General features: G+C 71.8%; 57 protein-coding genes, 1 pseudogene and 1 riboswitch (2 of these 59 running past the window's edge). Of the genes and pseudogenes, 34 read left to right on the forward strand and 24 right to left on the reverse strand.

Annotation, left to right across the window (positions count from 1 at the left end; genetic code table 11):
* On the forward strand, positions 1–975 hold the 3' portion of the coding sequence (locus FXF51_RS13405; RefSeq protein WP_262379494.1) for an MFS transporter. It extends 420 nt beyond the left edge of the window; the window shows 975 of its 1,395 coding nt (coding positions 421–1,395); the start codon falls outside the window, past its left edge; its stop codon occupies positions 973–975.
* Here the strand turns inward: FXF51_RS13405 and FXF51_RS13410 are convergent.
* Together FXF51_RS13410 and FXF51_RS13415 are read right to left on the reverse strand one after the other, a co-directional pair.
* Entirely contained in the window at positions 953–1,309 is a 357-nt protein-coding gene (locus FXF51_RS13410; protein ID WP_043630385.1) for a DUF742 domain-containing protein, read from the reverse strand. The genes FXF51_RS13405 and FXF51_RS13410 overlap by 23 nt on opposite strands.
* A complete protein-coding gene (locus tag FXF51_RS13415; protein WP_262379495.1) occupies positions 1,302–3,203 on the reverse strand; it encodes a nitrate- and nitrite sensing domain-containing protein in 1,902 nt (633 codons plus the stop codon). Before FXF51_RS13415 ends, FXF51_RS13410 begins: the two co-directional genes overlap by 8 nt.
* A 174-nt stretch (positions 3,204–3,377) precedes the next feature.
* Here FXF51_RS13415 and FXF51_RS13420 point away from each other — a divergent pair, with 174 nt between their 5' ends.
* Complete coding sequence (locus FXF51_RS13420; protein WP_148434670.1) at positions 3,378–4,937, forward strand: ABC transporter substrate-binding protein; 1,560 nt, start codon at positions 3,378–3,380, stop codon at positions 4,935–4,937.
* Here FXF51_RS13420 and FXF51_RS60760 read toward each other — a convergent pair.
* On the reverse strand, positions 4,913–5,080 hold the full coding sequence (locus tag FXF51_RS60760) for a hypothetical protein (protein ID WP_187414353.1): 168 nt from the start codon (positions 5,078–5,080) through the stop codon (positions 4,913–4,915). The genes FXF51_RS13420 and FXF51_RS60760 overlap by 25 nt on opposite strands.
* Positions 5,081–5,101: 21 nt before the next feature.
* Between FXF51_RS60760 and FXF51_RS13425 the strand changes: the two genes are divergently transcribed.
* Both FXF51_RS13425 and FXF51_RS13430 read left to right on the forward strand, forming a co-directional pair.
* The gene (locus FXF51_RS13425; protein ID WP_222871275.1) at positions 5,102–5,728 is read left to right on the forward strand and encodes a hypothetical protein; all 627 of its coding nucleotides are present in this window, start codon (positions 5,102–5,104) and stop codon (positions 5,726–5,728) included.
* 160 nt (positions 5,729–5,888) lie between these two features.
* Positions 5,889–6,857, forward strand: a complete 969-nt coding sequence (locus tag FXF51_RS13430; RefSeq protein WP_187414354.1) for an inositol-3-phosphate synthase — start codon at positions 5,889–5,891, stop codon at positions 6,855–6,857.
* A 417-nt stretch (positions 6,858–7,274) separates the two neighbouring features.
* Here the strand turns inward: FXF51_RS13430 and FXF51_RS13435 are convergent.
* A pseudogene (locus tag FXF51_RS13435) lies at positions 7,275–8,543 on the reverse strand (FGGY family carbohydrate kinase); the annotation flags it as partial.
* Between the two features lie 130 nt (positions 8,544–8,673).
* Between FXF51_RS13435 and FXF51_RS13440 the strand changes: the two are divergent.
* Complete coding sequence (locus tag FXF51_RS13440) at positions 8,674–9,699, forward strand: 6-phosphofructokinase (RefSeq protein ID WP_148434675.1); 1,026 nt, start codon at positions 8,674–8,676, stop codon at positions 9,697–9,699.
* A gap of 130 nt (positions 9,700–9,829) precedes the next feature.
* Here the strand turns inward: FXF51_RS13440 and FXF51_RS13445 are convergent, their stop codons facing one another.
* The gene (locus FXF51_RS13445) at positions 9,830–10,588 is read right to left on the reverse strand and encodes an MHYT domain-containing protein (RefSeq protein WP_262379496.1); all 759 of its coding nucleotides are present in this window, start codon (positions 10,586–10,588) and stop codon (positions 9,830–9,832) included.
* A 118-nt stretch (positions 10,589–10,706) separates the two neighbouring features.
* Positions 10,707–11,555: an MHYT domain-containing protein gene (locus FXF51_RS13450; RefSeq protein ID WP_187414355.1), complete on the reverse strand. Its 849-nt coding sequence runs from the start codon at positions 11,553–11,555 to the stop codon at positions 10,707–10,709.
* Between the two features lie 112 nt (positions 11,556–11,667).
* Between FXF51_RS13450 and macS the strand changes: the two genes are divergently transcribed.
* The 3 genes from macS to thiI all read left to right on the forward strand — a co-directional run bounded on the left by macS (position 11,668) and on the right by thiI (position 14,714).
* The gene (gene macS, locus FXF51_RS13455) at positions 11,668–12,768 is read left to right on the forward strand and encodes a MacS family sensor histidine kinase (RefSeq protein WP_148434678.1); all 1,101 of its coding nucleotides are present in this window, start codon (positions 11,668–11,670) and stop codon (positions 12,766–12,768) included.
* Between the two features lie 39 nt (positions 12,769–12,807).
* Positions 12,808–13,449 carry a response regulator gene (locus tag FXF51_RS13460; protein WP_148434680.1) on the forward strand — a complete coding sequence of 214 codons (642 nt, stop codon included), beginning with the start codon at positions 12,808–12,810 and terminating at the stop codon, positions 13,447–13,449.
* Positions 13,450–13,517: 68 nt separating this feature from the next.
* Positions 13,518–14,714 carry a tRNA uracil 4-sulfurtransferase ThiI gene (gene thiI, locus FXF51_RS13465; protein ID WP_148434682.1) on the forward strand — a complete coding sequence of 399 codons (1,197 nt, stop codon included), beginning with the start codon at positions 13,518–13,520 and terminating at the stop codon, positions 14,712–14,714.
* 1 nt (position 14,715) lies between these two features.
* Here thiI and FXF51_RS13470 read toward each other — a convergent pair whose 3' ends face one another.
* Complete coding sequence (locus FXF51_RS13470) at positions 14,716–15,003, reverse strand: YiaA/YiaB family inner membrane protein (RefSeq protein ID WP_148434684.1); 288 nt, start codon at positions 15,001–15,003, stop codon at positions 14,716–14,718.
* Between the two features lie 111 nt (positions 15,004–15,114).
* Entirely contained in the window at positions 15,115–16,137 is a 1,023-nt protein-coding gene (gene aroF / locus FXF51_RS13475; protein ID WP_148434686.1) for a 3-deoxy-7-phosphoheptulonate synthase, read from the reverse strand.
* Positions 16,138–16,388: 251 nt separating this feature from the next.
* On the opposite strand from aroF, the gene FXF51_RS13480 reads away from it, so the two are divergent.
* The 5 genes from FXF51_RS13480 to FXF51_RS13500 all read left to right on the forward strand — a co-directional run bounded on the left by FXF51_RS13480 (position 16,389) and on the right by FXF51_RS13500 (position 20,805).
* Entirely contained in the window at positions 16,389–16,985 is a 597-nt protein-coding gene (locus FXF51_RS13480) for a molybdopterin-dependent oxidoreductase (protein ID WP_262379497.1), read from the forward strand.
* 54 nt (positions 16,986–17,039) lie between these two features.
* Positions 17,040–18,200, forward strand: coding sequence for a sensor histidine kinase (locus FXF51_RS13485; RefSeq protein WP_148434689.1), 1,161 nt, complete (start codon positions 17,040–17,042; stop codon positions 18,198–18,200).
* Between the two features lie 66 nt (positions 18,201–18,266).
* On the forward strand, positions 18,267–19,007 hold the full coding sequence (locus FXF51_RS13490) for a LytR/AlgR family response regulator transcription factor (RefSeq protein ID WP_148434691.1): 741 nt from the start codon (positions 18,267–18,269) through the stop codon (positions 19,005–19,007).
* Positions 19,004–19,318 carry a hypothetical protein gene (locus tag FXF51_RS13495; RefSeq protein ID WP_148434693.1) on the forward strand — a complete coding sequence of 105 codons (315 nt, stop codon included), beginning with the start codon at positions 19,004–19,006 and terminating at the stop codon, positions 19,316–19,318. Before FXF51_RS13490 ends, FXF51_RS13495 begins: the two co-directional genes overlap by 4 nt.
* Positions 19,315–20,805 carry a sodium:solute symporter family transporter gene (locus FXF51_RS13500; protein WP_148434694.1) on the forward strand — a complete coding sequence of 497 codons (1,491 nt, stop codon included), beginning with the start codon at positions 19,315–19,317 and terminating at the stop codon, positions 20,803–20,805. Before FXF51_RS13495 ends, FXF51_RS13500 begins: the two co-directional genes overlap by 4 nt.
* A gap of 362 nt (positions 20,806–21,167) precedes the next feature.
* On the opposite strand, the gene FXF51_RS13505 is transcribed toward FXF51_RS13500, so the two are convergent.
* A complete protein-coding gene (locus tag FXF51_RS13505) occupies positions 21,168–22,007 on the reverse strand; it encodes a deoxyribonuclease IV (protein WP_148434696.1) in 840 nt (279 codons plus the stop codon).
* Between the two features lie 164 nt (positions 22,008–22,171).
* Between FXF51_RS13505 and uraD the strand changes: the two genes are divergently transcribed.
* Genes uraD through FXF51_RS13540 form a run of 7 tightly spaced genes read left to right on the forward strand, consistent with a single transcriptional unit; the run spans position 22,172 to position 26,804 of the window.
* Positions 22,172–22,663 (forward strand): 2-oxo-4-hydroxy-4-carboxy-5-ureidoimidazoline decarboxylase, encoded by a 492-nt coding sequence (gene uraD / locus FXF51_RS13510; protein WP_148434698.1) that lies wholly within the window; start codon positions 22,172–22,174, stop codon positions 22,661–22,663.
* Positions 22,660–22,959 carry a hydroxyisourate hydrolase gene (uraH, locus tag FXF51_RS13515; RefSeq protein WP_148434700.1) on the forward strand — a complete coding sequence of 100 codons (300 nt, stop codon included), beginning with the start codon at positions 22,660–22,662 and terminating at the stop codon, positions 22,957–22,959. The genes uraD and uraH overlap by 4 nt, the downstream gene beginning before the upstream one ends.
* The gene (gene pucL / locus FXF51_RS13520; RefSeq protein WP_148434702.1) at positions 22,960–23,835 is read left to right on the forward strand and encodes a factor-independent urate hydroxylase; all 876 of its coding nucleotides are present in this window, start codon (positions 22,960–22,962) and stop codon (positions 23,833–23,835) included. It abuts the gene before it with no gap.
* Positions 23,836–23,842: 7 nt separating this feature from the next.
* A complete protein-coding gene (locus FXF51_RS13525; RefSeq protein WP_148434704.1) occupies positions 23,843–24,703 on the forward strand; it encodes an FAD binding domain-containing protein in 861 nt (286 codons plus the stop codon).
* The gene (locus FXF51_RS13530; protein ID WP_148434706.1) at positions 24,703–25,173 is read left to right on the forward strand and encodes a (2Fe-2S)-binding protein; all 471 of its coding nucleotides are present in this window, start codon (positions 24,703–24,705) and stop codon (positions 25,171–25,173) included. Before FXF51_RS13525 ends, FXF51_RS13530 begins: the two co-directional genes overlap by 1 nt.
* Positions 25,170–26,552, forward strand: a complete 1,383-nt coding sequence (locus FXF51_RS13535; protein WP_148434708.1) for an 8-oxoguanine deaminase — start codon at positions 25,170–25,172, stop codon at positions 26,550–26,552. The genes FXF51_RS13530 and FXF51_RS13535 overlap by 4 nt, the downstream gene beginning before the upstream one ends.
* Before the next feature lie 39 nt (positions 26,553–26,591).
* Positions 26,592–26,804: an EF-hand domain-containing protein gene (locus FXF51_RS13540; protein WP_148434710.1), complete on the forward strand. Its 213-nt coding sequence runs from the start codon at positions 26,592–26,594 to the stop codon at positions 26,802–26,804.
* Positions 26,805–26,843: 39 nt separating this feature from the next.
* Here FXF51_RS13540 and FXF51_RS13545 read toward each other — a convergent pair whose 3' ends face one another.
* Complete coding sequence (locus FXF51_RS13545) at positions 26,844–28,076, reverse strand: winged helix DNA-binding domain-containing protein (protein WP_262379498.1); 1,233 nt, start codon at positions 28,074–28,076, stop codon at positions 26,844–26,846.
* 148 nt (positions 28,077–28,224) lie between these two features.
* On the opposite strand from FXF51_RS13545, the gene FXF51_RS13550 reads away from it, so the two are divergent.
* The 4 genes from FXF51_RS13550 to alc all read left to right on the forward strand — a co-directional run bounded on the left by FXF51_RS13550 (position 28,225) and on the right by alc (position 33,033).
* Complete coding sequence (locus FXF51_RS13550) at positions 28,225–29,541, forward strand: nucleobase:cation symporter-2 family protein (RefSeq protein WP_148434713.1); 1,317 nt, start codon at positions 28,225–28,227, stop codon at positions 29,539–29,541.
* A gap of 82 nt (positions 29,542–29,623) precedes the next feature.
* Complete coding sequence (locus FXF51_RS13555) at positions 29,624–30,781, forward strand: glycerate kinase (protein ID WP_148434715.1); 1,158 nt, start codon at positions 29,624–29,626, stop codon at positions 30,779–30,781.
* Positions 30,778–32,088 carry an allantoinase AllB gene (gene allB / locus FXF51_RS13560; RefSeq protein ID WP_148434717.1) on the forward strand — a complete coding sequence of 437 codons (1,311 nt, stop codon included), beginning with the start codon at positions 30,778–30,780 and terminating at the stop codon, positions 32,086–32,088. Before FXF51_RS13555 ends, allB begins: the two co-directional genes overlap by 4 nt.
* Positions 32,089–33,033 carry an allantoicase gene (gene alc, locus FXF51_RS13565; protein ID WP_148434719.1) on the forward strand — a complete coding sequence of 315 codons (945 nt, stop codon included), beginning with the start codon at positions 32,089–32,091 and terminating at the stop codon, positions 33,031–33,033.
* A 79-nt stretch (positions 33,034–33,112) separates the two neighbouring features.
* Here the strand turns inward: alc and pknB are convergent, their stop codons facing one another.
* The 4 genes from pknB to FXF51_RS13585 all read right to left on the reverse strand — a co-directional run bounded on the left by pknB (position 33,113) and on the right by FXF51_RS13585 (position 37,302).
* Positions 33,113–35,035, reverse strand: coding sequence for a Stk1 family PASTA domain-containing Ser/Thr kinase (pknB, locus tag FXF51_RS13570; RefSeq protein WP_148434720.1), 1,923 nt, complete (start codon positions 35,033–35,035; stop codon positions 33,113–33,115).
* A 137-nt stretch (positions 35,036–35,172) separates the two neighbouring features.
* The gene (locus FXF51_RS13575) at positions 35,173–35,928 is read right to left on the reverse strand and encodes a thiazole synthase (RefSeq protein WP_148434723.1); all 756 of its coding nucleotides are present in this window, start codon (positions 35,926–35,928) and stop codon (positions 35,173–35,175) included.
* A complete protein-coding gene (gene thiS / locus FXF51_RS13580; protein ID WP_148434733.1) occupies positions 35,921–36,121 on the reverse strand; it encodes a sulfur carrier protein ThiS in 201 nt (66 codons plus the stop codon). Before thiS ends, FXF51_RS13575 begins: the two co-directional genes overlap by 8 nt.
* On the reverse strand, positions 36,118–37,302 hold the full coding sequence (locus FXF51_RS13585) for an FAD-dependent oxidoreductase (protein ID WP_148434735.1): 1,185 nt from the start codon (positions 37,300–37,302) through the stop codon (positions 36,118–36,120). Before FXF51_RS13585 ends, thiS begins: the two co-directional genes overlap by 4 nt.
* Positions 37,271–37,386: riboswitch (TPP riboswitch) on the reverse strand. (Overlaps the previous gene by 32 nt.)
* Positions 37,387–37,439: 53 nt before the next feature.
* Here FXF51_RS13585 and FXF51_RS13590 point away from each other — a divergent pair.
* The 3 genes from FXF51_RS13590 to thiE are packed head-to-tail and all read left to right on the forward strand — an operon-like array spanning position 37,440 to position 39,630.
* On the forward strand, positions 37,440–38,609 hold the full coding sequence (locus tag FXF51_RS13590) for an NAD(P)/FAD-dependent oxidoreductase (RefSeq protein WP_316247619.1): 1,170 nt from the start codon (positions 37,440–37,442) through the stop codon (positions 38,607–38,609).
* Between the two features lie 30 nt (positions 38,610–38,639).
* Complete coding sequence (locus FXF51_RS13595) at positions 38,640–39,014, forward strand: Rv2175c family DNA-binding protein (RefSeq protein ID WP_148434739.1); 375 nt, start codon at positions 38,640–38,642, stop codon at positions 39,012–39,014.
* Positions 38,992–39,630: a thiamine phosphate synthase gene (gene thiE, locus FXF51_RS13600; protein WP_148434741.1), complete on the forward strand. Its 639-nt coding sequence runs from the start codon at positions 38,992–38,994 to the stop codon at positions 39,628–39,630. The genes FXF51_RS13595 and thiE overlap by 23 nt, the downstream gene beginning before the upstream one ends.
* A gap of 55 nt (positions 39,631–39,685) precedes the next feature.
* Here the strand turns inward: thiE and FXF51_RS13605 are convergent, their stop codons facing one another.
* Entirely contained in the window at positions 39,686–40,753 is a 1,068-nt protein-coding gene (locus FXF51_RS13605; protein WP_148434743.1) for a polyprenyl synthetase family protein, read from the reverse strand.
* 93 nt (positions 40,754–40,846) lie between these two features.
* Between FXF51_RS13605 and metF the strand changes: the two genes are divergently transcribed.
* Entirely contained in the window at positions 40,847–41,767 is a 921-nt protein-coding gene (gene metF, locus FXF51_RS13610) for a methylenetetrahydrofolate reductase [NAD(P)H] (protein WP_148434745.1), read from the forward strand.
* 228 nt (positions 41,768–41,995) lie between these two features.
* Here metF and FXF51_RS13615 read toward each other — a convergent pair whose 3' ends face one another.
* Both FXF51_RS13615 and FXF51_RS13620 read right to left on the reverse strand, forming a co-directional pair.
* The gene (locus FXF51_RS13615) at positions 41,996–42,568 is read right to left on the reverse strand and encodes a GNAT family N-acetyltransferase (RefSeq protein WP_148434747.1); all 573 of its coding nucleotides are present in this window, start codon (positions 42,566–42,568) and stop codon (positions 41,996–41,998) included.
* Between the two features lie 10 nt (positions 42,569–42,578).
* Entirely contained in the window at positions 42,579–43,055 is a 477-nt protein-coding gene (locus tag FXF51_RS13620) for a YbaK/EbsC family protein (RefSeq protein ID WP_148434749.1), read from the reverse strand.
* Between the two features lie 92 nt (positions 43,056–43,147).
* Between FXF51_RS13620 and FXF51_RS13625 the strand changes: the two genes are divergently transcribed.
* A complete protein-coding gene (locus FXF51_RS13625) occupies positions 43,148–43,966 on the forward strand; it encodes a L,D-transpeptidase family protein (RefSeq protein WP_262379500.1) in 819 nt (272 codons plus the stop codon).
* Positions 43,967–44,053: 87 nt separating this feature from the next.
* Positions 44,054–45,724: a hypothetical protein gene (locus FXF51_RS60765; protein ID WP_187414356.1), complete on the forward strand. Its 1,671-nt coding sequence runs from the start codon at positions 44,054–44,056 to the stop codon at positions 45,722–45,724.
* Here FXF51_RS60765 and FXF51_RS13635 read toward each other — a convergent pair.
* Positions 45,719–46,135 carry a winged helix-turn-helix transcriptional regulator gene (locus tag FXF51_RS13635; protein WP_148434751.1) on the reverse strand — a complete coding sequence of 139 codons (417 nt, stop codon included), beginning with the start codon at positions 46,133–46,135 and terminating at the stop codon, positions 45,719–45,721. The two genes, FXF51_RS60765 and FXF51_RS13635, sit on opposite strands and share 6 nt — an antisense overlap.
* Before the next feature lie 81 nt (positions 46,136–46,216).
* Between FXF51_RS13635 and FXF51_RS13640 the strand changes: the two genes are divergently transcribed.
* The gene (locus FXF51_RS13640; protein WP_148434753.1) at positions 46,217–47,101 is read left to right on the forward strand and encodes an NAD(P)H-binding protein; all 885 of its coding nucleotides are present in this window, start codon (positions 46,217–46,219) and stop codon (positions 47,099–47,101) included.
* Here FXF51_RS13640 and FXF51_RS13645 read toward each other — a convergent pair.
* Together FXF51_RS13645 and FXF51_RS13650 are read right to left on the reverse strand one after the other, a co-directional pair.
* Complete coding sequence (locus FXF51_RS13645) at positions 47,098–47,667, reverse strand: hypothetical protein (RefSeq protein ID WP_148434755.1); 570 nt, start codon at positions 47,665–47,667, stop codon at positions 47,098–47,100. The two genes, FXF51_RS13640 and FXF51_RS13645, sit on opposite strands and share 4 nt — an antisense overlap.
* Positions 47,668–47,706: 39 nt before the next feature.
* Positions 47,707–48,312, reverse strand: a complete 606-nt coding sequence (locus tag FXF51_RS13650; RefSeq protein WP_148434757.1) for a TetR/AcrR family transcriptional regulator — start codon at positions 48,310–48,312, stop codon at positions 47,707–47,709.
* A gap of 96 nt (positions 48,313–48,408) precedes the next feature.
* Here FXF51_RS13650 and FXF51_RS13655 point away from each other — a divergent pair, with 96 nt between their 5' ends.
* The 3 genes from FXF51_RS13655 to FXF51_RS13665 all read left to right on the forward strand — a co-directional run bounded on the left by FXF51_RS13655 (position 48,409) and on the right by FXF51_RS13665 (position 50,694).
* Positions 48,409–49,605, forward strand: a complete 1,197-nt coding sequence (locus tag FXF51_RS13655; protein WP_148434759.1) for a cytochrome P450 — start codon at positions 48,409–48,411, stop codon at positions 49,603–49,605.
* 6 nt (positions 49,606–49,611) lie between these two features.
* Positions 49,612–49,803, forward strand: coding sequence for a ferredoxin (locus FXF51_RS13660; RefSeq protein WP_148434761.1), 192 nt, complete (start codon positions 49,612–49,614; stop codon positions 49,801–49,803).
* Between the two features lie 444 nt (positions 49,804–50,247).
* On the forward strand, positions 50,248–50,694 hold the full coding sequence (locus FXF51_RS13665; RefSeq protein WP_148434763.1) for an SAV_6107 family HEPN domain-containing protein: 447 nt from the start codon (positions 50,248–50,250) through the stop codon (positions 50,692–50,694).
* Positions 50,695–51,146: 452 nt separating this feature from the next.
* On the opposite strand, the gene FXF51_RS13670 is transcribed toward FXF51_RS13665, so the two are convergent.
* The 4 genes from FXF51_RS13670 to arcC form a co-directional block, all read right to left on the reverse strand.
* On the reverse strand, positions 51,147–51,641 hold the full coding sequence (locus FXF51_RS13670; protein WP_026214021.1) for a transcriptional regulator: 495 nt from the start codon (positions 51,639–51,641) through the stop codon (positions 51,147–51,149).
* Positions 51,642–51,942: 301 nt separating this feature from the next.
* Complete coding sequence (locus FXF51_RS13675; protein WP_148434765.1) at positions 51,943–52,848, reverse strand: universal stress protein; 906 nt, start codon at positions 52,846–52,848, stop codon at positions 51,943–51,945.
* Entirely contained in the window at positions 52,849–54,270 is a 1,422-nt protein-coding gene (locus FXF51_RS13680) for an amino acid permease (RefSeq protein WP_148434767.1), read from the reverse strand.
* A gap of 10 nt (positions 54,271–54,280) precedes the next feature.
* Positions 54,281–54,693, reverse strand: partial view of a carbamate kinase gene (arcC, locus tag FXF51_RS13685; RefSeq protein ID WP_148434769.1) — the 3' portion only. It continues 523 nt past the right edge of the window; 413 of the gene's 936 nt are visible here — the last part of the coding sequence; the start codon falls outside the window, past its right edge — the gene reads right to left on this strand; its stop codon occupies positions 54,281–54,283.

Raw genomic sequence — 54,693 nt, forward strand, 5'->3', positions numbered from 1 at the left:
GCGACCGGCATCGGGGTGCTGAGCGCGACCATGGGGTTCGGCAGCGGCGGCGGCATGATCCTGGCCGGGCTCGCCTCCGGCGACTACCACCTGGTCTTCTGGATCACCGGCGGGATCTCGCTGGTGGCCGCCGTCATCGTGGCCGTCCTCGTGCGTGACTCGGCCCCGCCCGTCAAGGGCCGCCCCGACCTGGCGGGGGCGGCGCTGCTGACCGGATGGCTGGTCGCGTTGCTGCTGGCCGTCAGCGAGGGCGGCTCGTGGGGCTGGGCCTCGCCGGGCGTGCTAGGGCTGTTCGCCGTGGCGGCCGTGCTGGCCGCCGTCTGGGTGCTGGTCGAGCGCAGGGTGGCCGAGCCGCTGGTTGAAATGGCGATGCTGGTGCACAGAGGCACCGTGGGGGCGACGGTGTCCTCGCTGCTGCTCGGGTTCTCGTTCTTCACCCTGCTGACCGGCATGTCCGGCTTCGCCCAGGCGCCCGCGGCGGCGGGCGGGCTCGCGGCCACCACCCTCCAGGTCGGCGTCTACCTGCTGCCGAGCACGCTGTTCATGCTGGTGATCTCGCTGTTCGCGGGTCGGATCATGCGCAGGCTGCCGGCGTCCGTCATGGTGGCGATCGGCTCCGGGGTCACCGGGCTGGCCGGGCTCTGGCTGGTGCTCCAGCACAGCGCCCCCGCGCACCTGTACGTGGCGTCCTCGCTGATGGGGATCGGCCTCGGCGTCGGCTACGCGGCGCTGGGCACCATGGCCGTCGAGCACGTCGCGGCCGACAGGACGGCCGTGGCGGCCGGGGTGAACGCGCTGGTCAGGATCGTGGGCGGGAGCGTGGCGGGGGCCGCGATCGCCGCCGTGCTGGCCGCGGGCGGCGGCTACCCGTGGGTCTTCGGGGCAGCCGCCGGAGCGGGCGTCGTGGCCGCGCTGTTCGCGGCCGGGTACGGCTATCTGAACCGCGGGCCGGTCACAGCGCCTTCAGGCCACTGATCACTTCCAGCAGCACCTTGGCGTCCGGGGCGGGCGGCGGCAGCTCGACCTGCACGAGTTGCTGGGCGTGCAGGTCGCCGACCAGCACCCGGACCACGCCGATGGGCAGGTTCAGCTCCGCCGCCACGTCCACCAGCCGCGTGGGCTGGGTGCACTTCTGCAGGATGATCAGATGTTCCGGGTCGAGGCCGCGCGGCGGCGTCAGCCCGCCCGCCGTGATGATCACCGCGATGAGGTCGATGGCCTCGCTCGCGGGGACCGTCCGGCCCCTGGTCAGCAGGTAGGCGGGGACGATCGGACCGGCGTCCTCGTCCAGCCAGCGCTCTTCAGTCACTTCGCACCACCCGCATGGGACGAGCGGCGGGCTCCGTCTGCACGGCCTTCGCCGGGGCTTCTGGCTCCGGCTCGGCCACGTGCTCTTCCGGGATCAACACGATCGCGGTGGTCCCTCCATATGGTGAACCGCGCAACGTCACGCGGATGTCGTGCCTGGCGGCCAGGCGGGAGACGACGAACAGGCCGAGCCGGTCACTGTCGGCCAGGTCGAACTCCGGCGGGCTGGCCAGCCGCTCGTTGTACTCGGCCAGCTCTTCTGCTTCCATCCCGAATCCCCGGTCCTCGACCTCGAAGGCGAAGCCCCGGGCCGCCGCCTCGCCGCGCACGATGACCGGCGTGTGCGCGGGCGAGTAGACGGTGGCGTTCTCGATCAGCTCGGCGATGAGGTGGATCACGTCACCGACCACGGTGCCGGCCAGGCGCTGACCGGACATCGGCTCGACGACGACCCGCTGGTAGTCCTCCACCTCGGCGGCGGCGCCGCGGGCCACGTCCAGCAGCGGCACCGGGCGGCTCCAGCCGCGCCCCGGCGTCGCGCCCGACAGGATGATCAGGCCCTCCGCGTGGCGGCGCATCCGCGTCGTCAGGTGGTCCAGCTTGAACAGGTCGTCGAGCTGCTCGGGGTCCGTGGCCCGGTTCTGCATGTCCGCGAGCTGGATGCGCTGGCGGTGCAGCAGCGTCTGGCTGCGCCTGGCCAGGTTGCGGAAGACGTGCCCCACGCCCTCGCTGAGCTGCGCCTGGCCGACCGCGGCCTCCACCGCCGTCTGCTGCACGGTGGAGAACGCCTGGCCCACGTCGTCGATCTCGACCGTGGTGCTGGCCACCGACAGCTCCGGCATCTCGACCTTCTCGCCCTTGCGCAGCTTGGAGACCACGTGCGGGAGCCGTTCCTGCGAGACCTCCAGGGCGGCCAGCCGCAGCGCGCCCAGCTCCCTGGACAGGCGGTTGCCCATCCGCAGCGAGAACGCGATCGACACGATCACCAGCGCGAGCGCCGTGCCCGCCAGCAGGAACGCCCGCGACAGCACCTCGTCGGCCACCGGCTCCGCGCGCTCGTTCAGCAGCGTGCTGGCCTTCATCTGGGCCTCGTGGAACGACTTGGACAGCCCCTCGGTGGTGCTCAGCCAGCCCAGCGGCACGCCGCCGGCGATGATCTGGTCCTCCATCATCCGCATCCGCTGGTAGGCGGAGGAGCTGACGAGGGCGACCTGGGGGTCGCGCAGCGCCGGGTCGAGCTCGCCGAGGCCCTGGTCGATGAGGAAGCGCCGGTTGCCCGCGATCTGGGTGAACAGCCTGCGCTCGGCGGCGTTCACCGTGCCGAGGCCGATGGCCTGCTCCCTGCTCAGCAGCTCCCTGGCGTAGCCCATCTCGATCACCACACGCGACTGCTCGTAGATCGGGATGTCGTCGATCAGCGCGACCTTGCGGTGCAGGCCGTACAGGGTGTCGATGACCGAGTTGTACGCCTCCACGCTGTGCAGACGGTCCGACAGACCCGCGTCGATCTCCCCACGGACCGAGTCGAGCCTGTCGAGTTGCGTGTACACCGCGTCCACTTGCGTGCGGATCTCTTCCGATCTGTCCTTCGAGGTGCTGGAGAGCTTGGTGAACGAGTCGCGGGCGGCGTCGGTCTTGGTGCGCTGCGTGGCGACGGCGGACTCGTCCGTGACGTTACGCAGGAGCTGGGCGGAGATGAGACGTTCGCGCTGGATCTCGCTGATCAGTTTGTACGCGGGAAGGCGGAGGTTCGTCCAGACTGTCTTGTATTGACGCAGCTCCAAGCTCTCGCTGGCAGTAACGGCGGTGATGACTCCCCACAACACCACCATGGAGGTCAGCGGCACCAGTAGTAGTCCGATGATCTTCATGCGGATCGTTCGGCTACGACCCATGGCACCTCACTCCGGTCGGTCCCAAGCTGGCAACCCCGGACGGGACAAGCCCCGAGAATAGCAATTCGATCACCGGAATGCCCAATTTTTCGGGACTTTTGGACACGTGTCACGCCTCGGCTGGATCTTGGAGTAGGTTTCCCGGGAATCACATCGGCCACAGAGGGAGATGCGTTGCGCCGTCGACTCGTAGCGGCCGCTGCGCTGCTCCTCCTGACGGCGTGCTCGACGCCCCCGGAGCCGCAGCGGGCGCCGGCGGGGGAGTCGCCCTTCGTCTACGTCAAGAACACCGACATCGTCACCGAGTGGGACCCCAGCCGCTCCTACTCCAACGAGATCATCGCCTTCCAGAACGTCTACGAGACCCTCACGCTCTGGAACCCCGTCACCAAGAAGTCCGCCCCCCGCCTGGCCACCTCCTGGCGCTCCTCCGCCGACGGCCGCACCTGGACCTTCGCCCTGCGCTCCGGCGTCACCTTCCACACCGGCAGGACCCTGGACGCCGAGGCGGTCAAGGCGTCCATCGAACGCACCATGAAGGCCAAGACCGGCGCCTCCTACATCTGGGACGCCGTCTCCTCCATCAGGGTCGAGGGGCCGCTCACGGTGACGTTCGCGCTGAAGTACCCCGTGCCGCTGGACCTCGTGGCCTCCGCCGGGTACGCCGCCTACATCTACGACACCAAGGCCGCCCCCGACCTGACGAAGTTCTTCCAGGAGGGCAGGGACGCGGGCTCGGGGCCGTACACGGTGGTGAAGTGGAACAAGGGCAAGGAGGACGAGCTCACGCTCTCGGCCTACGACGGGTACTGGGGCGGCTGGGGACGGCCGCACTACAACACGATCAAGTACAAGGCGGTGCCCGACACCGAGCGGGCGTACCGGATGCTGCAGAACGGCGAGGCCAGCTTCGTCGACCGGCTCGATCCGCGGCTGTTCGCCCGAGCCACGGCCGCCCCCGGGCTGCGCACCTCCGACCGGCCCTCGTTCACCTCCGCGATGATGCTGTTCAACACGGCCACCGGGCCGATGAAGGACATCCGCATCCGCAAGGCCGTGCAGAAGGCCGTCGACTACCGCGGCCTGATCAAGGCACTCAAGGGCTCCGTGATGCCGGCCAGCGGCGTCGTCCCCGAAGGGCTGCTCGGCCACGTGCCGGGCCGCGTGCCCAAGCAGGACCTCGCCGGCGCCACCCGGCTGCTCCAGCAGGCCGGCTACGGCCCCGGCGGCCGGCCGCTGCGGCTGCGCCTGACCCACGCCGAAGGCGAGGCCGACGAGCAGGTGCTCGCCCGGCGGCTACGCGCCACGCTGCGCGAGCTCAACGTGACCCTCGAGGTCAGGGCCATGCACTGGAACGCCCAGTGGGAGCTGGGCAAGAAGCGCGGCCAGGACATCTTCGTCATGTACTGGTGGCCCGACTACGCCGACGGCTACTCCTACTTCGGCCAGGTCTTCCACAGCGCGAACCCGCCCGAGTTCAACCTGACCTACCTCAACGACCGCACCCTCGACGCGCTGCTCGGCAGCGTGCCAGAACTGACCGTGACCGACAAGCCCGCGGCGCAGCGCGCCTACGAGCAGGCCACGACACGCGTGCTGGACCAGCGGGCGGCCGGCGCGCTGCCCTGGGTGGTCAAGTCGCGGCGGGCCTACCTGGGGGGCATCCAGGGCTACGACGACAACCCCGCCTACCCGGACGTGGTCTTCGTCTACGACCTGCGGCCCTCCGGCTGATCGCTCTCGACCCTCTCCCGAAGCCGCGTCCTGATCTCCTCCGGGGTGTAGGCGCGGCGGCGCCGCTCAGCGCGCGCGATCACCACCCCCGTGGCCGCCACACCCATGATTCCGGCCAATCCGAGCATCTTCCACCAGCGCATGTTGCCTAGGCTAACCCTGTGCTGACTCTCGACGAGGCCGTAAAGGTGACCAGAACCGGCGACCTGTGGATCTTCCGCGGGCGATCGGTGCCCGACCGCGCCATCCAGACGATGACCAACAGCCCCGTCAACCACGTGGGCATGGCCATCGTGATCGAGGACCTGCCGCCGATGATGTGGCACGCCGAACTGGGCAAATCCCTGCTCGACCTGTGGTCGGGCGTCCACCAGCGCGGCGTGCAACTGCACGACCTGCGCGCCGCCGTCACCGTCTGGGCCGACCGCTACGACCAGCGGGCCTGGCTGCGCCAGCTCGACCCCGAGGCCACCCCCGAGATGGAGGACGCCGCCCTGCGCACGGTGGCCAGGCTCGACGGCACCCCGTTCCCCTCCACCGCCCGGCTCGCCGCCCGCTGGATGAAGGGCCGGGTGCCGCGCAGGAAGCGCAAGATGGAGCAGAGCCTGGAGAGCGCCTACTGTGCTGAGGTCGTGGCCGTCACCTACGAGGAGATGGGGCTTCTGCCGGCGGGGAAGCGTCCCAACTGGTACGACCCGGGGAGGTTCTGGAGCGGTGATGATCTGGAGCTGCTTCTGGAACGGCGGCTCGGCAACGAGATCACGGTCGGGGTGGAGCGGACGCGCCGATGAACACCGTTGGAGTGGGGCGCACCGGGCGAACGAGCACGGTCGGAGTGGAACGCGCTGGGCGAACGAGCACGGTCGGAATGGAACGCGCTGGGCGAATGAGCACGGTCGGAGTGGGACGCGCTGGGCGAACGAGCACGGTCGGAATGGAGCGCGTCGGGCGATGAGCACCGTCAACATCGCCCTGGTGGGCGTGGGCAACTGCGCGTCCTCGCTGGTCCAGGGCGTCGAGTACTACCGCGACGACGCCCCCGGCCTGCAGAACCCCGTCTGCGCCGGATACGCGATCTCCCAGATCCGCTTCACCGCCGCCTTCGACGTCGGCCGCGCCAAGCTAGGCCAGGACCTCTCGGAGGCCATCTGGACCGCGCCGAACAACTCCCGCCGCTTCGCCGACGTGCCCCACCTCGGCGTCCCCGTCACGGAGGGCATCCTGGCAGACGGCGTCGGCCCGGGCTCGTCCGGCCTCGTCGACCCCCTCGGCGGCGCCACCCCCGCCCAGGTCGCCGCCCGGCTGCGGGAGACGGGCAGCCACGTCGTACTCAACTTCCTGCCCACAGGCGCGCAGCGAGCCGCCGAACTGTACGCCCAGGCGGCCATCGAGGCCGGGTGCGCGTTCGTCAACTGCATGCCCGCCGTGCTCGCCCGCTCACCCGAATGGTCCGCCCGCTTCGCCGCCGCCGGGCTGCCGCTGGTCGGCGACGACCTGAAGAGCTCGTTCGGCGCCACCCTCGTGCACCGCGCCCTCGTCGACGCCCTCACCGCCGGCGGCGTCCAGCTCACCGAGGGGCACCAGCTTCTCGGCGGGGGCAACATGGACTTCGTCAACCTGGAGGACGGGGGGCGGATGCGGAGCAAGCGGGCCACCAAGACGGCCGGCGCGGGGGCCGCCGTCCACGTCGGCGCCCAGTACGTGCCGTTCATGGAGGATCGGAAGGTCGCCTACATCCGGTTGAACGGCGAAGGGTTCGGGGGGTCGCCGTTGGAGCTGGAGGTGCGGATGGTCGTGGAGGACTCGCCTAGCGCGGCGGGGAACGCCCTGGATGCGGCTCGGTACGCCAAGCAGGCCATGGATCGGGGGGTGGGCGGGGTGTTGGGGGAGGTGTCGGGGGCGCTGATGAAGGCGGTGTGACGGCTCACGACTCGGGCCGCCTGCGGCCGCGTCCACCGTGCACCACACCTCCGCCCTGTCCCTTCGCCACGCTCGCCCCCCCCCCTCTCCCCCCCCCCCCCCCCCCCCCCCCCCCCCCCCCCCCCCCCCCCCCCCCCCCCCCCCCCCCCCCCCCCCCCCCCCCCCCCCCCCCCCCCCCCCCCCCCCCCCCCCCCCCCCCGCCCCCCCCCCCCCACCCCCCCCCCCCCCCCCCCCCCCCCCCCCCCCCCCCCCCCCCCCCCCCAGCCCCCCCCCCCCCGGACCCCCCCCCCCCCGCACCCCCCCCCCCGCACCCCCCCCCCCCCGCCCCCCCCCCCCCCCGGCCCCCCCCCCCCCCCCCCCCACCCCCGCCAGGAACGCCGCCCCCAAGGCGGTCGTCTCCTGGATGGCGGGCCGCTCCACCACGGCCCCGAGCTGGTCGGCCTGGAGCTGCATGAGCAGGTCGTTGGCGCTGGCCCCGCCGTCGGCCTTGAACACGGCCCCCGACCCCCCGGACGTCATCGACTCGACCACGTCCCGCACCTCGAAGGCGATGGCCTCCAGGGTGGCCCGGACGAGGTGCGCCCGCGTCGTCCCCCGGGTGATCCCGGTGATCAGCCCGCGCGCCGCAGGATCCCAGTGCGGCGCCCCCAGTCCGGTCAGCGCGGGCACGAACACCACCCCGCCGCTGTCGGGCACGGTCCGTGCCACGGCCTCCGATTCGGCGGCGGTCCCGATGACGCCGAGCCCGTCGCGCAGCCACTGCACCGCCGCGCCCGTCACGAAGATCGATCCTTCCAGCGCGAACGTGCGCTCGCCCGACGGCGTCTGCCAGGCGACGGTGGTGAGCAGCCCTGACCCGGAGCGGACGATCTCCCCGCCGAGGTTGGTCAGCACGAACGATCCCGTGCCGTAGGTGCACTTGACGTCCCCGACGTCGAAGCAGGTCTGCCCGAACAGCGCCGCCTGCTGGTCGCCTGCGACTCCGCTGATGGGCACGTCCAGGCCGAGGAAGGCCGAGGGGTCGGTACGCCCGATCGGCCCGTAGTTGGGCACGATCTCGGGCAGCGCTTCCGCGGGCACCCCGAACAGCTCGCACAGCTCAGGTTCCCAGGTGCCGGAGTCGAGCCCGTACAGGAGGGTGCGTGAGGCGTTGGACGGGTCGGTGACGTGCCGCGCGCCCGCCGTCAGCCTGGCGATCAGGTAGGAATCCACCGTCCCTATCGCCACATTTCCGGATTGGACGTCCTGCCATACGCGGGGGTCGTTCTCGGCCAGCCAGGTCAGTTTGGTGGCGGTGAAATAGGGGTCGAGGCGCAGTCCCGTCAGCTCCGAGACGCGTGGTTCGTGTCCTGCCTCGCGCAGCCGCCCGCACAGTGCGGCCGTGCGGCGGTCCTGCCAGACGATGGCCCGCCGGGGCGCCGCCAGCGTGCGGCGATGCCACAGCACGGCGGTCTCGCGCTGGTTCGTGATGCCCACGCAGGACGGCGGTTCAGTGGCGGTGCGCAGGGCGGTCGCGCAGGCGGAGAGGGCGGCCTGCCAGATCTCCTCGGGGTTGTGCTCGACCCATCCGGGCTCGGGGAAATGCTGCGCGAATTCTTCGTACCCCTTGGAGATGATCTGCCCGTTTTCTGCGACAACCAGCGCCGTTACCCCAGTTGTCCCAGCATCGATGGCCAGCACATTCATGAAATTTCCTCCAGGGTAAGGGTTTAGTTTTTCGGGGCCGCGTTTGGTCTAGACCACTCGGTGTGAGGCCGGGCACAATGCGAGTCTGACATCAGGACTGGTTCATGACCCCTATTGGGAGGAACCCGCCATGCGTATCGGAGTGCTCACCGGAGGCGGCGACTGCCCCGGGCTCAACGCCGTGATCAGGGCAGTGGTGCGTAAGGGGGTGAGCGTCTACGGTCATGAGTTCGTCGGCTTCCGTGACGGCTGGCGCGGCCCTCTCGAAGGCGACACGATGCCGCTCGACATCCAGGCCGTACGCGGCATCCTGCCGCGCGGAGGCACCATACTTGGCTCCTCCAGGACGAACCCGATGAAGATCGAGCACGGGGTCGACCGGATCAAGGAGAATCTGGCCTCGACCGGCGTGGACGCTCTGATCGCCATCGGCGGGGAGGATACCCTCGGTGTCGCCAAGCAGCTCTACGACCGCGAGGTCAACGTCGTGGGCGTGCCCAAGACGATCGACAACGACCTGTCGGGCACCGACTACACCTTCGGCTTCGACACCGCGGTCAACATCGCGATGGAGGCCATCGACCGGCTGCACACCACCGCGGAGTCCCACCATCGGGCGCTGATCTGCGAGGTCATGGGCCGCCACGCGGGCTGGATCGCGCTGCACGCGGGCATGGCCGGCGGCGCGAACGTCATCCTCATCCCGGAGAAGCCGTTCGACATCGACCGGGTCTGCGAGTACGTCGAGTCCCGCTTCCGCACCCGCTACTCGCCGATCATCGTGGTCGCCGAGGGCGCGCACCCCATCGAGGGGCAGATGGAGCTGCAGACGGGCACGCTCGACGCGTTCGGCCACGTCCGCCTGGGCGGCATCGGCGAGGTGCTGGCCAAGGAGATCGAGAAGCGCACCGGCAAGGAGGCCCGCACCACGGTGCTCGGCCACATCCAGCGCGGCGGCACCCCCACCGCCTACGACCGGGTCCTGGCGACCAGGTTCGGGCTGCAGGCGATCGACGCGGCGCACGAGGGCGACTACGGCAAGATGGTCGCGCTGCGTGGCACCGACATCGTGCGGGTCGGCCTCGACGAGGCCACCTCCGAGCTGAAGACGGTGCCGGTGGAGCGCTACTCCGAGGCCGAGGTGTTCTTCGGCTGAAAGCGGCCTGCAAGCGGGCGGCCGTACCTTCGAGTCAGCGGGGTTGCCGCTACAACCCCCTCAAGGTACGGCTTGCGCCGCAGAGAGTCGGCGGCCCACCACGCGTCGCAAGCCGTACCTGGCACATGGTTCACCCGCGGGGCGTGCCGAAGAGATCCACCTCCGGCGCGCCCTCGTCGCGTCCGCGCAGCCTCTCCCTGAACTCCGCCTCGCTGCGCAGCTCCTTCTCCGAGGGCGACAGGATGACGGTGAGCAGCAGCCCCACCGTGATCACGCTGATCCCCACGATGAGCGGCAGCAGGAAGTCGATGGCCCGCGCGCCGGAGACGGACACCATCTCGGCGTGCGAGGCGACCGACATCGAGGACATGCCGGTGTAGTGCATGCCCGAGACCGCGACGCCCATGAGCAGCGCCGCCCCGCCGATCCTGAGCGCCCCGCTGACCCGCAGCGTGAACCACAGCGCCACCGTGGCCGCGGCCACCGCGATCAGCACCGACAGCGTGACGACCACCGGGTCGTAGGAGACGTGGGCGGACATGTTCATCGCCGCCATGCCCATGTAGTGCATGCCCGCCACCCCGAGCCCGGTCAGGACGCCGCCGCCGAGCAGGAACTGCGGCCGTTCGCCGCCGTGGGCGGCCAGGAACAGCCCCATGCCCACGACGACGACGGCGAGGAACGCCGAGGCCGCGGTGAGCGGCACGTCGTACCTGATCGCCAGGCCGTCGACGGAGAAGCCGAGCATGGCGATGAAGTGCATGGTCCAGATGCCGGTGCCGCCGATGGCGAAGGCGGCGCCGACGAGCCACCACCTGGCCTCACGGCCGCCGATCAGCCTCGCGCGCGAGGTGAGCAGGAGGCCGAGCATGGAGCCCACGCTGGACATGATGTAAGCAAGCACAGGCGTCAAGAGCCCATGCGAGAAATGATCGATCGGCGACATACCCCACCCATCCCTTACGCACCGATAAGGGAGTATGAGCAGGGAGTCGTCGCGCGCGCAACTACCTTCGCCGAGCCTGCATGTGCTGTTGGCGCGGCATTGGCACGGGATACGTGAGTTGTTGCTGGTGGGCGGTGCGACGGCGGAGTTCGAGCTTGGCGACGAGTTCGGCGTCCTCGTGCAGTTCCTCCTCCGACGGGGACAGGATGACCATGAGGAGCATGGTGAGGGTGATGAGGCTGATCACGGTCATCAGCGGCACGAGGAAGTCGAGCGCGTCGGCGCCGCCCACCATGCCGGGCTCGGCGTCGACCGAGACGTGCATGGCGTACATGCCGGTGTAGTGCATGCCGGCGACGGCCACGCCCATGACGAGGGCGGCGGCGGTGATCCAGATGGGCTTCTTGACACGCAGGGTGAACCACAGGGCCACGGTCGCGGCGACCACGGCGATGCCCACGGAGGCGGCGACGGTGATCCGGTCGTAGGAGACGTGGGCGGACATGTTCATCGCGTACATGCCGAGGTAGTGCATGGAGGCCACGCCGAGCCCCGTCAGCAGGCCGCCGCCGAGCAGGGCGAGGATCCGGCCGCCGCCGTAGGAGACCAGGAACAGGCCGGTGCCGACGACCACGATGGCCACGACCGCCGAGGCCACGGTGAGCAGCACGTCGTACTTGATCTGGGTGCCCTCGACCTCGAAGCCCATCATGGCGATGAAGTGCATGACCCAGATGCCGGTGCCGCCGATGGAGACTGCCGCGCCGAGCAGCCAGCGTACGCGGGCGCCGCCGCGCGAGGCGTGGGCCTGCGCGGTGAGCCGCAGTCCGAGCATCGAGCCGATGCAGGACATGACGTAGGCGAGCAACGGCGTGATCAGTCCGTAGGTGAAATGATTCACAGCGGTCATCTATCGGTTCCTTGCATTTAGGGGTTCACGGATTGTGCCATCCCGGATGTCCCTTTCGCTTGGATATCCGAACTATCTGTCAACTTCTGTGTCGGAAACATGAGAAGGACTCATGGCTATCGAAGGGCCCTTCTGGCGGGCGATCGCGGTCTTCAGGGTGGCGTCGGTGGTGTACGCGGCCCTGCTCATGGCCCAGCACCGCGGCTACGAGCAGCCGGTGCTGGGCTGGCTGGTCATCGGGGTGATGGCGCTGTGGACGGCCGCGGCGACCGTCGCCTACCCGGCCGAGTCGCTGCGCCGCTGGCCGCTGCTGACCGTCGATCTGACGGTGACCATGGTGTGCCTGCTCAGCACCCCGTACGTGCAGGGCCCCGTGAACGTGGCGATGGGCGCCATGCCCGTGCCCGCGACCTGGATGGCCGCGCCCGTGCTCGCCTGGGCCGTGCGTTACGGCAGGCGCGCCGGCACGCTCGCGGCGGTCGTGGTCGCGGCCGGAGAGCTGTGGGCGAGGTCGCGGGTCGAGGACGCCTCCGCCCTCATCAACGAGACGGTGCTGCTGCTCATGGCCGGCTGGCTGGTCGGCCACATGGTCCGGCTGGCCAAACGGGCCGAGGAGCGCATGCAGCGGGCCGCCGAGATGGAGGCCACCCAGCGCGAGCGGGAGCGGCTGGCCCGCGACATCCACGACTCAGTGCTCCAGGTTCTCGCCCTGGTGCAGCGGCGCGGCCGGGAGCTCGGCGGCGAGGCGGCCGAGCTGGGCCGGCTGGCGGGGGAACAGGAGGCCGCGCTGCGCGAGCTGGTCTCGGTCGGGCCGCCTCCGCCGCTGGGCACGACCGACCTGCGCTCGCTGCTCGCCCGGCACGCCTCCGCGTCGGTGACGGTCTCGGCCCCCGCCACGCCGCTGGTCCTGCCCGCCGAGGCCGCCGCGTCCGTCTCCGCCGCCGTCGGCGCGGCCCTGGACAACGTGCGCGCGCATTGCGGTCAGGAGGCTCGCGCCTGGGTGCTGGCCGAATACCTGGACGGCACTGTCACGGTCACTGTCAGGGACGAGGGGCCGGGCATCCCGGAGGGACGGCTGGAGCAGGCCGTAGCGGACGGGCGGATGGGCGTGGCCAGGTCGATCCGCGGGCGGATGGCCGAGCTGGGCGGCAAGGTGTCGATCGTGAGCGTCCCCGGGCAGGGCACCGAGGTGGAGATCACCCTGTCCGCCTGAGGAACGCTCACAAGCCTGAGGAACGCTTACAGTTGCGCCATGGTGCGGGTCATGGTGGTGGACGACCATCCCATGTGGCGCGACGGCGTCGCCAGGGATCTCACGGAGGCCGGCTACGAGGTCGTGGCCACGGTGGGGGAGGGGCGGCAGGCCGTCAGGGTGGCCGCCGCGGTGCTGCCCGAGGTCGTGGTGCTCGACCTGAGGCTGCCCGACCTGACGGGGCCCGAGGTGGCGGCCCGCCTGGCGCAGATGGACCCGGCGCCCAGGGTGCTGGTGCTGTCGGCGAGCGCCGAGCAGGAGGACGTGCTGGAGGCGGTCAAGGCCGGGGCCTGCGGTTACCTTGTGAAGTCGGCCGGCCGGGAGGAGTTCCTCGACGCCGTGCGCCGCACGGCCGACGGCGACGCCGTGTTCACGCCGGGGCTGGCCGGGCTGGTGCTGGGGGAGTACCGGCGGCTGGCCGGCCAGCTGGAGCCCACCGAGGGGCCGAGGCTGACGGAGCGGGAGACCGAGGTGCTCAGGCTGGTCGCCAAGGGGCTGTCGTACAAGCAGATCGCCGAGCGGCTGGTCCTGTCGCACCGCACCGTGCAGAACCACGTGCAGAACACCCTGAACAAGCTGCAGCTTCACAACCGGGTGGAGCTGGTGCGATATGCGATCGAGCGCGGGCTCGACGCGGACTAAACTCGGGTGGTCGCGGCGTTGGCTTCAGCGACGCCGCGTCAATCCCCATCTTCCCCGGAGGTTCCACCATGACGATGTCCGCCCTGGGCGAGCCGTGCGTTCTGCTCAAGCTGGGCGAGATCGTCCTCAAGGGCAAGAACCGCGAGCTGTTCGAGCGCCGCCTGATCGCTAACATCAAGGATGCCCTGCAGACGGTCGGCGTCCAGGTGGACGTGCGCAAGCGGCACGGCGTGATCGCGATCTTCCTGCCCGAGGGCGCCTCCCCCGAGCAGGCCGAGGCCGTGGCGCAGCGCGTCGCCGACGTGCCGGGGCTGGTCTGGATCCACCGCGCCTGGCGGGTCGCCAAGGACCCCGACGCCGTGCTCAAGGCCGGTCTTGAGCTGGCCGGCGAGAGCGAGGAGGCCAAGCGGGGCGCCCCCTTCGCGGTCCGCTCCCGCCGCCGCGACAAGCGCTTCCCGCTGCGCTCCAACGAGCTCGACCGGCTCGTCGGGGGCGCCATCAACGACGAGTACGGCCTGCCCGTCGATCTGAAGAACCCCGCGCTGACCGTGCACATCGAGGTCGACAGGGACGAGGTGTTCGTCTTCACCGGCGGCATCCCCGGCCAGGGCGGCCTGCCTGTCGGCAGCAGCGGCCGGGCCCTGGTGCTCATGTCGGGCGGCATCGACTCGCCCGTGGCGGCGTACCGGATGATGCGGCGCGGCCTGCACGTCGACTTCCTGCACTTCTCCGGCATCCCGTTCACCACGTCGGAGTCGATCTACAAGGCGTACGCGCTGGTCAGGAAGCTCGACCGGTTCCAGGGCAGGTCGCGCCTGTGGGTGGTGCCGTTCGGCAAGGCCCAGCAGTCGATCCGCACCTCGGGCCAGGACCGGCTGGCGGTGATCGCGCAGCGGCGGCTGATGCTGAAGACGGCCGAGGAGGTCGCCCATCGCATCCGCGCCGCCGCCCTGATCACCGGCGACGCGCTCGGGCAGGTCTCGTCGCAGACGCTGGCCAACATCACCGCCCAGGACAACGCGGTGGAGCTGCCGATCCTGCGGCCGCTGGTCGGCTGGGACAAGACCGAGATCATGGCGGAGGCCCGGCGCATCGGCACGCTGGAGATCTCGGAGCTGCCCGACGAGGACTGCTGCTCGCTGCTCGCTCCCAAGCGTGCCGAGACGCGGGCCAAGATCGAGGACCTCAAGCAGATCGAGAAGCGGCTGGACGCCGAGGAGCTGTGCGTGCAGCTCGCCGACTCGATCCAGGAGTACACCCTCTAGCCTAGGCGTCGACCTTGAACGGGTCGTGCTGGGTCAGGAGCTTGTCCAGCCTGGCCTGGTCGACCCGGTTGCTGACCTCCGAGAGCTCCTGACGGTCCCGTACGACCTTGCACAGGGTGATGGTGGAGGTGACGACGTACAGGAGGCCGAGCCCGAGGAACGCCTTGATCCAGCCCTCGGTGGGCAGGTAGATCAGGGCGATCACCACGGAGGTCAGCGAGACGGCGAACGACAGGACCGCCTGGACGTAGAACGCGGTGGTCTGCGTGGGTTGAATGGGCTTCGTCATGGGGCCATCGTGCGGCGCAGGCGAAGCCCGGCACATGAGGTCTCGTACTCAAGTTACCCATGAGTACGACCGGCGGCGGCTCGTGGCGGCCGGCCGTACGCGCGGGGCGGGTCAGGCCGTCGCGGCCGTCTTGCCGAGCAGCGCGGGGAAGTCGGTCATGACCTGCGCCAGCTCGCCCAGGTCGGCGTCCACCAGGGCCTGCGGCCCGTCACAGAGCGCCTGCTCCGGCTGCGGGTGCACGTCGATGATCACACCGTCGGCGCCGACCGCGATGGCCGCGCGGGTCAGCGGCAGCACCAGGTCGCGCCGCCCGCCCGAGTGCGACGGGTCGATGATCACCGGCAGGTGCGACAGCCGCTGCGCCACCGGCACGGCCGAGACGTCGAGCGTGTTGCGGGTGGCCGTCTCGTAGGTGCGCACGCCCCGCTCGCAGAGCACGATGTCGAGGTTGCCGCGCTGCGCGATGTACTCGGCCGCCATCAGCCACTCCTCGATCGTGGCCGTCATGCCGCGCTTGAGCATCACCGGCTTGCCGGCCGCGCCGACCTCCTGCAGCAGCGCGAAGTTCTGCATGTTGCGGGTGCCGACCTGCAGCATGTCCGCGTACGAGGCCACCGTCGCCACGTCCCGCGCGTCCACGACCTCCGTCACGATCGGCAGGCCGGTCTCCTCGCGCACGTCGGCCAGGATGCGCAGGCCCTTCTCGCCCAGCCCCTGGAACGCGTACGGCGACGTGCGCGGCTTGAAGGCCCCGCCGCGCAGCAGCACCGCCCCGGCCGTCTGCGCCATCCTGGCCGCGGCGAGCGTCTGCTCGGGCGTCTCCACCGCGCACGGCCCCGCGATCAGCGTCACGGTGTCGGGACCGATCGGCACGCCGCCCACGTGGACCGTGGAGCGTTCCGGATGGTTCTCCCTGCTGACCAGCTTGTACGGCGTGGACACGCGCATCACGTCGCGCACCCCCGCCATGCCCCGCAGGCTCGCCGCGTCGAGCTGCGTCACGTCGCCGACCAGGCCGACGATCGTGCGCCGCACGCCCCTGCTGACGAACGCCTCCACCCCGGCCGCCTCGACGACGGACACGATCGACTCGATGTCGGCTGCGGTGGCCTCGGGCCCCATCACGATCACCATCTGCTTGCTCCTTCAACGGGAAGAACTGCCGGGAAAACACAGAAGGCCCCGGGTCCGATCGGACCCGGGGCCTTCGTTCGCCTGTCTGCTAGCGCAGCATCAGATGGCGAACGGACTCGGGTCCGCCGCCATAGGAAAACAGGAACGCTGCGTGCATAGTGCGCAAGCCTACCGCACCGCACCCGCTCGCGAACCACTCGCGACCCGATGGCAGGATGGCCCAAGACCCGAGATCGGTGAGGGGAGTGATCGTGGAGGAGTCGCGCCTGCCTCCAGGCCAGTACGTCCCGCGCGGCCGACCCGTGATCCACTACGGCAGGGTGCCCGCGTTCAAGCCGGACCGCTGGGACTTCCGGGTGTTCGGGGCCACGGAGTCGGGTGAGGAGCACCGCTTCGACTGGGGCGAGTTCGAGCGGTTGCCGCGCGACACGTGCATCGCCGACTTCCACTGCGTCACCAAGTTCTCCCTCATGGCCAACGAGTGGCGCGGCGTCACCCCCGCCACGATCATGGCGGCGGCCCCGCCCGACCCCGGCGTGCGCCACGTGATGATCTGGGCCGAGTACGGCTACAGCGCCAACCTGCGGATGACCGACTTCACCGCGCCGGGCACGCTGTTCGCCATGGAGCTGGACGAGAAGCCGCTCAGCCCGGACCGCGGCTTCCCGCTGCGCATCGTGGTGCCGCACCTGTACGCCTGGAAGAGCGTCAAGTGGGTGCGCGGCATCGAGTACCTCCTGGAGGACCGCAGGGGCTTCTGGGAGGAGCGCGGCTACCACAACGTGGCCGACCCGTGGCGCGAGCAGCGCTACTCCTACCAGGAGGAACCCGGAGAGGGCCCGCCCTGACACAACTCCCGGTTTTCCCCCGGGCACGCTCCGTTATTGGTTACGGTTTCCAGCATGCTGACCACCGTGTGCGTGGCGCTGTGCTCTCTGACCTTCATCCTCGGCTTCGGGCTGGCCCGTGCGCCGTGGCGCGGCCGGACGGCGGTGCCGGAGGGCCACAGGGCGGACGACGCGACGTACACCACGCTGCACATCGCCGCGATGGCGGCCCCGGCCCTGCGCGGGGGGCTCGACCGCGACTCCGCCCGCAAGGCCGTGCGGCATCTGCGCATCCTGCTCGGCACCTCCGCCGTCGCGATCACCTCGACGGACGCCGCGCTGGCGTGGGACGGGCCGTGCACCGACGACGTGCTCACCTACGCCCGCGCCACGCTGGCCGCCGGGCGCCCGCAGGTGTTCCCCGGCCGTCCCGACGGGCCTGACCTGGGGGCCGTGGCGGTGCCGCTGACGGTGGACGGCACGGTGGTGGGCGTGCTGGCGGCCTTCGACGGCGAGGTGAGCGCGGCGCTGGTGCGTACCGTCAGCGAGGTCGGCCGCTGGGTCTCCGGCCAGCTCGAACTGGCCGAGCTGGACGCCTCCAGGCGGCGCGCGCTGGAGGCGGAGATGCGCGCCCTGCGCGCGCAGATCTCGCCGCACTTCGTCTACAACGCGCTGACGACGATCGCCTCGTTCGTCCGCACCAACCCCAGGCGCGCCCGCGAGCTGCTGCTCGACTTCGCCGACTTCTCCCGGTACGCGCTGCGCAGGGCGCACGACTTCACCACCCTGGCCGACGAGCTGACCTGTGTGGACCGCTACCTGCTGCTGGAACGTGCCAGGTTCGGCGACAAACTGCGCTTCAGCATGCAGGTCGCGCCGGAGGTGCTGCCCGTGCCGGTGCCGTTCCTGTGCCTGCAGCCGCTCGTGGAGAACGCCATCAAGCACGGCATGGCCGGCCGCGGCGGCCCCGGCGAGGTGCGGGTCGTGGTGCGCGACGCGGGCCCGGAGGCGCACATCACGGTCGAGGACGACGGCGCCGGCATGGACCCCGAGTGCGCCCGGCGCATGCTGGACGAGGACCCGGCGCGCGAGGGCAGCGGCATCGGCCTGGCCAACGTGGACCTGCGCATGCGCCAGATCTACGGCGACGGCTACGGCCTCGTCGTGGAGACGGCGCTGGGCGCGGGGACGAAGGTGCGGTTGCGTGTGCCCAAGACGCAGCTTAGCTCTTTGTAGTCAAATCCTTACCCTGTGCTAGCGTGGCGCTGGTAATCTCTGCTTCCATACGACAGCGTGGTGGACATGCTGAGAGTTCTGGCCGTTGACGACGAAGTGCCTGCTCTGGAGGAGCTCGCCTACCTGTTGCGCCAGGACGACCGAATCGAACACGTCACGACCGCGGCCGACGGCGTCACGGCGCTGCAGGACATGGTCCAGATGATCGGCGGCGGCGAGCGGCTCGACGGGGTGTTCCTGGACATCCGGATGCCCGGCCTCGACGGGCTCGACCTCGCCAGGCTCGTCGGCGGCTTCCCCAGCCCGCCGAGGCTCGTCTTCGTCACCGCGCACGAGGAGTGCGCGGTGCAGGCGTTCGAGCTGGAGGCGGTCGACTACCTGCTCAAGCCCGTCAGGGCCGAGCGGCTGTCCGAGGCGGTGCGCAGGCTGGAGGCCGCGACCAGCCCCGTCTCCGAGCCGGGTCAGGACGACGTGATCCCGGTCGAGCTGGGCGGGCGCACGCGGTTCGTGCCGCAGCAGGCCGTCTGGTTCGCCGAGGCCAAGGGCGACTACGTGCGCCTGCACACCGTCGACGGCAGCTACCTGGTCCGCATGTCGCTGGCCGCGCTGGAGCGCCGCTGGTCGGATGCCGGGTTCATCCGCATCCACCGCAGCACGCTCGTGTCGGGCCGGCACGTCAGCGAGCTCAGGTTCGAGGGCGGGCGGGTGACGCTCACCGTCGGCACCGAGACGCTGCAGGTGAGCAGGAGGCACAGCCGTCAGGTGCGCGAGCAGCTCGTCCGCCAGCATCGGGGCGTGATCTCGTGACCGGCGGGCGCCGGGTCGTCGTCTCCCGCCGGCCTCCCGCGCTCGGCGCCCCCCTCGGTCACGGCATCGGTCACGGCATCGGCGGCCGGGGCTCACCGGACGCGCCCGACGTACCCGCCATCGTGGGCAGGCAGTTACGGCAGGCGCTGCGCACCGTGGGCGCCATGGCGGGGCTCCTGGTGGGCGTGCCGGTCGTCGCCGCGTGGGTGCCGCACCCGTGGGTCTGGGTGGCGCTGTCGGTGGCCGTCCAGGGCGCCTGGGTGAGCCTGGCCGTGCTGCAGCTCAGGTGGGCGGAACGGCTGGAGAGATGACCGTCGCGGTGCTGACCGGGATCGCCTTCGTGCTGGTTCTGGGCGTCATGGTAGGCGCCGCGCGACCGCGCCGCGCCAGCGGCGTCTCCGGCTTCTACGTGGCGGCCAGGGCGGTTCCCCCCTGGTGGAACGGCGCCGCGATCACCTCCGAGTACACCTCGGCCGCCGCCTGCCTGGGCACGGCCGGGCTCATCGCCACGCACGGCTCGCCGATGTTGTGGTACCCGGCGGGGGCCGCCGCCGGGTTCGTCGTCCTCCTGGCGCTGGTGGTCGCGCCGCTGCGGCGGTCGGGGACGTACACGCTGCCCGACTTCGCCGAGTGGCGGCTGCGCTCGGCGCCGCTGCGCCGCTTCACCACCTGCTTCGTGCTCGTCGTCGGGCTGGCGTTCCTGGTCGCCCAATTGCACGCCGCCGGGGTGGTGGTGCGGCTGCTGACCGGGCTGCCGCCGTGGCTGGGCTGGGCGGCCGTCGCCGCGGCGGCGCTGACCGTGGCGTTGGCGGGCGGGCTGGGCAGCGTGACCAGCGTGCAGGCCGCGCAGTTCTGGCTGAAGCTGACGGTGTTCCTGGGCGTCGGGGCGGTGTGCTGGTGGATGGCCGGCAGCCGGCCCGCCGCCTGGTTCGAGGGCGCCTACCGGGCGGGCGGCGCGGGGCTGGCGGGGGCCGGTGACCCGTCGCTGCCCGGGGTGCTGTCGGTGCTGCTGGCCTGCGCGCTGGGCACGGCGGGGCTGCCGCACGTCGTCGTGCGCGTCTACACCAGCAGGGACGGGCGCGGCGCCCGGCGCTCCATCGTGGCCACCCAGGTCATGCTGGCCGCGTTCTGCTTCGTGCCGCCGCTGTACGGGCTTCTGGGGAGCGTTCACGTCCAGGGGGCCGCCGCGGACGAGATCGTGCTCCTGCTGCCCGCCACGCTGCTCTCCGGGCCCCTGGGAGAGGTGCTGACGGGTTTGCTGGCGGCGGGGGCGTTCGCGGCCTTCCTGGCCACCTCGGGAGGCGTGCTGGTGGCCGCGGGCGGCGCGCTGTCGGCGTGCGTGACGCGGGCCGGGATCCGGTCGTTCCGCGCGGCCGTGGTCGCCGTCATGCTGGCGGCGCTGGCGCTGACGGCGGGCAGCGGCCCCGGGGTGTCGGTGGCGCTCGTGCTGCTGGGCTTCAGCCTCTCGGCCGCCACGTTCTGCCCGATGCTGGTGCTGGGCATCTGGTGGCGGCGGCTGACGGACGCGGGCGTCGCGGCCGGGTTCGTGGCGGGCGGGGGCGTGACCGCGGTGCTTGTGATCGCGGAGCAGGCAGGCGTGAAGATGGGCGCGCTGACTTCCTGCCCCGCGCCGGTCGCCGTTCCGGTCTCGTTCGCCGCGATGGTGGCGACATCCCTGGTCACACCGGGTCGGGTGCCGCAGACGGTGGGCCGGATGATGGCCAGGATGCATTTGCCCGAGCATTTTGCGGGCCCCCCAACCTACCGCTCGTCGCGTGGCGGCGACCGCTCGTCGTGACACTACTCTCCGTATATCGCTGACTACGGACCGTTCATCGAGCTGTCCGTAAACAGGGTTTCGCCCACAAGATCGCAACCGTAGGGTTTCGACATCGGAGCCATCCCGGCGCATCGGGGGGACGGGCCGCAAGGCTCACCGAGAGGGTCTGATGCGCGGGGTTCACCGGCGACAGCGCAGGTCGCCGCGGCCTGACGGGCCCCTTACCGGGGGGTGGGGCCCGCCACGCCGAACGTGAAGGGGCGCCCGCTGAGGCCGCTGACGCGGCCCCGCGATCCGGCCTTCGGGGGCGGTCGGATCGCGAGAGCGGGCGCCCCTATCACGGTCACCACTCAAATGGGGGTTTTATCCCCTTGGAGCGGTCAGGCGTCCCTGAGCTTCTTCAGCAGCGCGATGTCCTCGGCGTGCTTGGGCGCCTTGCCCGGCGTCTCGATGCAGATCGGCACCCCGGCCACCGCCGGGTGCCGCATCATGTCGCCGAACGGCTGGGCGCCGATGTGCCCCGCCCCGATGTTCTCGTGCCGGTCCTTCTTCGCGCCGCACACGTCCTTGGAGTCGTTGGCGTGGATCAGTTTGAGCCGCCCCGGCGCGATCGCGTGCAGCGCGTCGAACGTCTCTTGCACACCGCCCTCGGCCGCCAGGTCGTGACCGGCCGCGAAGGCGTGGCAGGTGTCGAGGCAGACGCAGGCCCGCGGATGCCAGTCGAGCGCGGCCAGGTAGGGCTCCAGGTCCTGGACGGTGGCGCACAGCATGGCGCCCTGCCCCGCCATCGGCTCAAGCAGCAGGTCGGGCCCGCCCTCGGGGATCTCGTCGAGCAGCGGCAGCAGGTTGTCGTGCAACTGGCGCAGCGCGTCGTCGCGCGGCTGCGTGACCGCCGAGCCGGTGTGCACCACGACCCCCTTGGCGCCGATCTCCACCCCGCGGCGCAGGCCGTGGCGCACCACCGCGATGGAGTTGGCCAGCGTCTCCGGGCTGGGCGAGCCGAAGTTGACCAGATAGGGCACGTGGATGAAGGCGGGCACCCCCGACTCGGCCAGCTTGGCGTCCTCGTCGGGCTTGCCGTCGTTGAGCGCCCAGCCGCGCGGGTTGGTGACGAACACCTGGATCATCTCGGCGCCGATCTCGGCCATGTACTTGAGGCCGCCCGTCGCCAGGCCGCCCGTCACGGACACGTGTCCGCCGATCAGGGAAGTTGGGGTCATGATGGCTCTCAGTGTAGGCGCAGCGCCTGACCGTTTCCGTCGGCGCTTCCGGCGGCGCGTCCCACGTCATTGGAGCATGACACGAAAAGTGTCCTGCATCCGGACCGCGAGTTGGGAGTTCTCGCGGATGGACCGGGCACGAAGCGCCTGTGTGTACTTCTGGCATGCTCACCGACTTCAACGCCCGGTCCCCGGCCGAGGCCGAGGCGGACCTGCTGGCCTGCTGCGCCTCCCGCGCGTTCGCCGGTAAGGTGGCCGCGCTGCGGCCCTACGCCGACCTGGAACGGCTGCTCGACGCCGCCGGCGCGACCGTGCGGGAGCTGGCCTGGGACGACGTCCTGGAGGCGCTGAGCGCGCACCCCAGGATCGGCGAGCGGGCGAGCGGGCAGGGCCGCGAGTCCGCCTGGTCCCGCCAGGAGCAGTCGGGCGTCGAGGACGAGCTGCGCGCGGCGCTCGCCGACGGCAACCGGGCCTACGAGGAGCGGTTCGGGCACGTCTACCTGGTGTGCGCCACCGGGCTCACCGGCGCCGAGATGCTGGCCAGGCTGCGCGAGCGGCTGGGCAACGACGAGGAGCGCGAGCGCGACGCGGTCCGCGCCGAGCTGGCCGCCATCACCCGGCTGCGGCTGACCAAGCTCCTGGGGGAGGCGGCATGAGCTTCTCCACGCACGTGCTCGACGCGGTCACCGGCCTGCCCGCCGCCGGCCTGCGCGTCCGCCTGGAGCACGAGGGCGAGGTCGTGGCCGAGGGCAGCACCGACGGCGACGGCCGCATCAAGGGCTGGAACCCGGGCGCCGGAGTGCACCGGGTGATCTTCGACACCGGCGGATACCTGGAGGACACCTTCTACCCGGAGGTCGTGGTCACCTTCCTGATCACCGACCCCGACCGGCACCACCACGTGCCGCTGCTGCTCAGCCCGTACGCGTACTCCACCTACCGAGGGAGCTGAATGATCGTCAAGCTCGGCGCCAACCGCTACGGCAAGGCGGAGACCAGGCTCGTGCACGTGCGGCGCGACGGCCCCGTGCACCACCTCAAGGACGTCAACGTCAGTGTCTCCCTGTCGGGCGACATGGAGGCCGCGCACCTGACCGGCGACAACTCCGCCGTCCTGCCGACCGACACGCAGAAGAACACCGTGTACGCGTTCGCCAGGCGGTACGGCGTCGGCCAGATCGAGGACTTCGCGCTCCGCCTGGCCCGGCACTTCGTGGCGGCGCAGCCCTCGATCCACCACGCCAGGGTCGCGATCGAGGAGTACGGCTGGAACCGCGCGGGACCCCACTCGTTCGTCCGGCACGGCGGCGAGGTGCGCACCTGCGTGATCCACCACGACCGGGACGGCCGCACCACCGTGCTGTCCGGCATCGAGGAGCTGGTGGTGCTGAACTCGACGGGCTCGGAGTTCCACGGCTACATCACCGACGAGTACACCACGCTCCCGCCGACCACCGACCGCGTCCTGGCCACCGCCGTCTCCGCCCGGTGGCGGCACGCCGCCGCCGACATCGACGACGACGGCCCCGGCTACGCCAAGTCCTACGACGAGGCCAGGCAGTGCCTCGTCGACGCGTTCGCCGGCACCCACAGCCTCTCGCTCCAGCAGACCCTCTACGCCATGGGCGAGCGCGTACTGACCACCTGCCCCGGGATCTGCGAGGTCAGGCTGTCGATGCCGAACAAGCACCACTTCGCGGTGGACCTGTCCCCGTTCGGCCTGGACAACGAGAACGAGGTCTTCCACGCCGCCGACCGCCCGTACGGGCTCATCGAGGGCGGCGTGCTGCGGGACGACGCCCCCGACGCCGGATTCGCCTGGGAATAGGGGAGAGATGGATTTTCTGCGGCCCACGACGTGGGAGGAGGCGCTGGCCGCCAAGGCGGACCAGCCGGGAGCCGTGCCCATCCAGGGCGGCACGGACGTGATGGTCGAGATCAACTTCGACGTGCGCAGGCCGCCCGCGCTGCTCGACCTCACCGGGGTGGCCGAACTGCGCGAGTGGTCGATGACCGGCGGGCTGTGCGGGGTCGGGGCGGGGGTGCCGTACGCGGCGGTCATCGACGAGCTCGGCGGCCCGCTGCCGGGGCTCGCGCAGGCCTCCCGCACGGTCGGCTCGCCGCAGATCCGCAACCGCGGCACCGTCGGCGGGAACCTGGGCGCGGCCTCCCCCGCGGGCGACAGCCATCCGCCGCTGCTGGCCGCCGGGGCGGTGGTCGAGGTGGAGTCGCGCGACCGGGGCGTGCGGATGATCCCGGCCGCCGAGTTCTACCTCGGGGTCAAGCGCAGCGCGCTGGAGCCGGACGAGCTGATCAGGGCCGTGCACGTGCCCCCCGCCACGGGGCCCCAGTACTTCTCCAAGGTCGGCACGCGCAACGCCATGGTGATCGCGGTGTGCTCGTTCGCGATCGCGCTGCACCCGCGCGAGCGGCGGGTCGGCACCGGCATCGGCTCGGCCGCGCCCACCCCGCGCCGCGCCCTGGAGGCGGAGGAACTGCTCGCCGCCGAGCTCGACTGGGACGCGCCGATCGCCCCAGCGCTGCTCAAGCGGTTCGGCGAGCTGTGCGCGCGGGCCGCCGCGCCGATCGACGACGTGCGCGGCACCGCCGCCTACCGCGTGCACGCCATCGGCGTGCTGGCCCGCCGCACGCTCACCTGGGCCTGGAACGACCACCTGGAGAAGAGGGCCGCCTGATGCGTGTGAGCTTCACCGTGAACGGCAGGCAGGAGATCGCCGACGACGTCTGGGAGGGCGAGAGCCTGCTGTACGTGCTGCGCGAGCGCCTCGGCCTGCCCGGCTCCAAGAACGCCTGCGAGCAGGGCGAGTGCGGCTCCTGCACCGTCTACCTCGACGGCGTGCCGGTCTGCGCCTGCCTGGTCGCCGCCGGGCAGGCCGAGGGACGGCGGGTGCGCACCGTGGAGGGGCTGGCCGACGGCGACCGGCTCGACCCTGTGCAGGAGGCGTTCGTGGAGTGCGGCGCCGTGCAGTGCGGTTTCTGCACGCCCGGCCTCATCGTGCAGGCGCACGACCTGCTCGAACGCTGTCCGCGCCCGTCGGACGCGGAGATCAGGGAGGCGCTGGCGGGAAACCTGTGCCGGTGCACCGGCTACGAGAAGATCCTCGACGCGGTACGCCTGGCCGCCTCCCGCAAGGAGCCCCGATGATCATCGAGAACGTCTACGTGACCCCCGTCAGAGGCCCCGAGATCGAGTCCGGATACCTCCGCATCGAGGGCGACAGGATCGCCGAAGTGGCGGCGGGCCCCGCGCCCGACCTGCCCGGTGTCACCCGGATCGACGGCACCGGCTGCCTGGCCACCCCCGGCCTCGTCAACACCCACCACCACCTCTACCAGTGGGCCTCGCAGGGGCTCGCCCAGGACGCCACGCTGTTCGAATGGCTGGTGGCGCTCTACCAGGTGTGGGCCGCCATGGACGCCGAAGTCGTCGAGGGCGCGGCCACCGCGGGGCTGAGCTGGCTGGCGCTGTCGGGCTGCACCACCAGCAGCGACCACCACTACATCTTCCCCAAGGGCAGGGGCGACCTGCTGGCCGCCGAGATCGAGGCCGCCCGCGCGGTCGGCCTGCGCTTCCATCCGGCGCGCGGCTCCATGGACCTGGGGGAGTCCAAGGGCGGGCTGCCGCCGGACGTCGTGGTCGAGGAGCTGGACGACATCCTGAGCGCGACCGCCGAGGCCGTGGACGCCTACCACGACCCGTCGTTCTCCTCGATGCTGCGCGTGGCGGTCGCGCCGTGCTCGCCGTTCTCCGCCAGTGCCGAGCTGATGACCGAGTCCGCCGTGCTGGCCAGGCAGAAGGGGGTGCGGCTGCACACCCACCTGGCCGAGACGCTCGACGAGGAGGAGCACTGTCAGGAGCGGTTCGGGCTGCGGCCCCTCGACTACATGCTGAAGCTGGGCTGGCTGGGCCCCGACGTGTGGTTCGCGCACACCGTGCACCTCAGCGACGCCGACATCGGCAAGCTGGCCGCCACCGGCACGGGCACCGCGCACTGCCCGTCCTCCAACGGGCGGCTCGGCGCGGGCATCGCCCCGGTGTCGGAGCTGCTCAGGCGCGGCGCGAACGTCGGCATCGGCGTGGACGGCAACGCCTCGTCCGAGCTGACGCCGCTGGCCGGGGAGATGCGGCAGGCCCTGCTGTTCCAGCGCGCCAGATACGGGCCGGAGGCGCTCACCGCCCGTCAGGCGCTCGAACTGGCCACCCTGGGCGGCGCCCGCAACCTCGGGCGCCAGGACGAGCTGGGGTCGCTGGAGCCCGGCAAGCTGGCCGACATCGCGCTGTGGCGGGTGGACGGCCCCTACACCGCCGCCGTCGCCGACCCCGTCTGCGCCCTCGTGTTCGGGCCCGTGCCGCCGCTGGCCAGGGTGCTGGTGGGCGGGCGGACGGTGGTCGAGGACGGGGAGCTGCGGACGCTCGCCCAGGACGAGGCGGGGCGGGCGGGGGTGCGGGCGCACCGGCGGCTGACGAAGCTGGCGCAGGAGCGCGGGTTCACCGCCGCCGTGCGGATCCACCAGGGCCACTAGGGTGAGTATGTACGGATAAAGCGTAGGAAAGGCGGTCCCGTGTCGGAGGAACTTCCCGAGGAGCGGCTGGCGGAGCTCAAGATTGCCTTCGCCGACATCGACACCGACGGCGACGGCTACATCAGCGAGGCCGAGCTGAAGCGGCACTTCCCCGACCTCCCGGCCGAGGCGCTCGGCGCGATGAGCCAGGAGGCCGACTCCGACCAGGACGGCCGCTACTCCTTCGAGGAGTTCGTCCGCACCGTCTCCTGAGGGGCGCACTCCTGAGGGGCGCGCTCCTGAGGGGCGCGCTCATGAGGACGCCAGCGCCCGCTCCAGCGGGGTGCGGAAGCGTGGGGTGACCCTGACCTCGCCGAGCCAGGCGGCCAGCCCGGCCGCCTCGGCCTCGATCGCGGCCCGCGCCTGCGCGCCCGCGTCCTCCAGCAGCCGCCAGACGATCTCGCCGTCCGGCCGCTGCGCCCAGCCGCCCACGACCCGGCCGTCCCACCACACCGTCGGGCCCACGTTGCCGCTGCGGTCGAACAGCTCGGCCCGGTGCTCGCGCGGCAGGTACCAGTCGCGCTCCTGCCAGCCCATCGGCGTCGGATCGAGCGCGGGCAGCAGCGCCGCCCACGGCTCGCCCGCCGTTGCGTGGGCCGCGCCCCCGCCCGTGCCGCCCGCCGTTGCGTGGGCCGCGCCCTCGCCGGTGCCGCCCGCCGCTGGGTGAGCCGGGCCTTCCCCGGCGTCGTCCGGCAGCACGTACCCCGTGCCCGCGTCCAGCTCCACCGTCACCGCGCCGACGGCGGCCAGCGCCCGGCGCACGTCCTTGAGCGTCCAGCCGGTCCACCACTTCAGGTCGGCCTCCGTGCCGGGCCCGAACGCCGCCAGCCAGCGGCTCACCAGCTCCGCCTGCGCCTCGTGCGCGGCCCACTCGGCCATCTCCGGCGCCAGGCCCCAGTAGTGGGTGCCGCTGACCCACGTGCCGGCCGCGCGGGCCCGCCGTACCAGCAGGCCGTCCATCGCCATCAGCGCCAGCAGCCGCGAGCCGATGCTCACCACGCCCTCGTACGGCTTGCCCACGGCCACCCTGACCTGCTCGCGCAGCCGCGGCTCCAGCTTGCCCAGCTCGGCCGCGGTCGCGTCGCCCGAGGCCAGCAGCCGCAGCACGGACGCCTCCACGTCCTTCAGCCGCGCCTCGTCCCAGCCGCCCTCGCCGAACGTCTTCAGCACCGACGCGCGCTCCCTGCGGGCGATGGCCAGCGCCGAGGAGTGGTGCACGACCGGCACCAGCTCCGCCGGCACCACGAACACCGTGCGCCGCATGCCGGTCATCCGCACCAGCGTGCGGTCGGCGTACAGGGCTTGCTCGACCGGCTCGGGGCCGGGCGAGGCCAGGCGCGCGCCCGCCGACAGGAACACCGTCGCCGGGTCCGTGCCGTGCAGCGCCACCACGGACGCCGCCGCCTCCTCCGGGGTGGCCGCCTTGGCCGCCAGCCGGTGCCGCGCCCCGATGCGCGCACGCCGCTGCTGATCAGAAATCCGCACAAACGCCCCCTTCGCCACAGTGAGCCTAGTTGGAGGATCACACATCCGCAGCCGCGTCCGAGGGGTGCCGGTTGATGACCCCGTGCATAGGTTCGCGGGCGGCGCGGCGGCTCTACTGGAGATCACCCCCCTAACCTGGAGTTGACCCATGAAGAGTGAGGTGCATCCGGTCGACGCCCGCCTGCCGGCCGCGCAACTCGGCACGCTCGGGCTGCAGCACGTGCTGGCGATGTACGCGGGAGCCGTGGCGGTGCCGCTCATCGTGGGCGGCGCGCTCAAGCTGCCACCCGACCAGCTCGCCTATCTGATCAACGCCGACCTGCTGATCAGCGGCATCGCCACGCTCATCCAGTGCGTCGGCGTGTGGCGCTTCGGCGTCCGGCTGCCCATCATGCAGGGATGCACGTTCGCGGCCGTCACGCCGATGGTGCTGATCGGCACCACCCAGGGCGGGCTGCCCGCCATCTACGGCGCGGTCATCGTCTCGGGGCTGCTCGTCGTGGCCGTCGCCCCCTACTTCGCCAAGATCGTCAGATTCTTCCCGCCGCTGGTCACCGGCACCATCATCACGATCATCGGGCTCTCGCTGCTGCCGGTCGCCGCCCGCTGGGCCGCCGGCGGCGCGGGCAGCCCGACGTACGGGGAGCCGCGCAACATCGCGATGGCCGCCGCCGTGCTGCTGTTCATCCTGGCGATCTACCGGCTGTCCAAGGGCTTCCTCGGCAGGGTCGCGGTGCTGGCCGGGATCGCGGCGGGCACGCTGGTGGCGATCCCGCTCGGGTTCACCGACTTCTCGAACGTGGGCTCCGCCGACCTGTTCGGCATCAGCACGCCGTTCGCGTTCGGGTTGCCGACCTTCCAGGTGACGGCGATCATCTCGATGTGCGTGGTCATGCTCGTCTCCATGACCGAGACCACCGGCGACTTCGTGGCGGTGGCCGAGATGACCGGCTCCGAGCTGACCCCGCGGCGGCTGGCGGACGGGCTGCGCGCCGACGGGTTCTCCACCGCGCTCGGCGGCGTGTTCAACACCTTCCCCTACACCGCCTTCGCCCAGAACGTCGGCCTCGTCGGGCTGACCGGCGTGCGCAGCCGCTGGGTCGTGGCGACAGCCGGCGGCATCCTGGTGCTGCTCGGCCTCATCCCCGTGCTCGGCGCGGTGATCGCGGCCATCCCGCAGCCGGTGCTGGGCGGCGCGGGCATCGCCATGTTCGGCACCGTGGCCGCGTCCGGCATCCGCACGCTGGCGAAGGTGAGCTACGAGGGCAACCACAACCTGGTCATCGTGGCCGTGTCCATCGGCGTGGCCGCCATCCCGGTCGGCGCGCCGGACTTCTACGACCAGTTCCCCCACTGGGCCCAGACCATCCTGGACAGCGGCATCAGCACCGGCAGCCTGGTGGTGATCACCCTGAACCTGGTCTTCAACCACCTGCGGTCCGCCCCGGCCGAACGCGGGATGTGATGATGAGTCACGCCTTCCTGCCCGCTCGCACCGGGCAGGAAGGCGTGTCTGGACATTGTTCATCATCAGGTGGGAGTTCGTAGTGGTTCAGCATGTTCTGGTCGCCCCGGACAAGTTCAAGGGGACGCTGACGGCCGCCGAGGTGTGCTCGCGGGTGTCGGCCGGGCTCGGCGTGCCCACGGTGGAGCTCCCGGTCGCCGACGGCGGTGACGGCACCGTGGACGCCGCCGTGGCCTGCGGCTTCGAGCGGATCACGATCGAGGTGACCGGGCCGACGGGCGAGCGCGTCCCCGCCTCCTACGCCTGGCAGCCCGCCGGCACCGCCGTGGTCGAGCTGTCGGAGGCGTCCGGACTGCGCCGCCTGCCGGGCGACCGCGAGCCGCTGACCGCCACCAGCTACGGCACCGGCGAGCTGGTCGCCGACGCCGTGCGGCGCGGTGCCAAGCGCGTGGTGCTCGGTCTCGGCGGCAGCGCCTGCACCGACGGGGGAGCGGGCATGGCCCAGGCGCTCGGCGCCCGCCTGCTGGACGCGGACGGCGGCGACCTGCCCAGGGGCGGCGCGGCGCTGAAGGACCTGGCCCGCATCGACATGTCGGGCTTCCTCGACGTCTCCGGCGTCGAGTTCGTCGTGGCGAGCGACGTCGACAACCCGCTGCTCGGCCCGCACGGCGCCGCCGCCGTCTACGGCCCGCAGAAGGGCGCCACGCCTGACGACGTGAAAACCCTGGAGGCGGCGCTGGCCCGCCTGGCCGCCGTGGCCACCGCCACGCACGGGCTGATGGGCGCCGTCGAGCACGACGACGTGGTGCGCGCCATGGGCGTGGCGGGCGCGCCGGGCGCGGGCGCGGCGGGCGGGGTCGGGTTCGCGGCGCTGGCGTTCCTGCACGCCGAGATCAGGCCCGGCATCGACTACCTGCTCGACCTGCTCGGCTTCGGCGAGCTGGTGCGGGGGGCCCGCCTGGTGATCACCGGTGAGGGTTCGCTGGACGAGCAGTCGCTGCGCGGCAAGGCCCCCGTCGGCGTGGCGCAGGCCGCCGCCAGGGCCGGCGTGCCCGTGGTGGCCGTCTGCGGGCGCCGCACGCTCACCGACGCCCAGCTGCAGGCTGCCGGCATCGAGGCCGCCTACGCCCTGACCGACCTGGAGCCCGACCCGGCCCGCTGCATGGCCGAGGCCGGGCCGCTGCTCGAACGCCTCGCCACCCGGCTCGCCGCCGACCGCCACCTGGAGGGCAATGGATGACCCCTTTCGAGCTCGTCGTCAGATCCCGCAGGACCGTCACCCCCGAGGGGGAGCGGGCCGCCGCCGTCGCCGTACGGGGTGAGAGGATCGCCGCCCTGTACGACTACGCCGCGCCCCTGCCCGCGGCCGAGGACGTGGACCTGCGCGACCTGGCCCTGCTGCCCGGCCTGGTCGACACGCACGTGCACGTCAACGAGCCAGGCCGGACCCACTGGGAGGGCTTCGACTCCGCCACCAGGGCCGCGGCGGCCGGCGGCGTCACCACGATCGTGGACATGCCGCTCAACTCGCTGCCGCCCACCGTCTCCTGCGAGGCGCTCGACGCCAAGCTGCGGGCCGCCGAGGGGCAGTGCCACGTGGACGTCGGGTTCTGGGGCGGCGCCGTGCCCGGCAACGCCAAGGACCTCGCGCCGCTGCACGCCCGCGGCGTCCACGGGTTCAAGTGCTTCATGTCGCCGTCGGGCGTGGAGGAGTTCCCGCCGCTGGCCGGCGCGGAGCTGCGGGCCGCGCTGAAGGAGATCGCCGGGTTCGGCGGGATGATGATCGTGCACGCGGAGGACCCCGAGCTGCTGGCCGAGCCCGCCGGGCCGGGCTACGGGGAGTTCCTCGCCTCGCGGCCCGGCGCGTCCGAGCGCAGCGCCGTCGCCCAGGTCGTCCGGCTGGCTGAGGAGACCGGGTGCCGGGTGCACGTCCTGCACGTCTCCAGCGCCGAGTGCCTGGAGGTGCTGGAGGACGCCCGGGCGCGCGGCCTGCCGGTCTCCGCCGAGACGTGCCCCCACTACCTGACACTGGCGGCCGAGCAGGTGCCCGAGGGCGCGACCACGTACAAGTGCTGCCCGCCGATCCGCTCGCGCGCCAACCGCGACCTGCTCTGGGACGGGCTCGCGCGCGGCGTGCTGAGCTGCGTCGTGTCCGACCACTCGCCCTCGACGGCCGACCTCAAGGTGCCCGACTTCGCCGCCGCCTGGGGCGGCATCGCCTCGCTCCAGCTCGGGCTCACGGCGGTGTGGACGGAGGCCGCCACCAGAGGGCACAAGCTTGCGGACGTGGTCCGCTGGATGTCGGCCAACCCGGCCGCCCTGGCCAGCATCCCCCGAAAAGGCGCGATAAAAGCCGGTAACGATGCCGATCTCGTGGCATTCGACCCCGAAGCCGACACGCTCGTCGACGCCGCCCGCCTCCACCACAAGAACCCCGTCACCCCCTACCACGGCCGCACCCTCAAGGGCGCCGTCCTGACCACCTGGCTGCGCGGCCGTCCGGTGGACGGCTCGCCACACGGACGACTGCTCCTGGAGGTGCGGTAGATGAGTTCCTTCCACCGGCTGCCCGACCTGGCCCTGCGCTCCCACGGCGGCTCGGTGACGGCCGCCAGCGACGAGTCGTTCGCCGAGAAGGAGAGCCTGATCAGGCCGGGCAGGCCCGGCTTCCGGCCGGAGACCTTCGGCAACAAGGGGCAGGTGTACGACGGCTGGGAGACCCGGCGCAGGCGCGAGCCGGGGCACGACTGGGCGGTGGTGCGGCTGGGGATGCCGGGCGTGATCCGGGGCGTGGTGATCGACACCGCCTGGTTCAAGGGCAACTACCCCACCCACGCCCGCGTGGCGGCCACCGCTGTCGAGGGGCATCCGTCGCCGGCCGAGGTGCTGGCGGCGCCGTGGACCGAGATCGTGCCGCTCTCGCCGCTCAAGGGCGACGCCGAGCACGCCTTCGAGGTGCTCGACGAGGGCCGGTACACGCACGTGCGGCTCGACATCCACCCGGACGGCGGCGTCGCCCGGCTGCGCGTGCACGGGGAGGTCAGGCCCGACCTGTCCGTCCACGACGGGCTCGGGCTCGACCTGGCCGCGCTCGCGAACGGCGGGCTCGTCACCGCCTGCTCCGACGAGTTCTACTCGGCGCCCAACAACGTCATCGCGCCGGGGCTGGCCAGGCACCAGGCGGAGGGCTGGGAGACCGCTCGGCGGCGGGGCGGGGGCAACGACTGGCTCGTCATCCGGCTGGCCGGGCGGGGCGTCGTCCGGCTGGCCGAGATCGACACCACCAACCTGCTGTTCAACTCGCCCGGCGCGGTGGCGCTGACCGGGGTGGACGGGGAGCGTGAGGTCGAGCTGCTGCCCAGGACGCGGCTGCAGCCCGACACGCCGCACCGCTTCCGGCTCGCGGCCGAGGAGCCGGTCACGCATGTGCGGGTGGACATCTACCCGGACGGAGGGCTCGCCCGGGTGCGCCTGCACGGCCACCTGGCCTGACGGCCTGAGACGCGTGCCCGAGACCGCCCCGCCTGGCCGCCGCGCGTGCCCGTTCGCTCACCGGGCACGCGTTCGGGCGTCACTGCCAGAGGTAGACGGTGCTCCCGGCCGGTCGCTCGCTGTTCGGCAGCGGCCGCTGGTACTGCACCACGCCGCCCCCGCCCAGCCGCTGCACCTGTACCCGGAAGCCCAGCGCCTCCAGCTCGGCCTTCGCGTCGTTGACGTTCTTGCCGATCACCCCGGGCACCAGCGCGAACTGCTCGTCGTCCCTGGCCTCGCCGTGCTTGCGGAAGAAGTCCCAGATGTCGGTCTGGCAGCGCGCCACCGTCACCATGACCTGCGCGTTCTTGTCCACCTCGGACTTCGCCTTCGGCGCCTGGGCGATGACGGTGCACGGCTCCGCGTCGTCGTCGACCTCGTTGACCTGCACCTGGAAGCCCTGACGGCTGAGGAACTCGGCGGCCTGGTCCTTCGGCATCCCGCTCACGTCGGGCATGGTGAGCCCGGCGCTGACGTAGATGTTGACCTTGGCGCCTTCCTTCAGCTTCTCGCCCGACTGCGGTGAGGTGCGGATCACCCGGTCGCGCTCGACCTCCTGGTTGGCCAGGCGCTTGACCGTGCCGACGCTCAGCCCGGCCCCGGCGATCTCGGCGCGGGCCTCGTTCGCGGTCTTGCCCTCGACGTTGGGCACCATGATGCGCTTGGGCCCGAGCGAGGGCACCAGCGTGATCGTGGAGCCCTTCTCCAGCTCGGACTTGGCCGCCGGGTCGGTGCTGAGGACCAGGCCCTCGGCCACCTTCTCGTCGTACTGGCCCTCGGCCTTGCGCATCACCAGCCCGGCGCCCGTGAGGTTCTTCTCCGCGGCGGCGAGGTTCTGGCCGACCAGGTCGGGCACGGTGACGTACTCGGGCTGGGCGAAGTACCACCCCGTCAGCCCGACTGCCACCACCATCACGGCGGCGAGCAGCACCAGGAACCAGTTGGGGCGGAACCCGCGCCGCTGCCGGGGCGCCTCGGCCCGCGGCTGGATCAGCGTGTGCCCCGCCGGAGGCGGCATCGGCGACGGGCCGAGCGGCATCGAGACCGTGCCCTGGGGCGGGCCGAGCGGCTGCGAATGCGACATGACCGGGCCGGTGCCCGGCGGGATCGTCGTGCGCGGCAGCATGCGGTGCGCGTCCACGGCGGCCACGAGCATCGCGGTCGCGTCGGCGGGGCGGTGCTCGGGCTCGCGGGCGGTCGCGCTCGCCACCAGCGTGTCGACCAGCGGCGGCACCTCAGGCACCAGCGACGACGGCGCCGGGACCGTGTCGTGGACGTGCCGGTAGGCCACCGACATCGGGGTCTCGCCGTCGTACGGCTGCTGCCCTGTCACCAGCTCGAACAGCATGATGCCCGCGGCGTACACGTCGCTGCGCACGTCGGCGGCGCCGGTGATGACCTGCTCCGGCGCCATGTAGCCGACCGTGCCGATCATCACGCCGGTACGGGTCTGGTTCGTCGCCTCGATCGCCTTGGCCAGGCCGAAGTCGACCACCTTGACCCGGCCGTCGTCGGTCATCAGGACGTTCTCGGGCTTAACGTCGCGGTGGACCATCCCGGCCTGGTGGGCGGCGCCGAGCGCGGCGAGCACCGGGATCATGATCTCGAGCGCCTCCCGGGCGGGCAGCCTGCCGCGATCGCGGAGGATGTCGCGCAGGGTGCGGCCAGGGACGTACTCCATCGACAGGTAGACGACGTCGTTGTCGGTGCCCTGGTCGAAGACGTGCACCACGTTGGGGTGCGAGAGGCTGGCGACCGACTTCGCCTCGCCGATGAACCTCCGGACGAACGCCGGGTCCTCGGCGAGCGAGCGGTGCATGACCTTCAGCGCCACCGTCCGGTCGAGCCGGATGTCCAGCGCCAGGTAGACGGTCGCCATACCGCCCCGGGCGATCCGGCTCTCGATGCGGTAGCGCCCATCGAGGAGCCGCCCGACCAGGGGGTCCGCAGTCGTCGTATCCACCCCGCCGAGTTTACGGGCGTTTTGCCACCGGCATGGCCCTAGCGCCCGAAACCGATGCGGAGACGTTCTCGATGGAACGCCTCCGCCCCCGGTTCCACGGCGTCCCGGGGCTGGATTTTCTGGGACGCCCCGGCGTGTCAGGGCGTCATGGGGGACGACGCCTCGGCGTAGCGGCGGCGCGGGATGCGGCCCGCCTGCCGGGCCAGCCGCCCCGCCACCACGGCCGACCTCATCGCCGACGCCATGAGGTCGGGCCGCTGCGCCCTGGTGACGGCCGTGGCCAGCAGCACGGCGTCGCAGCCCAGCTCCATCGCCAGCGCGGCGTCACTGGCCGTGCCGATGCCCGCGTCGAGGATCACCGGGACGGAGGCGGCCTCCACGATGAGCTCGATGTTGTGCGGGTTGCGGATGCCCAGCCCCGACCCGATCGGCGCGCCGAGAGGCATCACGGCCGCACAGCCCGCCTGCTCCAGCCGCCGCGCCAGCGCCGGGTCGTCGCCGATGTACGGCAGCACCACGAACCCGTCGGCCACCAGCCGCTCGGCCGCGTCGAACGTCTCGATCGGATCGGGCAGCAGCGTGCGCTCGTCCGCGATGACCTCCAGCTTGACCCAGTTCGTCTCCAAGGCCTCCCTGGCCAGCCGGGCCGTCAGCACGGCCTCGCCCGCGGTGAAGCAGCCCGCCGTGTTGGGCAGCACCTTGATGTCGCGCTCGCGCAGCACGTCCAGGACGGAGCCGCGCGCCGCGGGGTCGAGCCGGCGCATCGCCACCGTGGTCAGCTCGGTGCCCGAGGCCGCCAGCGCCTGGTCCAGCACCTCCAGCGAGGGCGCGCCGCCGGTTCCCATGATGAGCCGGGAGGAGAACTTCTCCCCGGCGATGATCAGATCATCCACCTTGCACCGCCGTCAGAACCTCCATGCGGTCACGGTCGCGCAGCGCCGTCGTCTCCCAGGCGCCACGCGTGACCACCTCGTCGTTCACGGCCACGGCCACTCCGGTGGTGGCCGAGGTCAGGGTATGTACGGCCTGAGCCACGGTCATGCCGTCCGCCACCTCGTGGGCAGCCCCGTTGATCACAACAATCATGAAAATCTCCCCGGCGCGCACAGCGCCGCCAGCTCGCTCTCCTCGCCCGGCAGATCGCCCAGCAACATCGCGGTCGTCAGCGGGGCGAGCAGCACGCCGCCCCGGTGATGCCCCGTCGCGTACACCAGGCCCGGCGTCCCGCTCGGGCCGATCAGCGGCAGGTTGTCCGGCGTTCCCGGCCGCAGCCCCGCCACCACGTCGGCGACCTCCAGCTCGGTGACGCCCGGCACCAGCTCCCTGGCGTCCCGCAGCAGCTCGTAGAGCCCGCCCGCCGTCACCTTGGTGTCGAAGCCCATCTCCTCCTGCGTGGCCCCGACCACCAGCTCGCCGTCGCCCCTCGGGACCAGGTAGACGGACGAGCCGTGCACCGCGCCGCGTACGCACCGGCTGAGCAGCGGCTGCGGCGAGCGCAACCGCATGATCTGGCCCTTGACCGGCCGCACCGGCACCTCGGCCAGCCCCGAGCTCCACGCCCCAGCCGCCAGCACGACCCGATCACCGCGCACCTCGCCGCCCGTGCCGTCCTCTGACTCGGGTGGCGCCAGGCGTACTCCGGAGACGCGGTCGCCGTCCCGCAGCAGCTCGGACGCGCGCGCCCGCACCACAGGGACGCCCCGCCGCTCCAGCGCCGACAGCAGGGCCGCCGTCACGCGCCTGGGGTCCACCCACGCGTCGCCGGGGGCCAGGAGGCCGCCGCGCACGGAGGGGGCGAGCATGGGCTCCAGGCGGCGGCACTCGCGGCCGGTGAGCCGCTCGACCGGCAGGCCCAGCTTCTCCATGTACGCGGCCAGCTCGCCGAGCGCCTCCAGGTCGTCGGCTCCGAACGCGACGTCCAGCGTCCCGTCCGCCCGCAGGTCCAGCGCCCGCACATCAGCGAACCCCGGCCCGGCGTTCTGGCCTGGCGGGGCGTCCGGGGTCAGGCCCGCGTCGGCGGCCAGCTCGGCGGCGAAGGCGGGCCAGCGGCGCAGCGACGCCACCCCCAGCCGCAGCAACGGCGCCTCCGTGAAGGTCACCTCGCTGACCGGGGCCAGCATCCCCGCCGCCGCGTACGAGGCCCCTCTGCCTGGAGCCGGATCCACCACGGTGACGGGCCGCCCGGAGCGTGCCATCCGCCAGGCCACCGACAGCCCGACGACCCCGCCGCCAACGATCACATCCACATGCGCTCCCTTCGCCGGCATGATCCGGATCAGGTGTCTTGCGGTCGAAGGCCCGTAAAGCCTTCCTCTCAGCCCGGTAACGGCCGGACTCCCGCGCGTCTTACGTCAACCAGCCTACGGCCTCGGTGCGGTGTCCACGCACGCCCCCCGTTATGGTCATGAACGTGAACCATGTCGTGGTGGTGGGAGCGGGCCTGGCCGGAGTCCGTACGGTGGAGGCCCTGCGCGGGCGCGGCTTCGCCGGCCGGATCACCCTGATCGGGCAGGAGCGTCATCGGCCCTATGACCGCCCGCCGCTGTCCAAGGCGGTGCTGAAGGGCGAGAGCGACACCAGCTACGTCGACACCGACCTCGACGCGCTCGGCGTGGAGTTCTGGCCGGGCGTCACCGCCAAGTCGCTGCGCGCGGGCGTCGTGGAGACCACCGAGGGCGAGGTCGCCTACGACGGGCTGGTCATCGCCACCGGCGCCGACCCGATCCGGCTGCCGGGCGACGGCCCGCAGCACGTCCTGCGCACCATCGACGACGCGCACGAGCTGCGCGCGATGCTCGTCCCGGGCGCCCGGGTCGCGATCATCGGGGCCGGCTGGATCGGCGCGGAGGTCGCCACCGCGGCCCGCCGCGCGGGCTGTGCCGTGACGGTCGTGGAGAGCGCCGCCACCCCGCTCGCCACCGCCATCGGCACCGAGCTGGGCGGCCGCACCCTGCCCTGGTACGACGGCATCGACGTGCGGTTCGGCACCATGGTCGACTCCGTGGACGAGGGCGGCGTGCAGCTCGTGGGCGGCGAGTTCGTCGAGGCCCACGTGGTCGTCACCGGGATCGGCGTGCGCCCGGCGATCGAGTGGCTCGCCGACGCCGACATCGACCTGCACAACGGCGTGGTCACCGACGAGCACCTGCGCACGTCCCTGCCGGGCGTCGTCGCGGTCGGCGACTGCGCGGCCTGGTGGTCGCGCCGCTGGCGGACCAGGCTGCGCGTGGAGCACTGGGACACCGCGCTGAACGCCCCCGAGGTGGCCGCCGCGACGCTGCTGGGGGAGGAGGCGGTCTACGATCCGGTGCCGTACTTCTGGTCGGAGCAGTTCGGGCACATGCTCCAGTACGCCGGCCATCACCCGGCGGGCGATCGGCTCATCCATCGGGGCGAACCGGAGGGAAAGTGGTCGGCCGTGTGGCTCACCGCGGGCGGCACACTCGCCGCCGTTCTGGCCGTGGACCGGCCGCGCGATCTCGTCCAGGGGCGCCGAATCATCGAAGCCGGTTCACGCCTCGATGCGGAACGCCTGGTAGATCCACAAGTACCCCTACGAGATTGTGTTGTTTGAGCAAGCACGGCATGTGGTAGTTGTGGTTTCGTGACGCTTTCTGTTGCACAGATCGACCGGGAGACCGACCAGCTCGTCGAAGAGTGGCTCACTCTCCCCGAAGTGGCCTCGCGCCTTGATCTTCCGATCGGGCGGGCCAAGCAACTCCTCCGGGACCACAAGCTCCTCGGCGTGCGCCGGGGCAGCGGCGGGCCGCAGGTGCCCGCGGTGTTCCTCGATGGAAAGGACGTGATGAAGGGCCTGCCCGGCACACTCACCGTGTTGCAGGACGCCGGCTACGACGACGTCGAGTCGCTGCGCTGGCTCTTCACCCCAGACGAGTCCCTGCCAGGGTCGCCCATAGAGGCGATCAAGGCCGGCCGTCACACAGAGGTCAAGCGGCGTGCCCAAGCCCTCGCTTTCTGAGGCCCGCCTCTATCTCTGCACAGACGGCCGCCGCGACCGCGGCGATCTGGCAGAGTTCCTCGACTCGGTGCTGGCCGGCGGCGTGGACATCATCCAGCTGCGGGAGAAGGGCCTGGAGGCACGCGAAGAACTCGCGCTCCTCGAAGTCTTCCGCGACGCCTGCGACCGGCACGGCAAGCTGCTGGCCGTCAACGACCGGGCGGACATCGCCTACGCCGCCCGGCCCGACGTGCTCCATCTGGGGCAGGACGACCTTCCTGTGACGGTCGCGCGAGAGATACTCGGCGACGACATCGTCATCGGACGGTCCACCCACTCCGCCGCCGAGGCTTCCGCCGCGGCAGTGGAGGAGGGCGTCGACTACTTCTGCTGTGGCCCCACCTGGCCCACCCCGACCAAGCCGGGCCGCCCGGCTCCCGGGCCGCCGCTGCTGCGGCACGCGGCGTCGCTGGAGACCTCGCGGCCGTGGTTCGGGATCGGCGGCATCGACCTCGGGAATCTGGACGAGGTGATGTCGTTCGGGGTGCGGCGCGTGGTGGTGGTACGGGCGATCACCGATGCCGACGACCCTGGGGCGGCGGCTGCGGAGTTCGCCAAACGACTGTCAGGCGGCTGAGCGACCGAGGCGCCCGTTCTCGCCACGGGCGCCTCCGTCGGCTGCCGTGCTCGGATCAGGTCTTGCGGGACGTGGCCGCGATGGCGAGCTCCGTCAGCGCGCTGCGGGACTCGGGCGTGACCGGCGCCGCGTCGAGCGCCTCCAACGCCTGCCCCAGATACTCGCCGATCAGATCCTCACACTCCCGCAGGGCGCCCGTCCCGTCGATGATCTCCCGCAACGTGGCGACCCCCTTCTCGTCCAGCCCCGGATCCCCCAGCAGCAGCCGCACGGTCTCGGCGTCCGGGGCGGAGGCGGCTGCCAGGGTGCGGGCGACGAGCATGGTGCGCTTGCCCTCACGCAGGTCGTCCCCCGCGGGCTTGCCGGTCTGCGCCGGGTCGCCGAAGACGCCGAGGATGTCGTCGCGGAGCTGGAAGGCGATCCCGACGCGCCGCCCGTATCCGGTGCACAGCTCGTCCATCCACGGCGCGAGCTCGCGGGCGGCGAGGGCGAGGCCGAGCCTGAGCGGCTGCTCGACCGAGTACTTGCCGCTCTTGAACAACGCCACGCGCAGCGCCGACTCGAAGGTGTTCTCGCCGTTGGCCTGCTCCAGCAGGTCGAGGTACTGGCCGCACATCAGCTCGCTGCGCATGTGGTCGTGGACGGGCTGGGCCACGTCCAGGGACTCGCGGGGCAGGCCGCTGGCCCGCCACATCTCGCCCGCCCAGATGAGCAGCAGGTTGCCGAGCAGGATCGCGGCGCCTTCGCCGAACTGCTCGCCGGAGCCGTACCAGCCGGACTTCTCGTGCATCGCCTGGAAGCGGCGGTGCGCGGACGGCATGCCCCTGCGCAGGTCGCTCTTGTCCATCACGTCGTCGTGCACCAGCGCGCTGGCCTGGAGCAGCTCCAGCGAGGCGGAGGCGGTGAAGATGCCGGGATCGTCGGCGCCGCCGGCGCCGCGCCAGCCCCAGTAGCAGAACGCCGGGCGCAGCCGCTTGCCGCCGGACAGCAGCTCGTCGGCGGCCGTGCGCAGCGGCGCGAACTCCGGCTCGCCGGTCGAGGGCAGCTTCCGCTCGACGAACTCCGAAAGTGCGCGTTCCACCTGTGCGCGCAAAGTCTCCATGCCGGCGGCGTCAGTGGTCATGCCCCTGAGACTAGTGGCCCTGTGGACAGGTCAGGATCTCCAGGTGGTTCCTCTGACCCGCGGGTTCGGCAGATGTGACGGTAACCTTGGTGCATGGCGCTTGGTCGATCCTCCATCCGGCCCGATCGTGTTCCCACCGTCCGCGAGATGCTCGCCTCCGGTGGCCGGTCGTTCTCTTTCGAGTTCTTCCCCCCGAAGACCGACGAGGGCGCGCGGCAGCTGTGGCGGGCGATCAGGGAGCTGGAGTCGCTGCGGCCGACCTTCGTGTCGGTGACGTACGGCGCCGGCGGCTCCACCCGCGACCGCACGGTCGACATCGTCGAGCGGATCGCCCACGACACCACGCTCACGCCTGTGGCGCACTTCACCGCGGTCAACCACTCGATCCGCGAGCTGCGTCACCTCGTGGGGCGCTTCGCCGACGCCGGGGTGCGCAACATCCTTGCCGTGCGCGGCGACCCGCCCGGCGACCCGATGGGCGACTGGGTGCAGCATCCCGAGGGCGTGCTCTACGCCGAGGAGCTGGTGCGGCTGATCCGGCAGGCGGGCGACTTCTGCGTCGGCGTGGCCGCGTTCCCCTACAAGCATCCGCGTTCGCCGTCCATCGAGTCCGACACCGAGTTCTTCGTGCGCAAGTGCCGGGCCGGGGCCGACTACGCGATCACCCAGATGTTCTTCCAGGCCGACGACTACCTGCGGTTGCGCGACCGGGTGGCGGCCGAGGGGTGTGACACGCCGATCATCCCGTGCATCATGCCGGTCACGCAGATGAGCACGATCGCCAGGTCCGAGCAGCTTTCCGGGGCGCCGTTCCCGCCCGACGTGGCGGCCAGGTTCGAGGCGGTCAAGGACGATCCGGCGGCGGTGCGGCGGCTGGGCATCGAGCACGGCGCCGAGCTGTGCCAGCGGCTGCTCGACGAGGGCGCGCCCGGCATCCACTTCATCACGTTCAACCGGTCGAGCGCGTCGCGTGAGGTGTTCCAGCGGCTGGATCGGGTGACCGCCTCCGCGTGAGGTGAGAGCCCTTGCGAGCGGGTGCCCGCCTCCGCGTGAGGTGAGAGCCCTTGCGAGCGGGTGCCCGTCTCTGCGTGAGGTGAGAGCCCTGCGAGCGGGTGCCCGTCACCCGTCCGCAGGGGGACCGGGCGGGTGACGGGCAGGGGGTAAAGGGTCGGTCACCTTCCGTCATCGATCATGCCCTGCGTCATGGCATGGCAAACCCGCTGGTCACAGCCTTTACCTGGGCTAGGTGAGCGGCATCGGCCGGCCGGCGATCGCGTACTCCTCGGAGCCGCCGGGGAAGATGAACCTCGTCAGCAGGTCGGAGAAGCCCATGCTGGCGTAGAGGTGGCGGGCGGGCGTGGGCTGGTCGTGGGTGGACAGGACGGCGGAGCGTTCGCGGCGCCCGGCGCACAGCGTCCTGATCATGGCGCGGCCGACGCCCTTGTTCTGGTAGTCGGGGTGCACGTGGATCTCGGCAAGCTCGAACGCGTACCCCATCCAGGCGTGGGCGGCCTCCTCGCCCAGCCGGTCCTCCAGGCCCCTGAGGACGACGTCGTGCCACCACTGGCCGGGCGCGCCCCGGAATCCGTACGCGAAGCCGACGACACGGGGCTCCGGAGCGGGCATATCTAGGGATGAATCACGCAATTCCGCGAAATAGCACTGAAAATGGGGATATGTCGCGTGATTTCGCATGATGGTCTTGCGGCCGGTGATCTGCTCCTCCGGCGGATTCATGGCTGCCGTGTAAATGTCGATCACCGTCTCCAGCCGCTCGGTGAACTCGGCCGGCCCGGCCCCGCGAAACTCGATCACCCGTCGCACACTACTCGACGTCCACCGGCGAACCCCCGGTCATCCGCACGAGCTCGTCGAACGTCGTCGGGAAGACGGTGTGCGGATGCCCGCCCGCGGCCCACACCACCTCGTGCTTGCTCAACCAGTTGTCCACCAGGGTGCGCACGGGCGCGGGATGCCCGACCGGGGCCACACCGCCGATGGGCTGCCCGGTGGCTTCCCTGACGAACTCCGGCGTCGCCCGGCGTACCCGCTCGACCCCAGCCGTACGGGCGATCAGCTCGACGTTCACGCGGTGCGCCCCGCTGGTCAGCACCAGCAGCGGCGAGCCGTCTGCGTCGAAGATCAGGCTGTTGGCGATCGCGCCCACCTCGCAGCCGAGCTGCGCGGCGGCGGTCGCGGCCGTCGGCGCCTTCTCGGGCAGGACCACGATCTCGCCGGTGGCCCCCAGCGCGCGCAGGGCGGTCTCCACGATGACGGCGTTCGCAGGCAACTTCTCAGACATGGGGACACTCTAAACAGGTTGACGCCTCTATTACCCATTCCTGGTAAGTGGTGTAGGGTCCCCTGATCCGTTCTTTAGGAGAGGTGGTACGGGTGCGGGTTCGACGGCTGCCCGGCGTGGCTGCTCTTCTGACGGCCGGCACGGTCGTCGTCTCGGGTTGCGGAACGCAGCACGCGGTACGGCAGGCGGAGGCGCCGCTGCCCGAGTCCCCACCGGCCGCCGCGGCCCAGCAGGGGCCGTCCGCCGTCACTCCCGCCGCCGTCTCCGCGCCGCGCAAGACGCTCAAACTAGGCGCCAAGGGCAAGGCCGTCACCTGGATGCAGGAGCGGCTGACCGAGCTCGGCTACCGCCCCGGCAAGGTGGACGGCCAGTACGGCGGCACCACGCTGGCCGCCGTCTGGGCGTTCCAGAAGGTCAACGGCATCAAGCCGACCAGCACCGTCGCCAAGCGCACCTGGGAGGCGCTGGAGACGCCGCGCGCGCCGAAGGTGCTGGTGCCGAACGGCAAGGCGACCCGCGCCGAGGTCAACCTGACCAAGCAGATCATGGTGCTGTACGTGCGCGGCGAGGTGAAGCTGATCACCCACGTCTCGTCCGGCAGCGGCGTCCCCTACTGCGAGACCGCCGACTGGCAGGGCAAGGAGCAACGCTTCTGCGGCTCGGCGCGCACGCCGACGGGCAACTACCGCACGACGTGGCGGGCCAGCGGCTGGCACAAGTCGTACCTCGGCGAGCTGTACAACCCGATCTTCTTCAACGGCGGCATCGCCTTCCACGGCGCGCTGTCGGTGCCGCTCTACCCGGCCTCGCACGGCTGCGTGCGGATGCCGATGAACGTGGCCGCGGAGCTGCCCGGGCTGCTGGGCAAGGGTGTCCCTGTGCACGTCAGGGGCGCGTACAAGCGTGCCTGAACCCGCATAACCTCCGCATAACCGAAATCGGTGACGGGCCGGTTATCCGTGCTCTGGTGAGCTTCCCCCGGACTCTGGGGGGATCTCATGACTACGGCTTTTCTGGTGCGTACGCCCGTCGTGCCCGAGCGCGCGAACGGGCCTGAAACACGGGTGTGGTGGCTGCTGGCCACCGGTTGGGTCGCGCAGGTGGCGCTGCGGTTATGGCTGCACCGCTACCACGCGACGCCCGTGGCGAACCCGGACGAGACCGGCTACCTGCTGGCCGCCCGCTGGCTGGCCGGCGGCGCGGCGGCCGATCTGTCCGGCTCGACCTTCTACCACGCCGGGTACGCGCTGCTGCTCGTGCCGATCTTCTGGCTGACCTCCGACCCCGAACTCGCCTACCGGCTGGCCGTCGGGGTGGGGGCGGTGGCCGGGGCCGGTGCGTACCCGGTGGCGTACGCGCTGTTGCGGCGGTCGCGGCTGGGCGGGCGGGCGGCGCTGGCGGTGGCGTTCGCGGCAGGGCTGTCGCCCGCGGTGCTGGTGTTCTCCGGGTTCGCGCTGGCCGACGCCGTCCTGCCCGTGGTCGTGCTGGGATGGCTGGCCGCGCTGCACGACCTGGTCGCGGACGGGCCCGCGCGGCGGCGGGTGTGGGCAGGGGCGGCGGCGGGCGGGCTGGCGGCGTACGCGATGGCCGTGCACCTGCGCGGGACGGTGATCGTGGCGGTGTGCCTGCTCGTGACGGTCGCGCTGTGGCGCAGGCTGCCGCGCGCCGCCCTGATCGCGACGCCGGCCGCCACGGTCGCCGGTGCGGTGGCGGGGGACGCGCTCAACGGGGCGCTGCGGGCCGCCCTCTACCCCCGGGGGCCACGTGACCTGTCGGCGCTGCTGGTGGAGCGCCTGACGAGCCTGGAAGGGCAGGCGTGGGCGCTGTCGGGAGCCGCGGGACAGCTCTGGTACCTCGTCGCGGGCACGTGGGGGCTGGCGGGCGTGGGCCTGGCCGGGGCGGTGGCCCTGCTGACCCGGCGGGCCGCGCCGCTCGCGCCGCGCGTCCTGGCCGGGGTGCTGCTGGCGACGACCCTGGGCATCGCGTACGCCTCCTCGGCCGCCCTGCCGGACGAGCACCGGGTCGGCAACTTCGCCTACGGGCGTTACCTGGCGTGCGTCGCGGTGGCGTGGACGCTGGCGGGCATGCTCGTGCTGCTCCGCACGGGACGACGGAGTGTGCCGCGGTACGTGACGGCCGCCGCCGGGCTGCTCGCCGTGACCGGCGGCGTGGCCGCCTGGTACGCGGGCGACCGCCTCCGCAGGCACGCCTTCATCGCCTTCGACTTCCCCGAAGTGATCTTTCTCACCGGCGTCCCGGACGCCCTGGACCTGACCGCCGCCTCCCTGTCCGCGCTGGCGCTGCTGGCCTGCCTGGCGGCGGCGGCCCTGGTCCGGCGGCCCGCGCTGCTCACCGCGGGCGTCCTGGCGCTGATCCACGTGGCGTTCGTCGCGCACCTGGCGCCCGCCCCGCCCACGCCCGGCCCCGACGGCCTGCCCGCGCCGTCACCGCCGGGCCGGGTGGCGGTGGAGGCCGGGGTGAAATGGAACGTCTGGGTGCCGCTGTCGTACCGGGTGTGGTGGACGCGGATCGAGCGTTACCAGGGCACCCCGCCCGAGGGCGCCTGCACCGCCGTCGTCCCGCAGGACGCCGGACCGCCTCCCGCGGGCTGGACGCCCACCGGCTCCGGGCACGGCTGGACGACCTGGACGCGCTGCCGTCCGTCATGAGGCGGCGGCGGGATCCTCATCGGGATGGCCGGCGTCCCAGCGGGCGCGGGCGTCCCGCATCGCGTCCTTGTGCTCGCGCGACCAGTCGGCCAGCCCTTGCACAGCCTCCGCCAGGCTGCGGCCCATCGGCGTCAGCCGGTACTCGACCTGCGGCGGGATCGTCGCGTACGCCGTGCGCTCGACCAGCCCGTCCCGGCACAGCCGCCTGGTCGTCAGCGTCAGCATGCGCTGCGAGATGCCCGGCACCGCCCTGTGCAGCTCCCTGAACCGCCGCACCCCCTTGGCCAGCTCCACCAGCACCAGCACCGTCCACTTGTCGCCGATGCGGTCGAGCACGTCCCTGATGCCGCAGTCGTCGTCCCCGCACGGCCCCGCGACCTGGGGGGTTACCTCCGTGTGCGCGACTGACATGAGAGTGCCTCCTTACGGCGGGCGCGGAGCCTCGCCCATGCTGGGTTCGTTTCACCTGGCAAATCCACATTAGGGGGAATCATGATTGTCGTGACGGGCGTGTCCGGGGCGCTGGGCGGAGCGATCTTCGACGGCTTGCGGGCCGCGGTGGGGCCGGCGGTGACGGGCGCCAGCAGCAAGGGTGACGGCACGGGGGTGCGTCACGCCGACTTCGACAGCCCGGAGACGCTGGAGCGGGCGTTCGAGGGCGCGCGCGTGCTGGTGTTCGTGTCGGCCGGGTACGCCGAGGACGACGTCGTGCTGGCCCGCCACGGCGCCGTCGTGCGGGCGGTGGCCGCGGCGGGCGTCGAGCACGTGATCTACACCAGTCTGGCCGGGTCGGGGGAGCGGCTCACGATCGCGCTGGCCCACCGGTGGACCGAGGCGCGGCTGGCCGAGGCGCCGTTCGACGTGACGGTGCTGCGCAACGCCCTGTACGCGGAGATCCCTGCGGGCCTGGCGCTGGCCGGCGCCGCCATGGCGGCCGAGAGCGGGGTGTTCGCGGCGCCGCTCGGCGAGGGGAAGGTGTCGGCGGTGGCCAGGCAGGACCTGGCGGCCGTGGCCGTGCGCGTGGCGGCCGAGGCGTGGCGGGACGTCGAGTCGGGCGGGGAGCGGCGGCACGCGGGCAGGACGTACGAGCTGGAGGGCGTGGCGGCGGTCGGCGGGCACGACCTGGCCGGGGTGCTCACCGAGGTGCTCGGGCGGCCGGTGGCCTACCTGCCGGTGCCGATGGGGGTTGCGCGGGGGGAACTGGCCGGGCTGGAGGCGTACCAGGCGGGGCACACGATGTCGACGTTCGCCAACATCGGCGCGGGCCTGCTGGAGGCCGGGCGCAGCGACCTGCCCGGGCTGCTGGAGGCGCCGACTCCGGTGCGCGAGCTGATCGCGCAGGCCGTACGAGCGGGTCTCGGCTCCGCCCGCCCCTAACGCTGCTCGTCGACCGGCGGCAGGCTCGGCTCTGCCTGTTCGACCGGCGCCATGTCCGCGGCGGCGGCGCGTTTGCCCTGCGCGGCGGCCAGCACCATCCCCACGGCCTGCGCCAGCCCTCCGGCCAGCAGCAGCCAGGCCGTGTACGGCTGCCACGCGGGCAGGCCCGCCAGGAAGTCGGGCGACTCGTACAGATTGGCCAGCAACACGACGGGATTGAACAGCGCGACGCCGAAGCCCAGCGCGTACGGGACGATGAGCACCCCCGACACCACGAGGATCAGCGTCCGGCCGCGTCTCTCGCGCTGTAACAGCACCCCGAACACGAGGTAGGCGACGGCGGCCAGGCCGACGACCGCCGCGGTCCACCAGGTCAGCCGCCACGTGTCCACGCCCAGCGAGGTCAGCCCCGACTCGTCGACGCCGCCGCCCTGCCAGCCGGGGCCCGCGAGCTGCGCGCGCACGGCCGCCCGGACGGCCACGTGGCCCGCGCCCGCGTACGCCGCTGCCAGCACCGGCCCCAGAGCCAGCAGGACGAGCCCCGCCAGGCGACCGCTTCCCGCCATCCGCTTCCCCTCCTGCGACAGCCTTGCCCCCATCCCTCGCTATCCGAGGGTGTGCAGGCCGCTGATGGTGATCTCGGCCGCACGGCGCGCGGTGACCCACAGGTCCGCCATCGACTGCTCCTCCTCGAGGGTGGCCATCACGGAGAGCTTGATCGCCCCGATCAGCGCGCCCACCGCCGCCGCGGCGTCCGCCAGCGGGAGGTCGGGGAACGCCTCGTGCAGCGCCCTGGCCAGCCTGAGCTGGGTGTCGAACAGCATGAGCAGCGCGCGCGCCTGCAGCGCCGGCTCGGTGAGGATCAGCCGCACCCGCAGCGCCGCCTCCTCCGCCGTCAGGTACTGGTACGCGGTGGCCTGCTCGAAGCTCTCCTCGATGACCCGCAGCAGCACGCCGGTCACCGTCTCGTCGGGCCGCCGGCTCTCCATCGCCGTGAGCGCCAGCTCCAGCCGGGACGCGGTGTCGTAGAAGACCACGTCCTCCTTGCTGGCGAAGTAGCTGAAGAACGTGCGCGTCGACACGTCGGCCTGCTCGGCGATCTCCGCGAGCGTGGTCTCCTCGAAGCCCTTCTCCTCGAACAGCCGCAGCGCCCCTTCGATCAGCGCCTGCCGCGTGCGCTGCTTCTTGCGCTCCCGGAGCCCTTCCACCATGCCGGAACTATACTGCACGTCCTTATTGTTTTCACCCATTGAAGTTTTGCATCGAGTGAGGTTTTCTAGGGGGGAGGACTCGGAAAGGAGCGGAACATGTCACCGTTGACCCTGCCCACCGCCCGCCAGCGCCCGCTCGACCCGCCCGACGAAGTCACCGCCCTGCGACAACAGGCGCCGATCCACCGCATGACGTACGCCGACGGCCACCAGGGCTGGCTCGTGACCGGCTACGCGGCGGCCCGCGCCGTCCTGGCGAGCCCGCACTTCAGCAACCGGCCCGAGCACATGCACCCGCCGATCCCGTCCGCCAGGATGGAGCTGGCCACCCGGCCGGAGAAGTTCCGCGTGCCGCCCGGGTTCTTCCTGCGCATGGACCCGCCCGACCACACCCGCTTCCGCAGGCTGCTGACCGGGCAGTTCACGGTGCGGCGGATGAAGACGCTGGAGCCGCGCATCGAGGAGATCACCGAGGCCTGCCTCGACGCCATGGAGGCCGCGGGGCCGCCCGCTGACCTCGTCCAGGAGTTCGCGCTGCCGATCCCCTCGCTGGTCATCTGCGAGCTGCTCGGGGTGCCGTACGAGGACCGCGACCGGTTCCAGGCCGACACCAAGGTGCTGGCCAGCCTCGACGCCAAGGCCGACGACGCCATCGCCGCGCTCGGCGGCATCTCGGCCTACCTGTACGGGCTCGTCCAGCGCAAACGCAAGGAACCGGCCGACGACCTGCTCGGCGGGCTCATCGAGAGCGGGGAGCTGAGCGACGAGGAGCTGGCCGGGGTCGGGGTCCTGCTGCTCATCGCGGGGCACGAGACGACCGCCAACATGCTGGGGCTCGGGACGTACGCGCTGCTCACCAACCCGGACCAGCTCGCCGCCATGCGCGACGACCCGTCCGTGGTGGAGAACGGCGTCGAGGAGCTGCTGCGCCACCTCACGATCATCCACCTCGGCCCGATCCGCTCCGCGCTGGAGGACGTCGAGATCGAGGGCGTCACGATCGCCGCCGGCGAGAACGTCGCCATCCACCTGCCCGCCGTCAACCGCGACGCCGCCCGCTTCGCCGACGCGGAGCGGCTCGACCTCACCAGGCCCGCCGGCGGTCACCTGACCTTCGGCCACGGCATCCACCAGTGCCTCGGCCAGCAGCTCGCCCGGGCGGAGATGCGCATCGCCTACCCTGCGCTGCTGCGGCGCCTGCCTGGCCTACGCTTGGCGGTAACACCCGAGGAGGTGCCGATGCGCTCGGACATGAGCATCTACGGAGTGCACCGCCTCCCTGTCACTTGGTAGGTCACGATGGAAATCAAGGCAGATACCACGGTGTGCATCGGCGCGGGCATGTGCGCGCTGACGGTGCCGAAGGTGTTCGACCAGAGCGAGGACGAGGGCACGGTCGTGCTGCTCCAGGACGAGCCTCCGCAGGAGCTGGAGGAGGCCGTGCGCCGGGCTGTGACCCTCTGCCCGTCCGGGGCGATCTCGGTCTCCTGACGCGGGCCGCGCCTTGACAACGCCCTGACAACACCGCTTCGCCGTCGCCGCATCCCTGACTCGCGGCGGCGGCTCTTTCGTGTGCGCCGGGGTTCGCGCCGCTTTCCCGTCAACATCATCGAACCTATGTTCGTGGTTCGGTTGACAACAGGCCGTGATCGAAATTATGTTCGACCTAGTGACGGTGAGGCTCGCGGCTCAACGTCACCTGGGACCTGGTCGCGGGCCGTTCGCTTCCCCAAGCGATTTTCCCGCGGCCAGGCTCCTCGGGCGAAGGGCGCGTCCTCGTCGTCGGCGGAGACGAGTGGGCGTGTCCTGGCCGGACGGGGAGAGGGGAAGCTCCTCGTCCGGCCTGCCCGGCGGAAATGTCGGTGGCGTCTGCGATTGTTGGCTCCATCGGCGCGGAAGCCGGCGTCGCCCACGACTCCAAAGGAGGCGCGCAAGATGGCACCACGGCCTAGAGAAACGCCCGGGCCCCGGCTGTCGCCTGCGGTTCGGGCACACCTGACCGATTCACGTTCGTGCCTGGCGGAGGCGACCGGCGCTCGCACCCCGGCATCCCGATATGTGGCCGCCCACCTGGCGGCCCTGCGAGCGGCAGCGGCGATCCTCGCCGCCCGGCCCCGCCCTGCCGAGGGCCGCCGCCGGCGGCTGCGCAGCGCGTGGGAGCTCCTGCCTGAGGCGGAGCCGTCGCTGGAGCAGTGGGCCACCTACTTCGCCACCACCGCCGCCAAGCGGGCCGCGGCCGAGGCGGGGATGGTGCGGCGGGTCAGTGCGGCGGACGCTGAGGAGATCTTGGCTGAGGCCGAGACGTTCGTGGCGACCGTTGAGGGCATTTTGGGGGTTCCGTCCCAGCCGCAACTGCCGGTGGATGTGCCGTTGGCGGGTTGAAGAGGGCTTCCTGAGGCGCGGTCCGCGCCTTGACGCGGCTCACGGCCCGCCTTGAAGGCCCGCCGTTCGCGTCCTGAGGCTCGCTGCTGCCTCTGCGGGCCTCGCCCCCGCACCCCTGGGCCCGCCACCGCGCCCGCTGGCCTGGCCATCGCGTCCTGCGCGGGCCTGGCCGTCGTGTCCTGGGGCTCGCCGTCGCGTCCGCGGGCCTCGTCAGCGTGTCTGCGGGCTCGCAACCGCACCTGAGGCTCGCTACCGCGCCCGGGCCTGGCTTCGTGTCCTGAGGCCGCCGCCGCATGTGCGGGCTTTCCCGTCCGGGTCGCTCGAAAACCCCTCGATCGCAGCACCCGGAAAATGCCGATGGGCTCGCCGACGATGCGACGAGCCCCCGGTCGGAGCGGGCGACCTCAAAACCAGGACGACGAAGCCCCAAGACCCCGGACGGTCTCAGAACGTCAGAACGACTCCACGGCCCTGCGGGCCTCGGCGTCGAGAACGCCCCAGCTGATGAGCTCTTCGGTGAGCTCGCTCGGCGACTTGTCGTAGATCACGGCCAGGGAGCGCAGGTCCTCCTGGCGGATCGACAGCACCTTGCCGTTGTAGTCGCCACGCTGGCTCTGGATCGTGGCGGCGTACCGGGCGAGGGCGCCGGCCTTCTCCTTGGGCAGCGTCGCGAGCCGCTCCAGGTCGATCACAAGCTTGGGCGTCGGCCCGAGCGGGCTGGGGGCGGCTCCGCCCGGCAGCAGCTCGGATACGGGCACCCCGTAGAAGTCGGCAAGTTCGGCAAGCTTCTGCACGGTCACCGCTCGGTCGCCACGCTCGTAAGAGCCAACGACTACGGCTTTCCACCTGCCACGCGACTTCTCTTCGACTCCATGCAGGGACAGGCCCTGCTGGGTGCGGATGGCGCGGAGTCGTGCACCCAGCGACTTTGCGTACTCAGACGGCATCGTGTGGCCCCCCGGCTCTCGTATGTATCGCTCTCAGTAGATTGTGCTCCCTTGCGGCGTATGCCCGGGCCACCGGGGGGTCTGGTGCCAGGCTCGGCACCATCGGTAGCCATGGCTCTGGGTTTACCCCAGAACGCCGCGCGGTGTGGTTACGCACAGTGACGGTAAAGGGGTGGACGCCTAAGGTCAAGCTGATTGGAAAAAAGATGCCGAATCCGGTCCGGTAGTGAACGCCACAATCGCCCCTCATGTCCCACTGACAACGGTGACTTCGTCAGAGTTTGACGAGAAATTCCGGCGGTCAGGGCTCCCTGGTGAGAATCATGACAGGGCAGGTCGAAGCCCGGACGATCTTCATCGAGGTGTCCCCGAGGAACACCCGCCTCAGTGGTCCCGTGTCGCTGGAAGCGCATATGATCATCTCGCCAGGCAGCCACGAGGTCGTGCCGAGTGCCTGGGCCACGTTGCGGCCCTCCAGCACTTCGACCTCCACGGCCCGCCCCGCCGGCCGTCCCGACGGCTGCCGTCCCCGCGCCGCCGCGTGGAGGTCGGCCGCCGCCTGGTCGCGCAGGCGTACGAGCATCTCTTCCTCGATCCTCGCCCGCCTGCCACTGCTGATCACCAGCGTCACCAGACGCAGCGGCACGCCCAGCGCCGCAGCAGTCCCGGCCGCGTCCTTGACGGCCGCGTCACAGCCGGGGCCGCGCCGGTAGGCGACGGTCAGGCGGTCGAAGGCGGCCGGCGGCTGGTCGCCGTAGCCGCGCGGGGCGAGCAGGACGGGAACGGAGGAGGAGTGCAGAAGCTGGTCGGCGGTGCTGCCCACCGAGATGCGCCCCCTGCCGCTGCCCGAGGCCGAGCCGATGACCACGACGTCGGCGCCGCGCCCGCGCGCCAGCTCCACGAGCCCGCGCCCGCTGCCCCTGTGGGTGTGCGCGACAAACTCGGCACCCCCGCCGCCAGGTCCACCTCCCAGCTCGCCCACCAGTTCGCGGGCCTGGGCGAGCGTGGCGTCGGCCTGCTCGCGCAGGTAGGCGCGCCAGGCGCTCTCCTCGGCCCTGGCGGGCCCCGGCGTCGAGCGGGCGGGCGGCTGCACGGTCGCCACCGTCAGCCGCGCGTGCGCCTGCTCCGCCAGCAGTACGGCCAGCGCCAGCCCGTCCCGCCCCCGGGCTCCCGGGACGTATCCGGCCAGCACGTCGTCGAGCCTCATTCAGCGCACCTCGTCGTTCAGCCGCGAATGGCGATAGCCGTACAGGAAGTAGCAGACCAGCCCCGCGAGCATCCACAACCCGAACGCCAGCCAGGTCACCCCCGCCAGCCCCGCCATGACCACGACGCACATGACGGCGCCCAGCACCGGCGTGGCGGGGAACAGCGGCGTGCGGAAGCTGCGCGGCAGCTCGGGGCTGCGGTAGCGGAGCACGAGCACGCCGACGTTGACGATGGCGAAGGCGAACAGCGTGCCTATGCTGGTCGCCTCCGCGAGCTGCCCGAGGGGCACCAGCCCGGCCAGCACGGAGATGAACCCGGCCACGATGAGGGTGTTGGCGACGGGCACCTGCCTGCGCGGATCGACCTTCTGGAAGACGCGCGGGATGAGCCCGTCGCGGGACATCGCGAACAGGATGCGGGTCTGCCCGTAGATGACGGTCAGCACGACGCTGGCGATGGCGATGACCGCGCCGAAGGAGACGATCAGGCCGGGCCAGGTGGCGCCCATGGCGAGGTTGGCGACGTACGACAGGCTCGCCTCGGTGTTGTCGGGGTCGAACTCGGTCCACGGCATCGCGCCGACGGCGGCCAGGGCCACCAGCACGTAGACGACCGTCACGATGACCAGTGACAGGATGATCGCCAGCGGCAGGTCCCGCTTGGGGTTCCTGGCCTCCTCGCCGGCCGTGGAGGCGGCGTCGAAGCCGATGTAGGAGAAGAAGACCTGCGAGGCGGCGGCCGTGATGCCGGCCACGCCGAGCGGGGCGAAGGGCGTGAGGTTGCCCGACTCGAACGCGGTGAACGTCACCACGCAGAAGAACAGCAGCACCGCGATCTTGATGAGCACGAAGAAGGCGTTCGCCTTGGCGCTCTCGGAGGCCCCGTGCAGCAGCAGCCAGGTGGTCAGCAGCACGATGACGATCGCCGTGACGTTGATCACTCCGCCGTCCTGGCCGGGGGAGCGGGTGATGGCGTCGGGCAGCGTGAAGCCGAACAGCGAGTACAGGAACGAGTTGAGGTACTCGCCCCAGCCCACGGCCACGGCCGCCACGGAGACGGCGTACTCCAGCATCAGGCACCAGCCGCAGATCCAGGCCACCAGCTCGCCCAGCGTCGCGTACGCGTAGGAGTAGGACGAGCCGGACACCGGGATCGTGCCGGCCAGCTCGGCGTACGACAGCGCGGAGAACAGCGCCGTGACGGCCGCCAGCACGAACGACAGCACCACCGCGGGCCCCGCCTTCGGCACCGCCTGCCCGAGGATGACGAAGATCCCGGTGCCCAGCGTCGCGCCGACGCTGAACAGCGTGAGCTGCCACAGGGACATGGTGCGCCGCAGCTCGCCGCCCTCGCCGTGCCCGCCCTCGGCCACGATCCGCTCGGTCGGCTTGGTACGCAGCAGCCGCCGGGTCAGCGTCATCGGGCACCCCCTACAGCGTGCTCGTCAGCGGCCACCGGCCGTTGGGCGTGACGATGGTGCCCGCGCAGCCGCCGAGTATGCGCTCGGCGTCCTCGAGCCGGCCGATGGCAGCCATGTCGCCGGTCGTCTCCACGAACCGGCAGACGGCCTCCACCTTCGGCCCCATGGATCCGGCGGGGAAGTCGAGCGCCCGCAGCTCGTGCGGCGTGGTGTGGCCGATCTCGCTCTGCTCGGGGGTGCCGAAGCCCCGCATGACGCGTGGCACGTCGGTGAGGCTGAGGAAGGCGTCGCACTCCAGCGCCTCGGCCAGCATCGCGGTGGTGAGGTCCTTGTCGACCACGGCCTCGACGCCGGTCAGCCGGCCGCGCTCGTCGCGGACGACCGGCACGCCGCCGCCGCCCGCGCACACCACGATCACGCCCT

It is taken from the genome of Nonomuraea sp. PA05, from assembly GCF_008086045.1.
In the GTDB taxonomy this organism is placed as follows: Bacteria; Actinomycetota; Actinomycetes; order Streptosporangiales; family Streptosporangiaceae; genus Nonomuraea; species Nonomuraea monospora.

Excerpts from the sequence above, each read along its gene's own strand:
- FXF51_RS13415 (WP_262379495.1), bottom strand. The coding sequence starts at position 3,203 with ATGGGTCGTAGCCGAACGATCCGCATGAAGATCATCGGACTACTACTG.
- FXF51_RS60760 (WP_187414353.1), bottom strand. The coding sequence starts at position 5,080 with ATGCGCTGGTGGAAGATGCTCGGATTGGCCGGAATCATGGGTGTGGCG.
- FXF51_RS13430 (WP_187414354.1), top strand. The coding sequence starts at position 5,889 with ATGAGCACCGTCAACATCGCCCTGGTGGGCGTGGGCAACTGCGCGTCC.
- FXF51_RS13440 (WP_148434675.1), top strand. The coding sequence starts at position 8,674 with ATGCGTATCGGAGTGCTCACCGGAGGCGGCGACTGCCCCGGGCTCAAC.
- FXF51_RS13445 (WP_262379496.1), bottom strand. The coding sequence starts at position 10,588 with ATGTCCAGCGTGGGCTCCATGCTCGGCCTCCTGCTCACCTCGCGCGCG.
- FXF51_RS13450 (WP_187414355.1), bottom strand. The coding sequence starts at position 11,555 with ATGACCGCTGTGAATCATTTCACCTACGGACTGATCACGCCGTTGCTC.
- macS (WP_148434678.1), top strand. The coding sequence starts at position 11,668 with ATGGCTATCGAAGGGCCCTTCTGGCGGGCGATCGCGGTCTTCAGGGTG.
- FXF51_RS13460 (WP_148434680.1), top strand. The coding sequence starts at position 12,808 with ATGGTGCGGGTCATGGTGGTGGACGACCATCCCATGTGGCGCGACGGC.
- thiI (WP_148434682.1), top strand. The coding sequence starts at position 13,518 with ATGACGATGTCCGCCCTGGGCGAGCCGTGCGTTCTGCTCAAGCTGGGC.
- FXF51_RS13470 (WP_148434684.1), bottom strand. The coding sequence starts at position 15,003 with ATGACGAAGCCCATTCAACCCACGCAGACCACCGCGTTCTACGTCCAG.
- aroF (WP_148434686.1), bottom strand. The coding sequence starts at position 16,137 with ATGGTGATCGTGATGGGGCCCGAGGCCACCGCAGCCGACATCGAGTCG.
- FXF51_RS13485 (WP_148434689.1), top strand. The coding sequence starts at position 17,040 with ATGCTGACCACCGTGTGCGTGGCGCTGTGCTCTCTGACCTTCATCCTC.
- FXF51_RS13490 (WP_148434691.1), top strand. The coding sequence starts at position 18,267 with ATGCTGAGAGTTCTGGCCGTTGACGACGAAGTGCCTGCTCTGGAGGAG.
- FXF51_RS13500 (WP_148434694.1), top strand. The coding sequence starts at position 19,315 with ATGACCGTCGCGGTGCTGACCGGGATCGCCTTCGTGCTGGTTCTGGGC.
- FXF51_RS13505 (WP_148434696.1), bottom strand. The coding sequence starts at position 22,007 with ATGACCCCAACTTCCCTGATCGGCGGACACGTGTCCGTGACGGGCGGC.
- uraD (WP_148434698.1), top strand. The coding sequence starts at position 22,172 with ATGCTCACCGACTTCAACGCCCGGTCCCCGGCCGAGGCCGAGGCGGAC.
- uraH (WP_148434700.1), top strand. The coding sequence starts at position 22,660 with ATGAGCTTCTCCACGCACGTGCTCGACGCGGTCACCGGCCTGCCCGCC.
- pucL (WP_148434702.1), top strand. The coding sequence starts at position 22,960 with ATGATCGTCAAGCTCGGCGCCAACCGCTACGGCAAGGCGGAGACCAGG.
- FXF51_RS13525 (WP_148434704.1), top strand. The coding sequence starts at position 23,843 with ATGGATTTTCTGCGGCCCACGACGTGGGAGGAGGCGCTGGCCGCCAAG.
- FXF51_RS13530 (WP_148434706.1), top strand. The coding sequence starts at position 24,703 with ATGCGTGTGAGCTTCACCGTGAACGGCAGGCAGGAGATCGCCGACGAC.
- FXF51_RS13535 (WP_148434708.1), top strand. The coding sequence starts at position 25,170 with ATGATCATCGAGAACGTCTACGTGACCCCCGTCAGAGGCCCCGAGATC.
- FXF51_RS13550 (WP_148434713.1), top strand. The coding sequence starts at position 28,225 with ATGAAGAGTGAGGTGCATCCGGTCGACGCCCGCCTGCCGGCCGCGCAA.
- allB (WP_148434717.1), top strand. The coding sequence starts at position 30,778 with ATGACCCCTTTCGAGCTCGTCGTCAGATCCCGCAGGACCGTCACCCCC.
- alc (WP_148434719.1), top strand. The coding sequence starts at position 32,089 with ATGAGTTCCTTCCACCGGCTGCCCGACCTGGCCCTGCGCTCCCACGGC.
- thiS (WP_148434733.1), bottom strand. The coding sequence starts at position 36,121 with ATGATTGTTGTGATCAACGGGGCTGCCCACGAGGTGGCGGACGGCATG.
- FXF51_RS13585 (WP_148434735.1), bottom strand. The coding sequence starts at position 37,302 with ATGCCGGCGAAGGGAGCGCATGTGGATGTGATCGTTGGCGGCGGGGTC.
- FXF51_RS13590 (WP_316247619.1), top strand. The coding sequence starts at position 37,440 with ATGAACGTGAACCATGTCGTGGTGGTGGGAGCGGGCCTGGCCGGAGTC.
- FXF51_RS13605 (WP_148434743.1), bottom strand. The coding sequence starts at position 40,753 with ATGACCACTGACGCCGCCGGCATGGAGACTTTGCGCGCACAGGTGGAA.
- metF (WP_148434745.1), top strand. The coding sequence starts at position 40,847 with ATGGCGCTTGGTCGATCCTCCATCCGGCCCGATCGTGTTCCCACCGTC.
- FXF51_RS13620 (WP_148434749.1), bottom strand. The coding sequence starts at position 43,055 with ATGTCTGAGAAGTTGCCTGCGAACGCCGTCATCGTGGAGACCGCCCTG.
- FXF51_RS60765 (WP_187414356.1), top strand. The coding sequence starts at position 44,054 with ATGACTACGGCTTTTCTGGTGCGTACGCCCGTCGTGCCCGAGCGCGCG.
- FXF51_RS13635 (WP_148434751.1), bottom strand. The coding sequence starts at position 46,135 with ATGTCAGTCGCGCACACGGAGGTAACCCCCCAGGTCGCGGGGCCGTGC.
- FXF51_RS13640 (WP_148434753.1), top strand. The coding sequence starts at position 46,217 with ATGATTGTCGTGACGGGCGTGTCCGGGGCGCTGGGCGGAGCGATCTTC.
- FXF51_RS13645 (WP_148434755.1), bottom strand. The coding sequence starts at position 47,667 with ATGGCGGGAAGCGGTCGCCTGGCGGGGCTCGTCCTGCTGGCTCTGGGG.
- FXF51_RS13650 (WP_148434757.1), bottom strand. The coding sequence starts at position 48,312 with ATGGTGGAAGGGCTCCGGGAGCGCAAGAAGCAGCGCACGCGGCAGGCG.
- FXF51_RS13655 (WP_148434759.1), top strand. The coding sequence starts at position 48,409 with ATGTCACCGTTGACCCTGCCCACCGCCCGCCAGCGCCCGCTCGACCCG.
- FXF51_RS13660 (WP_148434761.1), top strand. The coding sequence starts at position 49,612 with ATGGAAATCAAGGCAGATACCACGGTGTGCATCGGCGCGGGCATGTGC.
- FXF51_RS13665 (WP_148434763.1), top strand. The coding sequence starts at position 50,248 with ATGGCACCACGGCCTAGAGAAACGCCCGGGCCCCGGCTGTCGCCTGCG.
- FXF51_RS13670 (WP_026214021.1), bottom strand. The coding sequence starts at position 51,641 with ATGCCGTCTGAGTACGCAAAGTCGCTGGGTGCACGACTCCGCGCCATC.
- FXF51_RS13675 (WP_148434765.1), bottom strand. The coding sequence starts at position 52,848 with ATGAGGCTCGACGACGTGCTGGCCGGATACGTCCCGGGAGCCCGGGGG.
- FXF51_RS13680 (WP_148434767.1), bottom strand. The coding sequence starts at position 54,270 with ATGACGCTGACCCGGCGGCTGCTGCGTACCAAGCCGACCGAGCGGATC.